Below are 57,671 nucleotides of genomic sequence, written 5' to 3' on the forward strand. Positions count from 1 at the left end.
CAGTTGATTTAAAATAAAAATAATTTTGATAATTAATATATTATTAATTATAAGTAGTTAAATTTTCTTTTTTTAAAACAAGGAAAGAATATGAAAAAATTATTATTAACTTTTAGCATAGTGGCTAGTTTGTTTGCAAATAACGACCTTAGATTTAATCAAAAATATTCTATAAAAACCATAGAATTTGAAGGTAAAATCTATAAAATTAGAGCTTATGAAAACATACCTTATGTTAAAAATATCATAGATAAGGATTATCAAAGTTTTAATTTTTATATACTTGATGAAAATGATGATAAAAAGCTTCAAAAGGCACCGATATTTTTACCAAATTTTATAGGTGGATACAGAAGTGCAAAAATTACTTATATTGATGATAAAAGTCCATTTACACAAGCAAGTTTAAAAGCTCTTAGCAATGGCTATGCTGTAATTTTAGCAGGTTTTAGGGGTGCTAATAATATTAAAGATGGTGAGTATTTTGGCAAAGCACCTGCTTCTATTGTGGATTTAAAGGCACTTGTTAGGTATTTGCATTTTAATGATGATTTGATGCTAGGTGATGCAAATAAAATCATATCAAATGGCACAAGCGCTGGTGGTGCTATGAGTTTGCTTTTAGGGCTTTCTCAAAATACCAATGACTATGATGAGTATTTAGAAAAACTAGGAGCTGCAAAAGCAGATGATAGCATATATGCAATTAGTTCTTATTGCCCAATCACAAACCTTGAAAATGCTGATATGGCTTACGAATGGCAATTTAATGATAATTATGATTACAAAACTTTAAAATTTAGCGATATGGTTGATTTTAGAAAAAAACGAGAATTTGTAACAGGAAAATTAAATGAAGAACAAATTAGAGAATCTAAAAAATTAGCTAAAGATTTTGTAGCTTATCTAAATTCATTAAACCTTGTTTATAAAGGTAAAAAATTAAACTTAAACGATGATTTAAACGGGAGTTTTAAAGACTATTTAACCGAGATTTTAGGGGCTGATTTAAATATCACAAGAAGTAAAATCACCCTAGCATTTGATAAAGCTGATTTAAGTAGTGCGGAAAATGAGCTTTTTGGAGACAATACAACAAAAGCAAATCATTTTAGTCAAAATTATGAGAGCAAAACTGATAAAAAACTTGTTGATTTAATGAATATTATGAACTACTTAAATAATGATAAAGCAGCTAAATTTATTAGAATTAGAGTTGGTAAATTAGATAGCGATACTTCTTTTGCTATTAGTGCAATTGTTGCTTTAAAACTTATGGAAAATGGCTTTAATGTGGATTATAAGTTAGTTGATGGGGTAGGGCATAAAGGTGATTATGATTTAGATGAACTTTTTGCTTGGATTGATGAAGTAGTGCAAGAAAATAATTAAAATATAGGACAATATATTTATCCTATATTTTATTGATTATTTCAATTTCGCTTTGTTTAAAGTCTAGTTTTTGACTTTTATTATCGTTTAAATCCATTTCTATATACACTGTATCACTTAAACTTGATAATATCAAAACATCTTTTAAAACATAATTTCCATCAATTAATTTGCAAATATTTCTCTCACCTTTTAGCTCATCACAAAGTCTAATATCAAGCTTTTTATAATTTACAAAATAACTCATATAAAGACTATTTTTACTAATCACCATATCAGTTCTAAAGCCACCTATATTTGCTAATTTCACCACTTTTATATCAAGGCTAAAAAAATACCAAATAGAGCAAATTATCCAAATAATTTTGATAAGCAAACTAAATCTTTTGAAAAGATATGCAAACACACAAAGAACTATAAAAATACCCATCATAATATTTAAACAACTATTTAGAGTAGGTAGGGAAATATTATCGTAATTTGTCGTTTGATAGACTTGAACAAGGCTTAAAAATACTAATTCAACCACTATAATAACGGCAATTGCAATTATCAAAAATACTTTTTCATATAAAAAATTAATTATTTTTGAAGTTAAATCATTAGCTTTTTTTGTTTTTGTTTTACATGCAAGTAAAACTACAAATTCTATCATAATATAAGGAATTATTCCTATAAAAATAGAATATATAAAACATACATAACCAAAAGTAAGAAGTAAATTAAAATCAAACCTAGGCAAATAACCAACTTCAAATAAATAATATTTAGTATAAGCAATAACAGAAACTAAGGTAATCAAAACTAGCGAAAATCTCATAGTTTTTGTAAATAAATTAGCAATTTTTAAAAGCTTAGAATAGTTTATTAAAAACCTTTTCATCTGCAAAGAATAATTTTCTAAACTATTTCTAGTCTTTCTTATAAAACAAATTTTTATTTTTCTAATAAAAGACATTTTAACTACTTTTTTATAATTTAGCAAAAAAGTCGTTTATTTTTTAGGAATTTGAATTAGGAATTTAAATATTTTTATATAATCAAAAAAACTTATAAGGACAAACTATGAACTCAAGCTTATTTTTAATGGGTAGGATAAAAGAACTTGCAAATGAAATGATTTTAAACGAGCTTAACAAAAGAGCCGAGTTTGATTTGTCATTTTCGCATGCAGATATTTTAAATATGCTTTTTGATGAAAATGAGTATTGTATGGTTCAAATCGCTCAAAAAATCCATAGAAGCAAAGCTACTGTAAGCTCATTAATTGATAAATTAGAGCTAAATGGTTATGTTATGAAAAGACAAAGTGAAGAAGATAGTAGAATGTATTTAATTAAAGCTACCAAAAAAGCTTTGGATTTAAGAGTAGTTTTTGAAGAAGTTTCTAATATAGTTTTTTCTAAATTATTAAAAGATTTTTCAAAAGCCGAAGCTTTATTAATAGAAGAATTATTAGAAAAAATGCTAAAAAATATAAAAGATTAACTTTTTAATATAAAATAGTTCGTTATCAAACTAAAAGGAGATAAAATGAACAAAAATTTTAGCATTGAGAGTTTAGGTGAGTTTTCAAGTATTAGTAGAGTTGATTTAAAAGATAAGCTTGATTTTACTTCTTGTGAGATAAGTATTAATACACTTTTGGCAAATACAAATGTGCCTTTTATACATTATCATAAAAACAATGAAGAAATATATATTATCTTAAATGGAAATGGGGAAATAAAGTTAGATAATGAACTAATTTTAATTAAAAAAGGCGATATAATTAGAGTTGCTCCTAGCGTTAGAAGACAGATTTTTGCTAAAAGTGATTTAAATTATATCTGTATTCAAGCTAAGGAAAATTCTTTAACTCAATATACATTTACAGATGGTGTGATTGAATAAAATTAAAAGTTTTTATATATAGCTTTAAAATGTCTATATATTAAAATTTAGTATTTTTAAATACCTAAATATTACAAAGATTTAGCACGGAATAAATATTCCGTGTATTTTTAAGAATTTACGATTTCATTTAGAATGTGATTTTCATATTCTTTTAGATATTTTTGCGTATCATCACCCTTATGAACATCATAACAAGCAAAGGTTTTAAGCGCACTCATTCCGGCTGATTGGTTTGCTTTATGAAGACTTACGCTTAGCCCATCAACCCCAACATCACTAAAAAATTGCCCTTCTTCAAAAAATGCAACTTTAGGAGCGTTAAAAGTCCAAGAAATCATATATTTTTTACCTTGGCTAAGCCCACCTGAGCCGTATTTTTTGCTAGGGTCGCTTCTACTTCTGCCATCATTTTCCCAAAGTTTTCCTTTACCAGCTGTATAAACTTTGGCTAGATATTCCCAAAAAACCCAAGGTGCATTCATATAAAAGCAAGGAATTTGATAGATTATGATATCAGCTTTTAAAAACTTTTCTACCTCTGTTGCTTCATCATAGCCTTGATTTATAGTGGTTTGCTCTACATTAAAGCCGTTTTTGCTTAAAGTCTTAAAAGCAACTTCTTGCAAGCTAGCGTTTAGCTCGCCTTTTGAGAAAAGATAAGGCATAGAACCATTAATCAGTAAAACATTTTTCATAAAACCTCCTTAATTTATGGTAAAGTCATTATAATTAATGGGAGTTTTTTGTCAATACGAACAAAAAGGAGAGTGTATGCAAAATCATTTAGAAAATTGTGGGCTAAAACACGCCCTAAAACAGATTTTTGGCAAATATAAAATTGAGATTATGTATAATCTTTTGCATAGCGAAGTCTTAAGATACAACGAGCTTAAAAGAGCCGTTGGAGATGTTTCTTTTAAAAGCCTTACAAGAGCTTTAAAAGAGCTTGAAAATGATGGTCTAATAATTCGCACAGAATATCCAGTAATCCCACCAAAAGTAGAATATAAACTAAGCGAAAAGGGACAAACTTTAGTTCCAATTATGAAAATGCTTTGCAAATGGGGGATTGAAAACAAATAATTCTTATTTCAAATTCTAATGATTTTATGGTATTAAAATCTAATTTAATAATTAGAAAAACAAACTTAAAGCACAATAAATAAGCATTAAAGCTAGAATAATATTTGTAATTTTTGCATATTTTACGAATAAAACACTAAAAATACTACCAAAGCCAGCCCAAAGAAATGTAAAAATACTTCCTATAAAGGCTAGTAAGAATGCAAAAAGTATTAACATAAAGAAATCATTTTGATAAAAAGGCATTATGAAAGTTTGCATTGACACTATGCAATAAATATAAATTTTTGGATTTATAAATTGCAATAATGCACCTTGAATAAAGCTATTTGTAGGCTTTACATTATCATTTAATGTGCTTTTTATAATCTTAAAGGCTAAATAAGTTAAATAAATAGCTCCGATTATTTGCATATAAAATTGAAGCATAGGAATATATACTGATAATAAATTGCAAAAAATAGTGCAAATTAACATTACAACGCTAAAGCCTACAAAAACTCCGAAATTAAAAGGCAAACTCTTTTTAAATCCGAAATTTTTCGCATTTATCATTGATAAGATATTGTTTGCCCCTGGTGTAATAGACATAATCACAGCATAAGATAAAAAACTAAACCAACTAAACATATTAATCCTTTGATATTAAAACTAATTTATATATTTTTCACTATTTCAAATTCTAAAAAAAATTAGAATTTGAAATAGGAATTTGCTTTAGCTAGTTTTTGCTAATTCTTTGATTTTTTCTATTGTTTCGTAATTTACGCCAAATCTTCTTGAATATTTACTAACACAAGAATCAACTAAAAATTCTAAAACAATCTCACGAGCAACTTCTTTAGAACATAAATTATCTTTAATTAGCCTTGTTATTTCTTCTAAAATTTCTGCTTTTATGTTTAATAAATCAATCTTTATAAACTCACCTTCAAATGCTTTTGGACTTTGGGTAAAATCTTCTTTGTTTTCTTTATTATAAACTCTTCTAGCTTTTGCCACTCTTTTCTCAATTACCGAATATCCTAAGGCATTCTTACCATTACTAGGCTCTTTTATAAGCTCAGGAGTAATTAAGAAAAAGTCATCCAAAAACGCTCCCGTTCCATTATCATCAACCCTAAGGCTTAAATCAAAACCATATAATTTTTCTTCTTTTTCTTGATTTAAAAACTCTTTTTCAAGCTTTTTATAAACATCATCGTTAAAGCATAAAATATCAAATTCTCCAACTTCATCAACAACTTTAATCTTAGCAAATGCCTTATTTTTCTTGCTGATTTTAAATTCTGCATCAATTACAACACCCAAGCTAAAGGCATTATAATCTCCATACTCGCTTTGAGCGAATTCGCTATGCTTTAAATAGTCTATTTTTTCAACTAAATGAGAAAATCTTTTTATATCGCCTTTGATTTTTTTGCCACCTTTTTTGACAAAAACTTCAAAACCTAAGGCGTTTTTATCAAACTCATTTACGCCTATATCTTGAGCATCAACTTCAACTAAACTATTTAAAAATAAAGTATTTTTGCCATTTTCACGCTTATTGTTTAGTAAAAATCCATAAAGAGATTTTTTGGTTTTTGTATCCGAAGAAGCAAGGTTCATAGCTTTATATTTTGACGCTAAAATTTCTATTAAATCAGGGTTAAAGCATAAAATATTAAAGTTTGAATAATAATCAAGCGCTTTAATATTTGCATAACTTTTACCGCTTTTACTTTGTTTAAAATCAACTTCTTCAATAATACCTAAGCAAAATGCTTGATAATCACCATCATCTAAGTTTTCAAAATCAGAGCTTTTATAATGATCTATTGATTTAATTTCTTTTTTAAACTCATCTAGTGGGTGAGTTCCTAAATAAATGCCTAAATATTCTTTATCAAATTCTGCAAGTTCGGCAACGCTAAATTCTTCTTGATTTGTAATATCAATACTACTATGATATTCGGTTTCAAACTGAGAAAACAAGCTTTCTTGTAATCTTTTATCATGCTCTTTTTTTGCTTTAAATTCATTAATAATATAATCAATTGCAGCTAAAGAGCTTTTTCTATTAATTCCTATGCATTCAAAGCAACCCGTTTTAGCTAAAGCTTCTATGCCTTTTTTATTCATATAAGCAGCATCAGCTCTTGCAATAAAGTCTTTTATATCGGTAAATGGCTTATCTCCTCTAGCTTTAGTAAGACCTTCAGCGCTTGGAATTCCAAAGCTTTTAATTGAGCCTAGTCCATAAACAATAGCAGCTTTTCCATCTTTATCAATAACGTTGAATTCTCTTGTGCCATCATTGATATTTGGTGGTAAGAGCTCTATTCCTAATCTATCAAGCTCATCTTTGTATTTTTCAATTTTTTCAACCTTACCTTCTTCGCTAGTTAGTAATGCTGCCATAAATTCCGTTTCATAATATTTTTTAAGATAAGCAGTCTGAAATGCTACTAGAGCATAAGCAGCCGAGTGAGATTTATTAAAGCCGTATTCAGCAAACTTTAAGATAAGCTCCCATAAATCATCAGCCTTTTTCTCATCAAAGCCTTGTTTTATAGCTCCATCTAAATACTCGCCTTTTAGCTTAATCATTTCTTCAAGCTTTTTCTTACCCATTGCACGGCGAACTAAATCAGCTCCACCTAGGCTAAATCCACCGATGGTTTGAACGACTTGCATAACTTGCTCTTGGTATACAATAACCCCATAAGTTGGCTCTAAAATAGGCTTTAATTCAGGGAAAGCATATACAGCAGGTTTTCTTCCATGCTTAATGTCAATAAAATCATCAACCATTCCACTATCAAGTGGTCCTGGGCGATAAAGTGCAAGAACCGCAATCAAATCCTCAAAGCAAGTTGGCTTAAGTCTAGCATTTAAATCTTGCATTCCTGAGCTTTCTATTTGAAAAATCCCAAGAGTGTTACCTGTTTGAATTAAATCATAAACGCCTTTATCATTTACATCAATTTTGTTCCAGTCTATATCTATATTATGGCGTTTTTTAATAAGTTTTATAGCATTATCAATAACGGTTAAAGTTTTAAGTCCTAAGAAGTCAAACTTAATCAAATCAACATCTTCAAGATAATCTTTCATATATTGAGTTACTAACGCATCTGATTTTGGCTGTTTAAATAATGGAGTTTTTTTCCATAATTCTTCGTTTGAAATAACAACGCCAGCAGCATGCATTCCGGCGTTTCTATTAAGTCCTTCAAGGGCTAATGAATATTCCCAAACCCTTGTTCCTATTTTACTTTTGCCCCTTACATCATCAGGATGACAAACTATATTTTTATATTCAGCGCGATTGTCTAAATCTTCAATGAAAGCTTTAATATCAGGGTTTTTTTCGTAAGCATCTTTTAAAGTGATTTTTAATTCTTCAGGCACTAATTTTGCTAAAGTATCAGCATCTTTTATGCGTAAATCACAAACCCTTGCAACATCACGAATAACACCTTTTGCAAGTAATTTACCAAAAGTAATTACTTGGGCTACGTTATAACGACCATATTTTTGCACAACATAATCAATTACTTCTTCACGCCTATTTTGACAAAAATCCACGTCAATATCAGGCATAGAAACACGCTCAGGATTTAAAAAACGCTCAAAAAGTAGGTTATAAGGAAGTGGGTCTAAATCAGTTATTTCTAGACAAAATGATACTAATGAACCTGCAGCAGAACCCCTACCAGGTCCAACAGGAATATCCATATCTTTAGCAGCTTTAATAAAATCATGAACGATTAGCATATAACCACTAAAACGCATATTTTTAATAATATTTATCTCAGTTCTTAAACGCTCTTTATAGGTTTCGTGTTTGCTCTCATCAATATAAACCAAACGCTTAGCAAGTCCGTCCCAGCAAAGCTTTTCAAACAATACATCATCATTATCAAAACTAAAAATATCTTTACTAGGAAGCTCTAAGCCGATTTTTTCGGCGTATTCAAGGGCGAATTTAAAGTTCGGCGGAGTAGGGTTTCCTAAGTTTAATTCTAAATTACATTTATCAACTATTTCTTGAGTATTTTGCACAACTTCAGGCACATCAAGGAATAATTCATACATTTCTTCAGGGCTTTTTACATAAATTTCACTCATTGTATGTCTTAAGCCTGTGTTTTTCTTAGCATCTTCGCTTTCAGGATCAACCCCAACAATATCTCCTGTGCTAATTGCCATGAAAATATTTTGAGCTTGAGCTCTATCTTTATATGTATAATGCGAATCGTTTGTAGCAATTACTTTTATACCTAATTCTCTTCCTAATTTAAGTATATTTGTGTCTATATTATATTGAGAATTAATCCCCATTCTCATAATTTCAAGATAAAAATCATCTCCAAAAACTTCTTTATACCAAAGTGCAGCAGCCTTAGCTCCTTCGTAGCCTTTAGCTCCCATGTCGGCGTTTGTTTTTCCATTACGGCGAACTTCTTTATCATTTAAGTGCCAGTTAATCTCACCAGCAAGACATGCAGAACTACAAATAATGCCTTCGCTATGCTCTTTTAATAATTTTTTATTAATTCTAGGGCGATAATAAAAACCATCTATATGAGCTCTTGAAGTAAGATACATAAGGTTTTCATAGCCTTTTTGATTTTTGGCAAATAAACATATATGCCAGCGATGATTTGTTGAAGTGCTGCTTATATCATCTTCTTCGTGTAAGTAGCCTTCAAATCCTATAATAGGCTTAATGCCGTGCTTTTTCATACTTTTATAAAAGTGAATAGCCCCAAACATTACTCCATGATCGGTGATTGCACAAGCTTTAAAATTTAGCTCTTTTAGTCTTTTTGCTAATTCATCAATTTTGTTTGCACCATCTAAAAGTGAATATTCCGTATGTAAATGTAAATGTGTAAAATCCATATATTATCCTTTAGGGCTATTTTAGTCGTTTTATCTAAAGACTTCTTAAACGCAAATTCCTAATTCAAATTCTTTGAAATTTTTGTGGAATTTGAATTAGGAAAATAATTTTAATTATTAAATGAGTTTTTTAAAATATCTAGCATTTTTGCTTGATATTTTTTGATTTGCTTTTCTTCCCATTCATCATTATTTTTATATACTTCTAAAAGCTTTAAGCTAATTACCAAACCATTATTTAAAAAATCTTCAAATATTAACTTTTTCTTATAAAAAGGCTTATCGCTAAAGCTTGAGTTTTCGCTATCGTTGATTAGTGCTAGATTGCCTAAATCGTCTATTTTACCTTTGCTTTGCGGATATATATGCTCAACTGAATTAATATCTCTAAAACGATAATTTGCAATGTTATTTTTATAGTTGTTTTTAAAACCATCATTATGCATTAGATAGTATTCATAGCGTTGTAACCAATAAACAATATTTGGATGATTATAATTTAAATCATTAAGATTGTCATTTTTTGCTAGATTATCATCTAGTTTTTTTAACTCTTTAAATAAATCTTCATCGCTATCACAAGTTAGCAAAGTTTCCAAATATTCACTAGGATTTCTAGCTACTCTTAGATAATTTAAAAATAATTCAAGCTTAACATCCTTTAAATCTCCTAAAAGCATAAAATCTTCATCAACTCTTCTAACACTTCTTCTATCAAAAATAATTCTATATTCTTTTAAAGCATTTATTATTTTTATGGCGTTTTCTTTTGTTTGCTCTATTTTTTCCCAAGTGCTTTCTATGAGATTTGTTTTATCAATTTTAATTGTATCGCCAAATAAAATCCTAAAAACATGCAAAACAAAGGTTGAATAATCAATAATGCTTTTATATTCTTTAAAATTAGATATTAAAATCTTACTTATGCTAAGAGCTTCGTATTTAGTATCAAAATCTGCAATTTTATTTATCTGCATACATTCATTTAAAATATTTGAATATTTAAAATATTTTTCATCATCTCTTACAAGCTTAAGTAAAAATGATTTTAAAATATCGCTTTCATTAAGAGCTTGTGAATTGCTATTTATATTTATAAAATAATTGCCACAATTAATACCATCTAAAATCACAAGATTTATTCTGATATTTTTAAAAAGTTTTTCGTTTAATTTTGACTTATCATTATCTTTAAAATACTCTTTAAAAGTCTTAAAGGCATTGTCTATGTTCTCTCCTAAATTATGAAAATCATAATCCCAAATAGCATCTACTATATCTTCTCTTAAAGGCATTTTGAATCTACATTCATTTTCTAAATACGCAAAATTAAAAGCATTTGCAAATTCTCCTTCAGCTTTCATCATTTTGTTATTTTCATAGCACATATAAGCACATAAGAAAAATATCGTGCTAAGTCTTTGTTGTCCATCAATTATCACTAATTCATCATCTTTAAGGCTTGCTGTAATCGTGCCTATGAAATACTCTTCATTTGCGTTTAAAATATCATCTAAAAGTGTTCTTATTTGCCATGTATCCCACTCGTATAGCCTTTGATAAATAGGTATTACAATGCTTTTATTAATTTTATTTAGACTTATTATTTCACTTTGCATTACTTGCTCCTAAAATATTGTATTTTTTAAACTCATCTTCTAAAAATTCAAGCCTTTGAAATGAACTAATTTGATATTCTTCTAATCTTATTAAATTATCTAATCTTCTTATAAAATCATTTTCACAATTTGAGTTTATGACCATTTTAGTAATTCTTCTAAGGTCTGCAACAAGCGAAATATAATCAGTCCTTCCACCTATAATAACCTTATAATACATTATCCTTACAATCATTCTTACCACCCTATCAAAATCTCCATCAAGAAATTTATCAAGATATACAATAAGTGCAAATTGTGTGTATATATAAGAATAATCATAATATTTGCTTTTTGGATAATTACTTTTAACAAGTTTATTCAAAAAGCTGCTTTTAGCTATCACATCTTTATTTTCATAATGTTTTTTAACCCAAGAAAAAAAGCTAATTCCATTAGCAAAACTTGCATTTATATTGTTTAGATTTAAACCTGTGCTAAAAGGTGTAATTTTGCAATATTCATCAATAATATCAATAGCCCAAGAATAATAATAAAAATCAAATTTATGCTCATCATCAAATTTTCTAATCATTGCTAAATTTTCTAAGAAAAATTGAAAATAGTTTTTAACCACTTCGTTACTTTCATATATTTTATTGCTTTTACCATCTTCAATAAATTCATTATATTTTTTCACATAGTAATTAATCAAATCACTTTGAGAATTTATAACCCAAAAAGCCTTGATTAGGTCGTAATTTTCTAGCTTTTTGCCCTTAGTATTGATATTATCAAAAAATAAAAACTCATTTTTAGCATCAATCGTGCTAATACAAATAAAATTAATCTTTTCTAACTTTTCGTAAAAATTTGTTTTATTTTTTAAATATTCTTTTAAAAAATCGTAATTTTTCTTTATATTTATATGCGATATTTGATGATAATATTTAGCGTTTTTTAAAAAATTCTCATTATCTTTATCCAAAGCCATCAAAATAAGTTTTATAGTAGTTAGCCTTTGTTGTCCGTCTATTATTTCATAAATTGGTTTATTATCTTCTGTTACTTTGTTAGTTTTGTATAAAACGATAGAGCCGAGTAGTGTTTTATTTTCACTACTTTCAATATCCTTTAAAAGCGTTTTTATATGATTTTCATTCCACACATAAGGGCGTTGATATTCTGGTATAATTAAGTTTTTGCCTAAAATTCTTTCAAAATTAATAATTTTTGAATTTATACTCATTTTCTCTCCTTAGCTTAAAAAGTATTTTATAAATATTTTAAATAAAACTTAGGCAAAGTTTTTAAACTAGGGCATTCATCAAACATATCACTTAATTGAAAAAATTTTCTATCTTACTAGTATCAAATTCAAGCTTTTGATTAAAACTTTTACAATAATAAAACATATTTTCCATATTTTCTACATTTTTTGTATCAAATTCTATCTTTTGATTAAAATTGAAACAATTTCTAAACATATCACTCATATCTTTTACATTAGAAGTATCAAATTCAAGCTTTTGATTAAAAATTTCACACGAAGAAAACATAACACTCATGTCTTCTACATTGCTTGTGTTAAGCTTAAGTAATTGATTAAAATTTGAGCAACCTGCAAACATAGCTCTCATATCTTTTACATTAGAAGTATCAAATTCAAGTTTTTGATTAAAATCACATATAAAAAACATAAATTTCATATCCTTTACATTACTTGTATTAAATGAAAGTTTATTGTTAAAATTACTATCTGCAAACATAAAACTCATATCAACTACATTAGAAGTATCAAAACTAAGCTCTTCATTAAAATAATAACAATGAGCAAACATCCCACTCATATTAAGCACTTTGCTAGTGTCCCACTCGTTAATCCCACTAAAATCACTTCGCTTACAATTATAAAAAAGCCAACTCATATCGGTAATTAAACTTGTATCAATATCACCTAGATAAATGCTCTCATCATTTACTAGCTCTTTTAATTCTTCTTTTGTAGTTGGTTTTAGATTGTTTTTATTCGAAATTTTGCTTTTAATTAAAGGCTTTGTAGGGCTTAAGACAAATATTTTAAACTCATCTTCTATGTTTTGGTCAAAAAACACTACACCTTCTTCTAGTCTATTGTATATATTATTCATCGTTTCAACATATTCATAAAAGTTGCAGTCTTGCGGTAAATTTGTATATATAATACAACCATTTTCTACATTTATTGCATCGTAATTATCATATGCTTTCAATACTCCGCATTTAATATTTTCTAACATTTGAGAAAGATTAAAAAAGGTATAATCGTGAATACCAAAGCCTTTGACATCTTTTAATAATATATTGTAAATAATCTTTAAAACAACGCCTTCTTCTATAAATAAACCTTCTTCGCTATATGCTAAATTTATTTTATCGCCATATATCTTTTCTATTAATTTTAACATTTTTTCTCTTTTTTAAGTTCAAATTCCTATTTCAAATTCTTTTGTGAATCAAAAGATTTTTGTAAGACTTCTAACATTGCCTTTTGGTGATCTTGAATTTGTCGTGATAACCATTGGTTTTTATCGCCATCTTTGTATTTTTTATTTTCAAATACATCAAATAGTTTTAAACTTATAATTTTATTTTTGTTAAAATCTATTCTTTTCTTTTCATATCCTTGATTACTTAGGCTAGAGTTCTCGCTAGAGCTAATAAGGGCTAAATTGCCAAACGAATGCAAATCATTTTCAGTTATTTTATTATTATTTTGATCTTCTTCATGTTGAGCTAAGATATGCTCTACTGAATTAATATTTCTAAAATAATAGCCATTTTTATAACTTTCAAACTTCTCTTTAAAATCTGCTCCTAATTCTTGATTTGTATGATAATCACCGATTAACAAATAATATTCCAAGCGATGAAACCAATAAGTAAGATTTACTTTATGATTTCCACGATTGCTATAGTTTAAAAAACTAAATTTATTTTCATTTATATCGTTTAAGCTATCTTTTATTGAAATTGTATCGCCAAAATTTATTGCATTAATTTCATCAATCAGATTTGTTGTTTTGTTTAAATCGTTCGCCATCTCAAATTGTTTTAATGCCAAAAAGTCATCAATGCTTTTTAGGTAGTTTCTAAGATTATCTGCATTCTTACTATCTTTTAACTTAGCCAAACAATTGTCTCTACTTATTTCTTCTTTACTCATAATTTCGTTTTTACAAAATTCTAAATAATGTGTTAAAAAATAATGATAATTAGCATTATCTCCACGCCTTGCTACTCTTAGATAGTTTTGAATGGTTGCTAAATCATTAGCCTCACTTACTTCATTCCAATTATTGTTTTTATTCCATAACTTATATATATTTTCATCATCATCATCAGCTTTTCTTTTTATCACAAAGGTATCAAAAATGGTTCTATATTCTTTTAAAGCATCTATGATTGTTTGTGCTTGTTCTGCATTCAATCTATCATTTAATTTATCCCAAGTATTTTCAAGGAATTTATCTTTTTTTATTGATATTTGTGCTTTTTCTTTGAAAATTTTTTTATTAGGTTCTTCTTTTAATTCTTGCCTTGATAAAATCTTAAAAACATGTAAAACAAAGGTAGGGAAATCAATTATACTCTTAAATTCTGCTCGGTTATTATCATTATTTGAATAATTTTGTATTTTTTTTGCATTATCAATTATATTGTTAATAGTTGGAACTTCCCCACTTGTATTCTCATAATTTTTAGAAAAATCAGAAAAATAATTCATCTGCGAACATTCATCAAATATCCTAGCGTATTCTGTAACTTTACTCTTATCCTTATCACTTATTAGTTTTAATAACCTTGCCTTTAAAATGTCTGTGCCATCAAGCTGAACGCCTGTATTATTCATTCTTACAAAGTATTTATTTAGCTCGACTTGTTTGCTTAAAATCACTAGATTGAACTTAACTTTTTCTTTTATAAAATTAATAAAATTTTCTTGAAGTGCTTGTTTAAATTCTTTGTTTTCCTTATTGTTTTTACCAAAATACACTTCAAAAGTTTTAAAAGCATTCTTAAAACCTACATTAGTGTTGTTTTTTTCGTTAAAACATTCATCTAAAGATTTTTTATTATCACAATAATTATTTATCGCCTTAATGTCTTCTTCTCTAATAGGCATTTCTATACCAAAATAATCTTTTGCCTTAAAATTTTTTCTCAATAAATACCTTAAAACAAGCCAAATAGTAGTCAGCCTTTGCTGTCCATCTATAAGGATATATTTGCCATCATTTTCTGATACTACGATATTACCTATAAAATGAGATTTTTGGTTTTTATTATGCTCAATACAATTTTTAAAATCATCTAAAAGAGCTTTTATTTGTTCATCTTTCCAAGCATAAAGCCTTTGATAAGGTGGTATTATAAAAGTTTTGTTTTTAACGGCATTATCGGTAAAGCTTGTAATTAACGATTTAGTATTATTTAGCATTATTTTTTCCTTTCATCATTATATTTATGTTTATATACGATTTTGTTTTCAAAATTTTTGTAAAAATTATCAAGATAGGCTGTTAGTTCATTGTGAGTTTTTGCTTTTATAGTTTTATTTGCTTTTAATTCTTCTTCTTGGCATTTTTGCCCTTTCTTTTCTAATAGTTTTTCCACCTCACTAGCATAACTTGCAAAATAAATATGCTTTACTAAATCCTTAGCATTCTTAGGGCAATTTACCCTATCTTCTAGTAATCTATGCGAGTATACTACCCTTAATAATGATGCTAATATTTCTTCAGAATTTTTAAATTTACTTTCACACAAGACTAAACATATCATAAGTCCATCAAATGTATTTAAATTGCCAACATTTGAATGTGGTTTCCATAGATACTTAAAAAAATTGTTATTTTTTTCTAAAATAAATTTATATATTTTTTCGTATTTTCTAAGATACTTAAAGAAATCATCCCCATATTTATAATTAGATAAAATCCCCATATTTGTAGCTCTTTTACCATTTAAATCTTCATGGCAAAGCTCATTAAAAGCAACTTTGTCAAACTTATTATCTCGACTACTTCCTTTTATCCATAGTCTTGTAGGAATTAAAAATTTTAATAGAAGTGTCTTTATATTAGGCTGGGTTTTACATTTTTCTTCAAATAAACTTTCATAATATTTTGCCCATTTATTTAGCATTTTTTCGTTTTTAATAGATTGAAGATGAAAAGCCTTTATTAAATCATAGCTTTCTAGCTTTTTGCCTTTTGAGTTGGTATTATCAAAAAAGATAAAAGCATCATCGGCTTTTGTTGTAGCTACTATGATAAATTGTGTATTTTCTAGATTTTCTAAAAAATCTTTAGCCTTATCTTTATCACTCAAATAGTTTTTAATATACTCGTAATTAATCTTGATATTATCTTGAGAAATTTTATGAAAAAAACTTACATCGTTTAAATAATTATCATATTCCTTTAAATCTTCTTTTAGCTCATCATGGTTATTTAACGCCGTTAAAATAAGTTTAATTGTAGTTAGTCTTTGCTGTCCGTCTATTACTTCATAAATTGTTTTATCATCTCGCTTGATTTCGTGTAAAATAATAGAGCCTAACAAGGCTCCATCTTTAGTATTTTCAATATCTTTTAAAAGCATTCTTGTTTGCTTTATCTTCCACACATATGGGCGTTGATAATCAGGTATGCTAAGTTTTAATTCGCTTGCTAAAGTGTTAAAATTTATAACTTTTGAACTTACTTGATTTGTATCATTAAGCTTAAAATCAATACATTCCATAACATTCTCCTTTTAGTAATTAATCATAATAATTAATTATTATAGCAAAAGCATTGTCGTGATTGTGTCCATATAAAAAAATTTAAATTAAGATTTTTAATATATTTAAGGCTTTATGAAGTTAGCAAATTCCTATTTCAAATTCTTTGAAATTTTTGTGGAATTTGAATTAGGAATTTGATTAAGTATTATTCTTCTTTTTCGTTGATTTTTACTAATAATTTATAAGCTTTATAAACATTTAAAATAGCAGCTGCAATTCCAAACCCAAGCCCTACAAAAAATAAGGGCTTATAAAGTTTTGCAAGCAAGATTCCAAGTCCAACACCTATTAAAATAGCAACTACAACGCTAATTCCTAAACTTAAATAATTTGCTGCATTAACTAAGGTTCTAACTTTTTTAGCTCTGCTATTTTCTTGCTTATGCACGAATTGCCTTTGCAAATGCGTTTTTGAAAAGCTCTAATTCAGTATCTTCAAATGAAGTGCAAATAAAGGCTGTTTCATAGGTTGATGGTGCTAGATTTACGCCGTTTTCAAGCATAACTTTATGAAATCTTGAAAACTTAGCTGTATCGCTAGTCTTTGCTTCATCATAATTTGTAGGATATTTTTCATTAAAGAAAAATCCTAACATTGAGCCTATATTTTTTGCTACAAAAGGAACTCCTGCTTTTTTGCTCTCATCAAGCATTATGCTAATTGCTGCCTTTGCCCATTCATCGCATTTTTTATAAATATCTTTATTTAATTTGCTTAAACTTGCAATTCCAGCTGCCATCGCAAGTGGGTTTCCACTTAGTGTTCCTGCTTGATACACTCCACCTATTGGGCTTAATAATTGCATAATTTCTTTTCTAGCTGCATATGCACCAACAGGAAGACCACCACCGATTACTTTGCCAAAGCAAACCATATCAGGTTTAATATCATAAACTTCTAAAGCTCCACCTAAAGCAGCTCTAAAACCACTCATAACTTCATCAAAAATTAAAACGATTTTAAGCTCATCGCAAAGTTTTCTAAGCTCTATTAAAAACTCCTTGCTAGCAGGAACAAAACCCATATTTCCAGCAATAGGCTCGATTATAATAACGCCTATTTCATTGCCGTTTTGCTTAGCTGCTGCGATTTGCTCTTTTACGCTATTTATATCATTATACTTTGCTGTATAGGTGTCTTTTACAGCGTTTTTGCTAACCCCACTTGAGCTTGGAGTATTAAAAGTAGCTAAGCCACTTCCAGCATTTACTAAAAGCATATCAGCATGTCCATGATAACAACCATCAAATTTCATTATCCCATCACGCCCACTGAATGCTCTTGCAAGGCGGATTGCACTCATGGTTGCTTCTGTTCCGCTATTTACAAATCTAATCATTTCAATCGCTCTATATTGTGATATAACTTTTTTTGCTAATTCGCTTTCAGCTAAAGTAGGAGCTCCATAGCTTGTGCCATTTGCTGCTGCATCACATATTGCTTTGGTTATATCATCATCTGCGTGACCTAAAATACAAGGTCCATAGCTTTGCACGAAATCAAGGTATTTTTTGCCTTCAATATCATAAACATAAGCACCTTTAGCATTTTTTATAAATATCGGATCATTATCAACGCTTTTGAATGCTCTTACGGGAGAATTTACCCCACCTGCTATTAGTTCTTTTGCTTCTTTAAAAGCTTCTTTATTTGTCATTTTTTTCTCCTTTTTTCTTTATATATAAGTATAGATTTTTTATTTCTTCATTTGTTAAATAATAGTTTGGCATTATGTTTTTTGAACTTGTTTTGCTAACTAAGGCCTTATAAAAATTCTCATAACTAATATCTTTTATACTAGGAATTATTACTTTTATTGTTTTTCCGTTTTCTTTATATGTTGCAAATACTTGTTCGCTTCCATCAAGCCCATGGCATTTATCACAGCCAATTCCTCTTGGATTTTGATATAAACTTAATTGATATTCATCTTTACTTAAAAAATCGCTATTTGCATAAACAAATACGCTAAGTATTAATAAGATTAATTTTAGTTTCATTTTATAATCCGTTGTTTTTAGGGGTTATAATACACTCTTTATTTTTATAAAGGTTACAAATTGATATTAGATGGAAAAAAATTAAGCCAAGAATTATACATAAAATTATCATCAAAAATTAAAGAATTAAATACAAAACCATGCTTAGCAGTAATCTTAGTAGGAGATGATTATGCAAGTAGTATTTATGTAAGAAATAAATTAAAAGCTTGCAATGAATTAGGAATTATTAGTAAAGATTATAAATTAAGTTCAGACATTAGTGAAATAGAGCTTTTAGATTTAATCAAGTCTTTAAATGAAGATGAAAATATTGATGCGATTTTAGTTCAATTACCATTACCAAATCATATTGATAAAAATAACATTATAAACGCAATAAAACCTACGAAAGATGTAGATGGCTTTACTCCTTATAATTTAGGTTTAGTATTAGCTAATCAAGAGCCTTATTTTTATGCTTGCACTCCTTTAGGGATTAAAATTTTATTAAATCATTATAAGGTTGATTTAAAAGGCAAAAATATATGCATAATAAATGATAGCATTATAGTTGGACGCCCACTTGCTGCTATGATGATTAACGAAGGTGCAAGTGTTAGCATATGCCATAAATACACAAAAGATTTAAAAGAATATACCTTAAATGCTGATATTTTAATAAGTGCTACTGGAGTTTTACACCTTTTAAATGATGATTATTTAAAAGATGGAGCGATTTTGGTTGATGTAGGAATTACTAAAAAAATTGATGGAAAAATGATAGCAGGAGATTATATTAAGACAAGCGATAAAGCAAGTATGATTACCCCTGTTCCTGGTGGTGTTGGGCCTATGACAATATATGCTTTAATGCTAAACACCTATGAAGCAAGATTAAAAAAGGAAAAAAATGAAAGAAAATAAAACAAAATGGCAAAAATTAGTTGATTTTTGGAACTCATGGACTGGGACTATTGTATTTGTCTTAGTTTTTATATTTTTTGTAGCTCAAGCTTTTACGATTCCAAGTGGTTCTATGAAAAATACATTATTAATAGGCGATCATTTATTTGTAAAAAAATTCGCTTATGGAATACCAACTCCTAGAATACCATTTTTAGAAGTGCCTGTTTTACCTGATTTTAAAGGCGATGGACATTTATTAAGCTACGCAAAGCCAAAGCGTGGAGATATAGTAGTATTTTTATATCCACATAATACGAAATTACATTATGTTAAGCGTTGTGTTGGCTTAGGTGATGATGAGATAATTTATTCAAACAAAACTCTTTATGTAAGAATGCATGAAGGAGATGAATATATGAAAGCAAATTATCCTGAAAATAAGCAAGTAATTTTACAAGGTAAATTATATATAAAAGAGCCATTTACAAAAAAAGGAATTCATTATGATGAAAGAATTGATTTTGATAGAGTAATTGAAGCTTATATCGCAAAAAATCAATTCGCAATGGAGCCTATTTATGTCAGCGAATTAAAAGGACTTCATAAAGCATATTATTATAAAGTTCCTAGCAATGAATATTTTATGATGGGCGATAATCGTGACCATTCAAATGATAGTAGATTTTGGGGAAGTGTAGATTATAAATATATTGAAGGAAAGCCTTGGTTTGTGTATTTAAGCTGGGATGAAGATTATAATATTCGCTGGGAAAGAATGTTTAAAAGCGTTGATACATTAGAAAATGATGAGCGTTATATTCATCATGAAGTAAGCGATATTAATTCACTTGATTAAGATAATTTAAATTCCGAATTTAAATTCTTTTTGTTTTTATAAAAAAGCTTTAAAGCTGATTAAAATTACTTAGAATTTGAATTCGGAATTAACTTTTTGCTAATACAAAATCCGAATTCAAATTCTTTAAGATTAATTAAACAATGAAGGCGTATAGTTGCTTAGTTTTAATAGCGAATAAGCTTTATTAGTTGCTAGTCTTCCTTTTGCGCTTTTTTCAATATAATTATTTGAAATCAAATAAGGCTCAATTACATCTTCAATAGTTCTTTCATCTTCGCTTAAAGCTGCTGCAATTGTATTTAATCCAACAGCTTTTTTAGCCTTACATAAAAACTCAAGATAATTTAAATCGCATTCATCAAGCCCTAATTCATTTACACCTAAGCTCTCAAGCGCTTGTTTTGCTCTTTGTAAGCTTATTTTTGTTTCATTATTTACAATGGCAAAATCTCTAACTCTTTTAAGAAGTCTAAGAGCAATCCTTGGAGTGCTTCTACATCTTTTAGCTATTTCTTTACTAGCTTCATCATCACAACTTATATCAAGCTTTAAAGCTGCTTTTTTTATGATTAAAGCAAGTTCATCAGGAGTATAAAACTCTAATCTACAATTAATTCCAAATCTATCTCTAAGCGGAGTTGATATTCCACCACTTTTTGTTGTTGCAGCGATTAAGCAAAACTTAGCTAAATCAATTTTAACCGTTTGAGCAGCAGGACCACTTCCTATAATGATATCTAAGCGAAAGTCTTCCATCGCAGGATATAAAACTTCTTCAATAGCAGGACTTAGGCGATGAATTTCATCTATAAATAAAATATCTCCATCTTCAAGATTTGTAAGAATTGCAGCTAAATCTCCGCTTTTTTCTATCATAGGAGCTGCTGTTGTTTTTATATTTACACCCATTTCGTTTGCAATTATATTTGCTAGAGTAGTTTTTCCAAGCCCTGCAGGTCCAAAAAATAAAGTATGATCTAAGGGAGCATTTCTTAATTTTGCTGATTTTATAAATACTTTTAAGTTTTCTTTTGTTTTTGCTTGTCCTACATATTCATCAAAATTAGTAGGCCTTAAGCTAATTTCGTATTTGCTATCATCTTTAAATTGTTCAATTTCTACTATTCTTTCCATATTTTGCCTTAAATAATGTTTGTAAATAATTTGTATAATCTTAGCAAAATATAAAAACGAGTGATTACATGAATAAAAATTTAGGACTTTTAGGACAATTAGAATTAGAATTTGATTTTGATATTGTTGATGATTTTATGACGCATTTTAATATATTTTGCGATTCTTTAGAGCCTGTTATAATAGCTTTAGAAGATGAGGTTAAATATTCTGAAAAAATTAACGAATTATTTAGAATGTTTCACAATATGAAAAGTGCTAGTGGATTTTTAAAAATTAATCAATTCGTAAATATTTGCAAAATTGTTGAAGATGTTTTAGATGAAGCTAGAGCTATGAGTGGGCCTGCAAGCGATGAATTAATTGACTGGCTTTTATTAATAACCGATCAATTTATTATCTATAAAATTGATTTTAATGAAAATAATTCTTATTTATCAGCACTAAATCCTAAAATAATCAAAATACCAGAAAGGCTAAATAAGTGAATACAAAAGTCTTTATTACTTGCTTAGTTTTATTAGTGTTTTGCTGTTTATTATATTTATTTCGTCCGTTTTTATTAACAATAGCAATAGCTGTTTTAATGGCAGTTGCAACAGCAAATCTTCATCATAAAATATTTGTTAAAACTAAAAAAAAATATCTAGCACCTATAATTTTGACTGCTTTAATGTCTTTATTGTTTTTTGCTCCTTTAGGATATACTAGTTTTTCTCTTGCAAGTTCTATAAAAGAATTTGATTTAACACAAGTTCAAACAACTATTACAAAATTAAAGGCAATTGATTTTAATTTACCCGACGAATTTAGTTTTGTAGAGCCTAAAATAAAAGAATTTTTAAATGAAATTGATTTAAATAATTTAGGTAAAAACATTCTAAATTATGCTTCAAATTTTACCAAATCAGGGGCTAAATTCTTTACAGAATTAGTTCTTATTGTGATTTTTTATTTTTTCGCAAATTATTATGGAGTAGAGCTGGTAGGATTTTTTAAAAGATTACTTCCACTTAGAAAAAAAGAATTTGAAAACATTTTAAGTGAAGTCTCAAACGTTATGAGTGTTGTGTTTTATTCTGTGATTATTACTGCAGTTTTTGAAGGTTGTTTGTTTGCGATGTTTTTAGTGTATTTTGGATATGATGGGCTTTTAATGGGGATTTTATATGCGATTTCTTCGCTAATTCCATTAATAGGTGGGGCTTTACTTTGGGTTCCTGTAAGCCTTTATGAGTATTCTCACGGAAATACTACTAATGCAATAGTGATTGCACTTTATTCTATTGTGATGATTTCTATTATTGCAGATACATTTATAAAGCCTTTGATAATTAAATGGATAAATGAAAAACTATTAAAAACCCCAGCAAATATCAATGAACTTTTGATATTTTTTGCGATGATTGCAGGTATTTCTACTTTTGGATTTTGGGGAGTTATACTTGGACCTGCTATTTTGGCACTATTTTTATCAGTAGTTAAATTATATGTTTTGATTATGGAAGCTAAGAATTAATTTTATCTTTAATTATTCCTACAGTTTGTTGATCTAATTTCTTTTTTAACATTAAATCAACAAGCTCTTGTTCTCTTTTATTTGCTTTTTTACAATGATCTTTTTCAAATTTATCAGTTAGCCAAATGATAAATTTTGCCCATTTTTTATCTTTTTTTCTCCAAGCGTGTGACGAAATAGACTCTATTGCATAGCCATTAAATAGTGTAGCATTTACAAAATGGTCTAAAGCTCTTACACCTTGTCTTACTCTTGCAACATTACCAAAAGTACCAACAATTACTATAAATAAATATGAAATAACAGCCATAGGAACTATTGCACAAAGCAAAATAGTCCCTGCTAATCTTTCTTTTAGGCTTAGTTTTTTTCTCATTTTCTCCTACTTAGCTTAATATTTACACCATTTGCTGATCTTATTGTAAGTCTTCCTACAACATCAGGGACAAAGCCATCTTCAAGTGTTAATTCATAGTTTTTTAGTATATGAGCTAATATAATAACCGCTTCTTGCATTGCAAAACCTTGCCCTATACAAACTCTTTTACCTAATCCAAAAGGAATATAAGCATCCTTTTTAATAGGTCTATCAAATCTCGTTGGATCAAACTCATGTGGATTTTCCCAATAGTCATCATGCCTATGAATAAGCCAAGGAGCAATCACTACTCCAGCTCCTTTTTTAACCATTTTATCTCTAATCTGGCAATCATTTCTAGTTTCTCTTGCAAAAAATCCAACCGGTGGATACAATCTTAATGCTTCCTTAAATACATTTGTTAAATACTTCATCTTTTTAATAGCATTTATATCAAGTTCATCAGTATTAAAATATTCTAAGACTTCTTGATAAGCTAACTCTTGTTCTTTTTTTGCCATACTTAAAATATATAAAGTCCAAGTTAGTGAGCTAGCAGTCGTTTCATGTCCTGCTAAAAATAACATTGCTACTTGGTCTAAAATTTCCTTAAAGCTAAATCTTTCATTAGTATCAGGATCTATAGTAGTAAGTAGAGTTGATAATATATCTTCAAATTCACCATCTTTATAGTTATCGTATCTTGGTTTTATAATATCACTTAAGACTTTTCTAATAGTTTCTCCTGCTTGAATTCTTTTTCTTTCCCCTAAAATCATGCTAATAAAATGAGGTATACAAAACATATTTCTAATAGCTGTCTTAGCTGTCTGGTCTTGAAATGCAGTAAAAGCATCTAATACAATTTTACCTTTTTTTTCATCTAGTTTAGAAGACATAATTGTTCTAAAAATAACATCAGCAGTAGTAAAAGTCATATGCTCATCTACTTCAACAATTGCATTATCATCGTATTTATTTAATCTTATAATCAAATCCTTAGCAGCATCACACATTATATTAAAGACTTTATTTACTCTAGTTAATTCAAATGAAGGGTTTAATAATTCTCTTTGTTTTTGCCATACTTCATCATTTGTAGTAAAAACACTAACTCCAAGTAAAGGTTCTAAAAATTCATGCAATAGGGTACTTTTTGGAAATTCTTCCACTTCATCAACCATCATCCTTCTTACTTCTTTAGTATCATTTATGATATGTAGATCAAACCCTGGCATTTTTACCCTACCAGCTTTCATTTTATAGCTTCTTTCATATAAACCATCAAGCCAAGAACGTCTTTTTAATAAAAATGTGGTGAATATTGAAGCTTTATTTTTATGTGGTTTTGGATGAAATGGACATGTTTTCATTATAGTTCCTTTAATTTATTTTCTAAAAAATCTTCTTTAGCACTAAAAGCAAAGAAATTATATCTTCCTATAAAATCTGTTGCAAATAAATACATAAAATGTACTGTATACCATTTTCTCATAATTTTCTTATAATATAGTTTATCATATAGTTTGTAAAATGCACTTGATAAGTATAAAACATTTGGATTTGACTTTACACCACTTTTTTCAAAAAAATCTACAAGATAAAAGCAAGCCCCATCTATTTTAGAGGTAAAATCAACCCAAAATATTTTTTTATCTGATAAAAAATCTAATTTTTTTATAAAGTCACTTTTTTTATCAACTAAAGAACACAGTAAAATACACTCCCCAAGTGTTAAAATTTTTAAATTATCATAAGATATATTTTGCTCAACACACTGTTTAATAACTTCGTTTAATACTAAAATATTAATAATTGTTCCAACACTATGAGAGATTAATATTAATTCATAATTTAAAGATTCTTGATTATTTTTAAGAGTGTTTATGATTTCATTTGCAAATTTGTTTACAATATTATCAATATCTTTAATTTTGTTTTTAGCTAATTTCGAAGAAAAAACACAAATATTTAATAGCCAAAATGCCGCAAATTTTTTTCCAAAGTATAAAAATAATTTATTAGCAAAAAATATTAAAATTATTACAAAAAATATAAAAAGATAAATATTATCAAAATAAGAAAATGATTTATAAATTATAAAAAACACCATAGATAAAAATAAAACAATATAAATAGGTGGATAAAATCCTGCTATTAAAGATATTTTATAAACTTTATAAAATCTAATAAATTTAAAATTAAGTATAAAATTAAATAACAAATAAAAAAAATCTTTTAGTATTTGCAAAGAACTTTTAGACCAATTTTCTTTAATAATTTCTTGCCATTCTAAAAAAGCATATTTTGCTTTTAAATTTGTATTTTCAATTAAAAAATAATTATATTCTTTATCATTATAAATAGTACTAATTTGCACATTTTCGTTTGTTATTTTATTATATTTTTTAATATTTTCTTTGTAAGTTTTATAATAATACCTATAACTTCTAGGATCGTATCCTGCTATATAAAAGATATCTTTGTTATGCATTATTTCTTCCTTTATTATTTAAATTCCGAATTCAAATTCTAATTGATTTTATCAAGCATACTAAGAACTTCTTCAAAGGCAAAAGCTTCATCATTTCCTTGTCTTAAAAAATCATTCATATAATCTTTTTTAGAAATTGCAAAATCAAGCTCTTTATCGCTACCTTTAACATAAGCTCCAATTCTAATTAAGGTTTCATTTTCTTTTAGCACGGAATTAAGTCTTTTAAACTTTGCTGCATTTTTTTTATGTTCAGGCGTAACAACATCTCCCATAACCCTGCTTGCTGAGTTTTGAATATTTATAGGTGGATATATTCCAAAATCAGTTAGATTTCTATCAAGAACAATATGCCCATCAAGAATTGATCTACTTTGATCAGCGATAGGATCGCTCATATCATCTCCATCTACAAGCACGGTAAAAAATGCTGTTATAGTTCCTTTTCCTTCTTCTTTACCAGCACGCTCCATTAATTGTGGTAGTAGGTTAAAAACACTTGGTGGATAGCCTTTAGCAGTTGGTGGCTCACCTAATGCAAGTCCGATTTCTCTTTGTGCCATAGCAAAACGAGTAACACTATCCATAATAAAAAGAACATCCATTCCTTGCTCTTTAAAAAACTCAGCAACACTCATAGCACAAAATGCTCCGTATTTACGCATCAAAGCACTATCATCGCTAGTTGCTACTATCATTACGGTATCATCCATTTTTCCGCCTAAGTTTTTGTGAATAAACTCAGGTATCTCACGCCCACGCTCGCCTATTAATGCTACTACTTTTACTGCTGCAGGAGCGTTTTTAACTATCATTCCCATAAGGGTTGATTTTCCAACTCCAGAGCCTGCAAATATGCCTAATTTTTGCCCAACTCCACAAGTTAAAAGCCCATCAATACTTTTAATCCCAACAGGAAAAGGCTCGCTTATAAGCCCACGCTTTAAGGCTTCAATAGGAGCTCTTAAAATAGGCATCATTTTTGTAGGATTTATTTTGTCTTTTCCATCTTTTGGTCTCATAAAAGGATCAACCACACGCCCAAGCAATTCCATTGAACAAGGGATTTTCATTCCTGCTTCTTCCATGAAAGCTTTATCGCCTACTTTAAAGCCTTCTACGAAATCAAAAGGGCTTAAAAAGCTTATAAATTCTTCAATCTTAACAACCATTGCATAAGCAGTTTTTTCTTCATTTTCAAGTCTTATTAAATCACCTACGCTAGTTGTTAAACCTTTAATCTCAATGCTAATTGAACTAATTTTATATATATAGCCAAAGTTTTGAGATTTTGGAATTTGTGCTATTTTTTTCTTTAATCTTTCTAAATTCATTTTATTAGAGAGTAAAACTCTTTCCTAGTTCTTTCGTCGCTTAAAAATATTCCTTTAAGTGAGCTTGTTATGGTTTTTGAATTTACTTTTTGAATGCCACGCATTTGCATACATAAATGCTCTGCTTCAATAGTTACAGCTACACCTTTTGGTTTTAATATTTCATATAATGAATTGCTGATTTGTTCGCATAATTGTTCTTGAATTTGCAGGCGTCTTGCAAATACTTCTACAAGTCTAGGAAGTTTTGAAAGTCCTACAACCTTGCCATTTGGAATATATGCGATATGAACTTTTCCAAAAAAAGGCAATAAATGGTGTTCGCATAAACTATAAAAATCAATGTCTTTTACTAAAACCATTTCATTATTGTCTGTATTAAAAATCGCTTCATTTAGAATATCTTTTGGGTTTTGATGATAACCACTGCATAAGTATTCATAAGATTTTTGAACTCTTTCAGGGGTTTTTATTAGTCCTTCTCGGTCTGGATTTTCTCCGATTTTTATTAATAAATCTTTAATTAAATCTTTCATTCTTTACCTTTATATTTTGCCAATGATTAATTTTTTTAGCTAGAATTGTGCGAAATATTTTACAAAAGGTAGTTTAATGAAACTTAGTACAACAAAAATCAACGAAATTAATTACTCAGTAAGCGGTGTTATTGAGCAATCTTTATTAGATGAAAAGATTAAAGAAATAGCTGTAAAAGCTAGCAAGACTATGCAAGTTGCTGGATTTAGAAAAGGTAAAGTACCTGTAAATGTAGTATTATCAAGATATAAAGATTCTTTAGTAAAAGATGCAGAGCAAGAAGCAATCACAAATGCTTATAAAGAAGCTGTAAAACAAACAGGTAAAGAAGAAAAAGAATTAATCGGTGAGCCAAGCTTTAAGAAGTTTGAAAGAAAAGAAAATGGAATAGAATTTGAATTTGTAATTTCATTTAGACCAACAATTGACTTAACAGGTTATGAAGCTTTAGTTCCTGAGCTAAAAATAGAAGAAATTAAAGAAAAAGACATTAAAGCTAGAAAAGAAGCTATGTTAAAACAATACGCTCCACTTGAAAAGACAAAAAAACAAATCCTTAAAAAAGGTGATTATGCTAAATTTGACTTTGAAGGCTTTGTTGATGGTGTTGCATTTGAGGGTGGAAAAGCAGAAAATTATATGCTAGAAATCGGTAGCAATCAATTTATCCCAGGTTTTGAAGATGGTATGATTGAATTAAAAGTTGGCGAAGAAAAAGATATAGAAGTAACTTTCCCAGAGAATTATCAAGCAGCACATTTAGCAGGTAAAAAAGCTGTATTTAAAGTAAAACTACATGAAATTCATGGAAGAAAATTACCTGAAATTGATGAAGAATTACTTAAAAAATTATTACCAGGTGTAGAAAACCCAACCGAAGCAATCTTAGATGAAAAGATTAAAGAACAATTAGAAACAGAAGCTAAATTTAAACAAATTGATGAGAAATTAAAGCAAGAATTTGTTGAAAAAATGCTAGAAAAATATGATTTTGCAGTTCCACAAAATATATTAGAGCAAGAAACTAATTTACAATTCAATCAAGCAGCAAGAAGCTTTAGTAAAGAAGAATTTGATAAATTAAAAGATGAAAAATATCTAGAAGAAAAAAGAAAAGAATATGAAGCAGAAGCTTTAAAGAGCGTTAAATTAACTTTCATTGTTGATGAGTTAGCAAAATTAAGAAAAGTAGTTGTAAATGATCAAGAAGTAGCACAAGCTATTTATTTTGAAGCTTTAAGATATGGAATGGATCCAAAACAACTAATTGAAACTTATACAAAAAATGGAACTTTACCAGCTGTTAGAATGAGCTTAGTAGAAGAAAAATTATTTGCTGATTTATTTTTAGGAAAAGATAAATGAGCTACATTCCATATGTAGTTGAAAAAACTAGCAAAGGCGAGAGAAGTTATGATATCTACTCTCGCTTACTTAAAGATAGAATTATTCTTTTAAGTGGAGAGATAAATGATGAAGTAGCAGCTAGTGTTGTTGCTCAATTATTATTTCTTGAAGCTCAAGATGCTAATAAGGATATTTATTTATATATAAATAGCCCAGGTGGTGTAGTTACTAGTGGATTTAGTATATTTGATACTATGAATTATATTAAACCTGATGTTAGCACAATTTGTATAGGTCAGGCTGCTTCAATGGGTGCATTTTTACTTAGCTCAGGTGCTAAAGGCAAAAGATTTGCTTTACCAAATGCAAGAATTATGATACATCAACCACTAGGCGGAGCAAGAGGACAAGCAACTGATATTGAAATACAAGCTAAAGAAATTTTAAGATTAAAAGCAACTCTTAATAAAATATTAGCTGAAAACACAGGCAATAAACTTGCTAAAATAGAAAAAGACACTGAAAGAGATTATTTTATGAGCTCAGATGAAGCTTTAAAATATGGATTAATTGATAAGGTATTAGAAAAAAGTTTTAAATAGGATAGGGCTTTGAATAAAGATGTAATTTATGATGAATCTCCTAAGATTCAAAAACTTAGCGGTGGAGAGTTTGAGAAATTTACTCAACAAGTAATTAAACAATTAATTGAAGATAATGTTCCACCAACTCCTACTAATTATGCTATATATTTTGAAAAAATGCTTGATACTAAACCTATGGCGTTTAAAAAAAGAGTTAATGAAATGATATCTTATGAAAAAGAAGATCAAAGCAATAAAATAGCAGTGATTGAACAAGATATTAAAGAAACTTTTGCAAATATTAAGCAATTAGTTGGCTCAATTGCAGCGATTTATAAAAACATCACTACAATGAAAGCGTTGATTAAGAAAAAAATAGGGGATTTAAGTATTGCAACTGGCTCTTTATCAATTCAAAATATCTTAAAATCACTTGATAGTGATATGGCAAAGCTCACAACTGCTCTTGATATACAATTAAATAGCATTAAAAAAGGTTATGATGAGATTGTAAAAATCCATAATAGGGTAAATGAGCAAAGTGAGTTTGATGATAAATTCGGAGTATTTAATAAAAGATATTTATACAGCAATATAACTCAAGATATAGAAGATATTAAAAAATATGGCTATTCAATATCACTAATGTTTGTAAAAATTAAAGATAGTTTATTAAATACAATTGAACTACAAAAAGACAAAAATCTTTTAATGAGAAATGTTGCTAAGTTATTATTAAAAACTTCAAGAAGAAGCGACGTAGTAGCACATTTTGGTGATGGAATATTTGTAATGGCTATGAAGCATACAAATATAGTAAATGCTAAGAAAGCTTGTGAGAGAATTTCTGATTTATTTTATAATACAACGTTTTTTATTAATGATAATGAGATTGATATCAATATAGAAATGAGTGTTGTAGCGCTTAGTGGCGATAATTATGAAGAACAAATCTTAGAAGCTATTAGTGTATTGCCTAATACAGGTAAAGACAAAGAAATTTATGCTGTTGTTGGAGATAGCGAAGAAGATGCTTGAAATAATCACATATCCAAATAAACTTCTTTTTACAAGAAGCCAAGAAGTAGAGAAATTTGATGAAAATCTACATAAACTTTTAGATGATATGTATGAAACTATGATTTCATCAAATGGCATAGGCCTGGCTGCAATTCAAGTAGCAAAACCTTTAAGAATATTCTTAATAAATCTATTAAATGATAAAGAAGAGCAAAACAAAGAAGATTTAATTGAATTTATTAATCCCGTAATTACTCCTATTGGAGAAGGAACTCAAGTTTATGAAGAAGGTTGTCTTAGTGTTCCTGGATTTTTTGAAGAAGTAACTAGATACGATAGGATTAAGGTTGATTACTGCGATAGATTTGGCAATGCAAAAAGTCTTGAGGCTGATGGGCTTTTAGCAGTTGCTATTCAGCATGAAAACGATCATTTAAATGGACATTTATTTATAGAAAAACTATCTTTTAACGGAAGAAAAAAACTAGAAAAACATTTAAAAAACTCTAAAAAGTCTAAAAAATAATCTTAGCTCAAGCTAAGGTTATTTATCTTATATAATAAACAATAAGTCTAGGTTTTAATAATTATTTAAATGATTAATTTTTAATGTTTTAAAGTAATTCTTAATTTAAATTCTTTGAATTTTCAATATCTAATCAAAAATAAAATACAAAATTATAAGCGAACTACTATTAAATGTATTTGTGTTTAAAATTAGCAAAATTTTGTAATCACACGAGCAAAGCCAAAATAATTACAAATTTCAAAGAATTTGAATTAGGAATTTAAATAATATTAGACCTTATAAAATTAAAAGTATTCATTTGTTTTTTATGTAAATCAAGATTACAACTTTTACTTGCATTATTTTAAAATATTAGCTTTTAATTTATCAAGCATAATCTTATAAATTTTAAAAGTAAATTTCTAATCTAAATTCTTTTGTTTGTTTAAATAATTAAACATAAACTTCAAATACTTTTATATTTTTTTCTTTTAGTTTGAATTTTAGCGCTTACTACTTAGGTTAAGTGTTTGGAGTGTTTTGCTTGAGATTGGTTGAGATTGGTTGAGATTGGTTGAGATTGGTTGAGATTGGTTGAGATTGGTTGAGATTGGTTGAGATTGGTTGAGATTGGTTGAGATTGGTTGAGATTGGTTGAGATTGGTTGAGATTGGTTGAGATTGGTTGAGATTGGTTGAGATTGGTTGAGTGCTGAGCTTATAATGATTATCAATAGTTTTTGTTTAAATTTTTAAAGAATTTGAAATAGGAATTTGATTTCATAAATTCTATTTAAGTTAAAAATATTTTATAGCTTTGCATACTAAATTAATTTATCTTTAAAGCACATAAAAAAATAGCCAAAATTACATTTAATATCGTAAAAATTCTTAAGAATTTGAAATAGGAATTTAATTAAGCTAAATGAATTATCCTAAATATTTAGCATAATAATTTGTAGCTTATACCTCTAGTAATTTTTAAAATGTGTAAAAATTACTTTTTTATTTTGAAATTCTTATTTCAAATTCTTTAAACTTCTTAAATACATATTATTATTTGAGTAATCTAGTAACAACTAAAAATAATATTTTATTTTTTTACAAAATTTCACATTATTTAACATTACAATCAAAATAAAACTAAAGGAGATAAAATGACCCCAAAAGAATTAAGAGCTTTGATTTCAAAAAACGAGTTCAATAAACCTACTTCAGGCGTATGTCCTAATTATGTTCAAGCAAATCTTGCGATTTTGCCAAAGAGTGATGCTTATGATTTTTTGCTATTTTGTCAAAGAAATCCAAAACCTTGTCCTTTGATAGAAGTGCTTGATGCAGGAGAGTATTTAACCAAAATATGTGCTGATAACGCAGACATTAGAACAAGCATTCCTAAATATAGAATATATAAAAAAGGCGAATTAGTAGATGAAGTAAGCGATATTATAAATTATTTTAAAGATGATTATGTAAGCTTTCTAATGGGCTGTTCGTTTTCATTTGAAGCAGCTTTGATAAATCACAAAATCCCTTTAAGACACATTGAAGAAGATCATAATGTGCCTATGTATATTACAAATACTGATTGCCTTAGTGCGGGTAAATTTCATGGAAAAATGGTTGTATCAATGAGACCTATTAAATACAAGGATTTAATTAGAGCTACAACTACAACAGCACTTTTTCCAAGCGTTCATGGAGCTCCAATTCACATAGGAAATCCAAGTGAAATAGGCATAAAAGATATTTCAAAGCCTGATTTTGGCGACGCATCTACTATTTATCCTGATGAAGTTTGTGTATTTTGGGCTTGCGGGGTAACTCCACAAAGCATTGCACTTACTAGCAAACCTGAGATTATGATAACACATTCGCCTGGCTATATGTTCGTAACTGATAAGCAAGATAATGAATATTCAGTATTTTAGGAGTGTAAAATGTATAATGAGTTTATAATAACGAGTGAAACTTCACTTCTTTTATACCTAGCACCTCCTATTAGTATGCAAAATCAACGTCTTTGCTACGCGCTTAACGAAGAGCTTAAAAACAAAGCTCATATTAAAGAAGTAGTAGTTGGTATGAATAGTGTTTATGTGCTAACAAGTGATTTAAATTATAAAGAATTATTAGATTTACAAAGCGAATTAAACGAACTAATAAAACACATAAAACCACTTGAGTTAAATGGAAAATTAGTAGAAATTGCAGTTGATTATGGTGGGGATTTAGGACTTGATTTAAAAGTAATTGCTAAGGCTAAGGGTATGAGTATGAGCGAATTTGCGAAATTACACGCCGAGCCTATTTATGATGTTTATTTTATAGGTTTTCAACCTGGTTTTGCTTATTTAGGTGGGCTTGATATTAGGCTGCATACTCCAAGACTTAACACTCCAAGACTAAAAATCCCTGCAGGTTCAGTTGGTATAGGCGGAGCTCAAACTGGAATATATCCTTATCAAAGTCCAGGTGGTTGGAACATAATAGGCAATACTAAAACAAAATTATTTGATATTAATAGTGATGAGCCAAGCCTTTTAAAAGCAGGAGATAAGCTTAAGTTTGTAATTAATAGCATTAAGGAGAGATTATGAAAATTACAAAAGTTTCATCAATTTCTAGCATTCAAGATTTAGGAAGGCTAAATTATAAAGCTTATGGGGTTAATGAAAACGGAGCTTTGGATAAATGGAGCTTTATGTTAGGAAATGCTTTATTAGGCAATGATTTAAACGCACCTGCAATTGAAGTTATTTTAGGCGGTATTGAAATATATTGCGATAAAGCAATGACTTTTTGTATCACAGGAGCAAATTATGAAGCTTTTATAGATGAAAAGCCAATTCATAATAATTACAGAATTAGAATTGAAGCAGGAAAAACCTTAAGATTAGTAAGAGCAATGTCAGGAATGTGTGCTTATATTTGTGCTTATGGTGGCTTTAAGGCTGATTTGGTTTTAAACTCAGCTTCTACAAATCTTAGTGCAAATTTTGGCGGATTAAATGGAAGAGCATTAAAAGTAGGTGATGAGCTTAGCATAGGCTCAAGAATGAATTTATCTCAAATAGCAGTAGCGGGTATTAAAAATAGAAAAAGCATTAGGATATTAAAGGGTAGTGAGTGGGATTATTTTAGTGATGAGGCTAAACACAATTTATTAAATAATGAGTTTTTAATCACAAGCTCAAGTAATAGAATGGGGTATAGATTAAAAAGTGATTTTAAATTAGATTTAAAAGAAGAGCTTTCTTTAGCATCTCACGGAGTTAGTGCAGGGACTATTCAAGTGCCAAGTGGTGGAGATCCTATTGTTTTATTAAAAGACGCACAAACTACAGGCGGTTATGCAAAAATTGCTCAAGTAATTGAGGCTGATTTAGGGCTTTTTGCTCAAAGTAGAATTAATAGCAAAATCTCTTTTGAATTAGTAGATTTAAAAGAAGCCTTAGAAGCTAAAAAAGAAAGAATATCACATATAAATCAAGTAAAGGAGTATGCAAGTGAAAATTGATTTTAATTCAGATTTAGCTGAAGGCATTGGTAATGATGAAGAGATTATGAGAGTAATTAGCTCGGTAAATGTTTGCTGTGGTCTTCATGCAGGCAATTATAAAGAGATTTTAAAGACACTTAAACTTGCAAAAGAATTAGGCTTAAGAATAGGAGCACACCCTGGCTTTGATGATAGGGCTAATTTTGGAAGAAGTAATGAAAATTTAAGTGAAGTTGAGCTAAAAGCCTTGCTTGCTTATCAATTTGGTGCGATAAAGCAAATGTGTGAATTGGTAGGGGTTAAATTAAGCTATGTTAAGCCACATGGAGCTTTATACAATATGGCTTGCGTAGATTTTAAACTAGCTAAAAATATCGCAATAGAAGTTGCAAAATTAGGCGAAGATATTGCTTTAATGGGGCTTAGTAATTCGTGTTTAATTAGTGCTGCAAATGAAGTTGGCATTAAATCAATTAGCGAAGTTTTTGCAGATAGAAGATATACAGACGAGGGCTTGTTAGTATCAAGAAGTAAAGAAAATGCTGTTATTAAAGATGAAAATGAAGCTATAAATCAAGTTTTAAGAATGATTAAAAACTCATTTGTAATTAGTGAAAATGGCAAAAAAGTTCCTATAAAGGCTGAAAGTTTATGCTTGCACGGAGATAACGAAAAAGCAATTTTATTTGCTAAAAAAATCAAAAAAACTTTAGAAGAAAACAACATAAGCATAAGGAGTAATTAATGAAAGATAATCGTGCCGTTTTAGGGGCTGCGTTTTTAATGGCAACTTCAGCAGTTGGCCCTGGGTTTTTAACTCAAACTGCAAGTTTTACAGCTGATTTAGGAGCTAGTTTTGCCTTTATTATTTTAATGTCAGTTATTATGGATATAGGGGTTCAATTTAACGTATGGAGAGTAATTGCAGTAAGTAAATTAAAGGCTCAAGATATTGCTAATAAAGTCTTTCCTGGAGTTGGGTATTTATTATCATTTTTGATTATTTTGGGCGGACTTGCTTTTAATATAGGAAATATTGCAGGAGCTGGGCTTGGATTTGAGACGATATTTGGAATTAATCCTATTTTAGGAGCTTGTATTAGTGCAATTATTGCTATTGGGATTTTTATTCATAAAGACGCAGGTGCTCATATGGATAGATTTGCAAAAATCTTAGGAGCATTGTTAATCTTAATTATTATTTATATTGTTTTTAAGGCAAATCCACCTTTTAAAGAAGTTGTAGTAGAAACCTTTGTGCCATCTAAGTTTAATGCACTAAGCCTAGTAACTTTAATAGGCGGAACCGTTGGTGGATATATCACATTTTCAGGTGCTCATCGTTTGCTTGATGCAGGGATAAGTGGCAAAGAAAATTTAAAAGAAGTTAGCAAAAGCTCAATTTCAGGAATACTAATAGCAAGTATTATTAGAGTATTTTTATTTTTAGCTGTTTTAGGCGTTATTTCTTTAGGCGTTAAGTTAAATCCTAATAATCCTGCTTTAACTCCGTTTGAATATATTTTAGGTTCATTTGGAAGCATTGTTTTTGGTATAGTTATTTGGGCTGCTTCTATTACTTCGGTTGTTGGCTGTGCTTATACTTCGGTAAGTTTTATTTCAAGCTTTAGCCCATGGCTTAAAAAGAATGAAAATAACATAATAATAGCATTTATAATATTTTCAACCTTAGTATTTTCTACCATAGGTCGTCCTACTCAAGTTTTAATTCTAGTTGGGACTTTAAACGGATTTATTTTACCTATTGCTTTATGTGTGATTTTGATTGCTGCATATAAGAAAAACATAGTAGGAGATTATAATCATTCTAAATTATTAGCTTTATTTGGTTGGATTATAACTATTGCTATGGCTTATTTATGCTACGAAACCACAATGAAATATATAAACTCTTAATCAAAAAGAATTTGAAATTCCTATTTCAAATTCTTTAATTTTTCAATGTAATTTCCAAGCAAATTCAAAAGGAATTTGAATTCGGAAATTGAGTTTTAAAAAATCCAAATTCCTATTTCAAATTCTTTAAAATTTATTTTAATTTAAGTTTATATTAGTATTATTGACAGATTTTTTTGAACTTCAAATTACACAATTTCCCCTTTATATTTTAGTCACATTTTAGCGGTTAGGCCTTACTCTCGTGGGAGGAAAAAAATGCGTGATTATTTAACAACAAGAACTCTTAGCAATGATGATTTTTATAAGTTAATCAAAAAAGCACTTTATTATAAAAATAACGATGGTTTTTTTAAAACTTATGAAAATAAAATCATAGCTAATTTATTTTTTGAAGATTCTACAAGAACAAGGACTAGTTTTGAAGTTGCCGAGCTTAAGCTTGGCTTTAGAGTGCTTAATTTTTCTGCAGCAAGTTCAAGTATCAATAAAGGCGAGAGTTTATATGATACTTGCAAGACTTTTGAAAGTCTTGGAACTAGCGTTTTAGTAATTAGGCATAAACAAAATAATTATTTTGATGAATTAAAAAATCTTAATGCAAAAATCATCAATGCAGGTGATGGCAGTGGAGCACATCCATCTCAATGTTTGCTTGATCTTATGACAATCTACGAACAATTTAATACTTTTGAAGGTTTAAAAATTGCTATCGTTGGAGATATTAAAAACTCTCGTGTAGCAAGGTCAAACAAAGATGCGCTTGAGCGACTTGGAGCTAAAGTGTTTTTAGTAGCACCGCCTATTTATCAAGATTTAGAATATAAAGATTATTACAAACTTGATGAAATAATTAACGAAATTGATGTTTGCATGCTACTTCGCATTCAGCACGAAAGACACGATAAAAACGAACTTGATTTAGCTAAATACAGAAATTCATTCGCCCTTACAATGGATAAATACAAAATGCTAAAAGAGAATGCAATCATTCTTCATCCAGCACCAATTAATAGAGATGTAGAGATTGATAGTTGTTTGGTTGAGTGTCCTAAATCAAGGATTTTTACACAAATGAGTAATGGTGTATTTGCCAGAATGGCAATATTAGATTATGTTTATGAAAGGATTTAAAATGCTTCTTAAAAATTGCAATGCGTTTATTGATAATGAATTTATTAATACAGATATTTTAATTGAAAATGAAAAGATTGTAAAAATCGCTCCTAATATTAATTATTGTGGCGAAGTAATTGATGTTAAAGGTAGGCTTGTTAGTGCAGGTTTTGTTGATATTCATCAGCATCTAAGAGAGCCAGGATATTCACACAAAGAGACAATTAAAACAGGCTCATTAGCAAATGCAAAAGGTGGAATTACCACAGCTTGCGCTATGCCAAACCTAAAGCCTGTGCCTGATAGCTTAGAGAATTTAAATCAGGAATTAGAACTTATTAAAAAAGATTCTTGCATGAAAGTCTTACCATACGGAGCAATTACACTTGAAGAAAAGGGGCAAAGCTTAGTTAATTTTAGTGAATTAGCACCTTTTGTATTTGCATTTAGTGATGATGGAAGAGGCGTTGCAAATGCAAAAATTATGAAAGATGCAATGATAGAATGTGCTAAGCTTAATAAATATGTAATTGCACATTGCGAGGATTTAGACTTAGTAGAAGGTGGTTTTATGCACGATGGCTTACAAGCAAAAAAGCTAGGTATAAAAGGAATTTCAAGCTCAAGCGAAAGCGTTCAAGTTGCAAGAGATATGCTACTTTGTAAAGAGACTAATTCAAATTATCATGTATGCCACATAAGTGCAAAAGAAAGCGTAAAAATGGTTGAACTTGGTAAGAGCTTAGGTGTAAATATAAGCTGCGAAGTAACCCCACATCATTTAATATCTTGCGATGAAGATATAAAAGAAGATAATGGAATGTGGAAAATGAACCCACCTTTAAGAAGTAAAGATGATAAAGATTATCTAATAAAAGCTTTAAATGAAGGCATAATTGAAGTAATCGCAACCGATCATGCTCCACATTCAAAAGATGAAAAGCAAGGTGGATTTTCTAAAGCGTATTTTGGAATTATAGGAAGCGAGTTTGCATTTTCGCTGCTTTATACAAAGCTAGTTAAGACGAATTTAGTAAGCCTAAAAACTATCTTAAACGCATTTAGCCTAAATCCTAAAAAAATCTTTAATTTAGAAAACGCAGGAGAGCTAAAAGTTGGCTCTAGGGCTGATATTGTTGTGATAGATTTAGAAAAAACTTGGGAATTAAAAGAAAGCGAAATTATAAGTCTTGGCAAAAACACACCTTATTTAGGTGAAGTTTTAAGCTCAAAAGTAATGCTAACAATTTGTGATGGAAAAATAATTTATAAAGGAGAATAAATGAAAGAGATTAAATCAATTTTAGTAATAGGAAGTGGTCCGATTATTATAGGTCAAGCTGCTGAGTTTGATTATGCAGGAACTCAAGCTTGTTTGTCGCTTAAAGAAGAAGGAAAAAGAGTAATTTTAATAAACTCAAATCCAGCCACCATAATGACTGATAAAAATATTGCAGATGAGATTTATATAGAGCCAATTACTTTAGAATTTGTAACAAAGGTTATTAAAAAAACTCGTCCTGATGCAATCTTAGCAACCTTAGGCGGACAAGTTGCACTTAATATGGCGATAGAATTAGATAAAGCCGGAGTGTTAAAAGAATTTGATATCAAGGTTTTAGGCTCAAGTTTAGAGACAATTAATAAGGCTGAAGATAGAGAATTATTTAGAAATTTAATGAATGAATTAAATGAGCCAGTTCCACCTAGTGTAATAGTAAATGATACTTTAAGTGCAATTTCATTTGCAAAAGAATGTGGCTATCCTGTCGTAGTTCGCCCTGCGTTTACAATGGGTGGAACAGGTGGTGGAATATGCGAAAATGAAGCTGAACTTAGAAAAATTACTCAAGAAGGCTTAACATATTCACCTACAAATCAGTGTTTAATAGAAAAATCAATAGCAGGATTCATAGAGCTTGAATATGAAGTTATAAGAGATAGAAAAGATCAAGCGATTTTAATTTGTGATATGGAAAATATAGACCCAGTTGGCATTCATACAGGCGATTCGCTTGTGGTTGCACCAACTCAAACACTTAGTCCTGAAATTAAACAAAAAATGATAAATGTAGCTTTAAAACTAATAAAAGCTTTAAAGATTGAGGGTGGTTGTAATGTTCAAATTGCACTAAATCCTAATACAAATGATTATTATATAATTGAAGTAAATCCTAGAGTATCACGCTCAAGTGCATTAGCTAGCAAGGCAACTTCTTTTCCTATTGCAAAAATTGCTGCAAAAATTGCACTTGGTAAAACTTTAGATGAGATTAAAAACGAAGCAAGTGGCTTAAGCTATCTTGAATATAAGCCAAACTTAGATTATGTTGTAACGAAAGCTCCTAGATTTGCCTTTGATAAGTTTAAAGATGCTAATAGATATTTAGGCACGCAAATGAAAGCAACAGGCGAAGTAATGGGGCTTGGAACTAGCTTAGCAGAAAGTATTTTAAAGGCTATTAAATCGCTTGAATATGGTATTTGTCATTTAGGGCTAAAAGATGGCGAAACTTATTCAGATGAAAAAATCAAAAAGCGTTTAAGTAAAGCAGGAGATGAGAGAATATTTTTTATAGGTGAGGCTTTAAGGCGAGGAATTAGCGTTGATGAGATTATGAGCCTTACAAAAATACAAAGATTATTCATTGAAACTTTTAAGCAAATTATTGATACAGAGCATGAATTAAAAGAAAAAAGATTTGATATAGAGGCTTTAAAAAAAGCTAAAAAATTAGGCCTAGCTGATAAAATCATCGCTCATCGTTGGCAATGTAGCCAAAAAGAAGTTTATGAATTAAGGGCTAAAAACAACATAAGACCTATTTATAAATGCGTTCAGCCGATTGATTATAAAAATAAAATCCCGAGTTTTTATTCAACTTATAATGATTTTAAAGATACAAATGAAATCAGCAAAAATCAAAAAATAATAGTTTTAGGCAGTGGTCCTATTAGAATAGGGCAAGGAATTGAGTTTGATTATTCTAGCGTTCATGCTATTTGGGCTATTAAAGAAATGGGCTATGAAGCAATCATAATTAATAATAATCCTGAAACTTTATCAACTGATTATAGTGTGGCTAATAAGCTTTATTTTGAGCCTTTAAGCAATGAAGAAGTTTTAGAAATTATTAATATTGAAAAACCTTTAGGAGTAATTGTTAGTTTTGGCGGACAAACTGCTATTAATTTAGCTGAGTTTTTAGAAGCGAATGGGGTTAAGATTTTAGGAACTAGTTTAGATAGTATAAATACGGCTGAAGATAGAAAATTATTTGAAAAATTAATGAGTGATTTAGGTTTAAATCAACCAAAAGGAATTACAGCAATTAGTGTTGATGAAGCTCTTAAAAATGCTAATTTGATAGGTTATCCTGTGCTAGTTCGCCCGTCGTTTGTATTAGGCGGAAGAGCTATGCAAATAGTATTTAACGATGAAGAACTTAAAAAATATATGCAAAATGCCACCGAAATTAGCCAAGATAAACCTATATTAATAGATAAATATTTATGTGGAAAAGAGCTAGAGATTGATTTAATATGCGATGGAGAAAATGTCTATATACCAAGTATTTTAGAACATATTGAAAGAGCAGGAGTGCATAGTGGAGATAGCACAGCAATAACTCCAAGTATTAGTATAAACGATGAGGTAAAGGCTAAGATTATTGATTATGCTAAAAAGCTTGCAATTGCTTTAAAAATCAAAGGTCTTTTAAATATACAATTCGTATATTATGAAAACGAGCTTTATGTATTAGAAGTAAATCCTAGAGCATCAAGAACATTGCCATTTTTAAGCAAGGTTTTAAATAAAAATCTAGCAAATATAGCTCTTAAAGTTGCTTTAGGAAAGGGCTTAAAAGAATTAGGCATTAGTAAAGAATACGAAGAAGTAAAGGGTATGTATTATGTAAAAGTTCCTGTTTTTTCATTTTCTAAACTTGCTTTAGTTGATACTATTTTAGGCCCTGAGATGAAAAGCACAGGAGAAGTTTTAGGAGCAAGTGTAAGTCCTAATAAAGCTATATTTAAAGGCTTATTAGCTAGTGGAATTAGCATTAAAGAATATAGCAAGGTTTTATTTAGCATTGATGATAAAAATAAGCCTGAAGCTTTAGAATTAGCTCGTGGTTTTAGCGCTTTAGGATATGAAATATTAGCTACTTTAAATACAGCAAATTATTTTGCTACAAATGGCGTAAAAGTAAGCAAGGTTGATAGGCTTAGCGAAAGTGATGAGATAATTACAAAGCTTGTAAATAAGCAAATTTCGCTAGTAATTAACACTCCAAGCGATGCAAAATCTAGCCTTAGCGATGGCTTTAAAATAAGAAGAGCTGCAAGTGAGAGTAAGGTCGCAAGTTTTACAAATCTTGATATTGCAAAAGCTTATTTAAAGGCTTTAGAGGAAATAAGCTTAAATATTTATTCTTTATAAATTTTAATTTCCTGTTTTAAGAATTTAAAACAGGAATTAGAGTTTTATTTAATTATTTAAACAATATTTATAGTTTTATTTATGATTAAGTTTTGTTTAATTTTAAAAATATAATGCAAATTTTTTATACAAAAAAACAAGGAAAAAAATGAATAAGAAAATTAAATTATCTTTATGTGTTTTAATGGCTACTCAGAGTTTAATGGCTGTTACTCATGCAAATAATACATCAGCAGATTATGTAGATAGTAATGTTTATTATCCACTAGATGATTACAATATTACCCATAATATAACTGCGAAAGATTTGGATATTAAAAATTCAACTATTAATGGTACTAAAATGACAGCTGATAGTATAAAGCTTGATAAAACAACTTCTACTGAAGGCTCAAGTTTTGTAGGAAATAATATTACTATTAGCAATGGTTCTAATATAAAAGGAAGTTTTACTCATAATAATTCTATATTAAATAAGATAGATAAATTAAGTATCTCAAATAGTAATGTAACAGCTAGCGGGACTACTAATGTAAATGCTTTAGATTTACAAGCAGAAGCTGTATTTAGTGGAGATTTAAATATTGATTATTTTTCTAATTCGGATGGGAAATTACAAGGTAGTAAAGATAAGCTTTTGAACTTAACTATAACAGATGCTGTACCTTTAAATACTTTATCTAATATGGATTATGTAAGTTTTAATTATGAGTGCGATTTTGGAGGTTGTAACATAGATGCAAGTGGAAAAACTATAAGTAATTCAATTTTTAATTTAATTAAAAATGGTTCTAGAATGAATAATATAAATGCTAATAATTCTACTTTTAATAGTAAAGATTTTGGTGTTATAGAATTTATTAGCGGAAATATAACTAATAGTGTAATTAATATAGGGTTTCAAAACATAATAAGTGCTAATACAAATAATGCTACTATTAATCTAAACCATGCAACAATGATACCAAATTCACAACTAATTATACAAGCAGGCGAGCATACTAATATGAAGGTAAATGATAATAGCCAAGGAGAATTTATCATACAAAGTATGCATATGGATCCGGACTCTATGGATTTTAAACCAAATGCAAGTCCTACAAAGGTTCAAGCAACAATTACAAGCAATTTAAATAAACTCACTAGCACTATTGTATTTCAATTTGGCCCTAGTTCAACTATTATAAAAAACAAAGGAGAAATTGAGCTAGATATCAAAACAGCTGATGGAGTAAGTATAAAAGATGTAGAATTAGATAAATTTACTCTAAAAGAAAACTCAGATATAAAAGCTTCAAATGTAGTTTTAAGTGATGGTGCGATAAATGGTAAAATAACTGCCACTAAGGCAAACTTAGATAATATGAGAGTTTCAACTGGGCTAATTACAGCTAATGATATAACTTTAAGTAATTCAAAAAGTGTGAATATTCACACAATAAATGCAACGCTAAAAGATACCGAAGTAGGCACAGCTTACATTGAAAATATCTCAAAAGATAGCCAGAATGTAACATTTATTGGAAAGCTAACAACCACAAATGAATTAAATGCTGATATATTTAATTTCAAAAACGATGTAGAAGTAGCGGGGGGGGGTATTTTTAACTCTAGTAAAGATACAGGGTATAAAAATGTAAAAGCAAATATTATAAATATAAGCGATACAACTTTAATTAATAGAGTTTCAAATAAACTAGAAGCAAATACAATAAATCTTAGCAATACTACAAGTGATTATAACGCAAGTGCAAACATTATAAATATAGATAAAAATAGCAATATAAATGGCAATCTTGATTTTAGCGATACTTTAAATATAGATAATTCAACAATAGGTGGCAAAATCACAAATCAAGCAGGAGCAAAGCTACTTAAAATCACGAATGATTCAATAATTAATGCAGAGATTGATACTGATACGAAGTTTTTAGGTATAGGTAATAAGGGCAATATCTTTAATGCAAGTGTTAGTGTGGGAGAATTTGGCGATGATAATATAAATAATATCTTTACAAAGGATTTTACAAGTAAAGGCAATGCTTGGGCTGATGATAATACATTTTTAGATACTTTAAATGTAGAAGATACTTTATATGCAAGTAAATCAAATACCTTTGCTGATATTAACGCAAAAAATCTTAATTTCACAGGCACAGGCTTAATAGAATTAAATAATCACGATTTAAGAGCAGACGGGAGCGCAATAATCGATGGAATGGAAGTAAATGCTTATAATTTTTTAATGAATAATGCAGAGATTAAGAATACTAATACAATGGCTTATTTATTAGGTAATAAAGAAACTCCTATAAAAAATCCTGCAAATATCTATAAACCAACTATTACAAGTGGAACTTATATTTTAAATGATATGTCAAACAAAGGCGGTATTAGAGCAAATGCTGTAAATACTGCTAATTCTCATTTAGTAGGGCAGTTTGCTACGAATGATTTAGTATCTAATGATACTAATTATTATCTTTTAGGTGGTGGAATTGATACTACACTTTATGAGAGCTTTAGTGGGGCTGTAATTGCTAGAAATAGTGCTAGTGGAGCTAATAATAATATTAGGATTAATAATACTAATATTTTAGGTCTTACTAAAGGCTTAGTTCCTGTTGCCATCGTAAAAGAAAGTGATATTACAAGAGCAAATGCACTTAGCAAGGATTATTTTAAGCTTTCATATATTAGGGGAACTAATACATATTCATTTAATGAAAATATGGAGCATTACAAAAAGTTTGTAACACAAGATGGCAAAGTATATCACGCATGGTTAGTAGGTAGCACGATACACGGCGATGATATGGGAGAGCTTAATGAAGGCAATGTAGAAGGCGTTGCAAATGGCACAGATGAGAGCTTTAACGCAGCAATTATTGCAAATGGTAATGCAAATGCAGGAACATCTCCAAAAGATACTAATGTTAATGAAGTTTATGAAGAGATTAAAAACACAACTGCAAGTGATGTTATCTTAAAATACGATGAAGAAGTAGGGCTTATTTTTGAAGGTTTAGATGAAGAAAAGGGCAATGCAATAGATGAAATCGCAAGCTTAGATGAATATATCAAAAATCTTGTTTTAAACTCTAGCAAACAAAGATTAGTAGGGATTAAAGACTTATCTCATGGTTTAGGGTTTTGGTATGATGCGTATGCTGGTAAGGCTAGCACAAATTTAAGTGATTTAAAATACAAAGGCTTAAGCTTTGGAATTGATAAGAAATTTGAAAATTCTAATAATGATTTATATTTTGGTCTATATGCAAATACTATGCAAGTAGATGTAAGTAAGACTATAAAAGCTAGTATTGATTCAAAAAGTGCGGGATTTTATACGAGCGCAATTTATCACAATGGCTTATATTTAGACTTTTTAGCTGCAATTACAGGTGCAAAAAGCGATGTAGAAGAAAGCGCATTTACTACTATGAGTAATAAGAGTAATATATTTTTAGCAAGTGCAGCGATAGGCTTTAAGTATGGTGAAAAGCTTTATGTAGAGCCATCTTTTGGGCTTAATTATGCTTATATGCCTTCAATGAAATTTAAAGAAGACATAACAGAAGTTACGAGATTTAAAAAATCATTATTTAGTATTTTGCCAAGCTTTAAAGTAGGTTATCAAAACGATAAAATAGACTTTTATACAAGCTTAACAATAGAAAAAGATTTAAGCACAAGTCCTTATGTAGAAATAGAAGATGATTATGTGATAGTGCAAAGACACGGCGAAAAGGATTTTAGGCTAAAAACATCAGCTGGAATTGATTATAAAGCAAGTGATTTTACAAATATAAAGTTTGATTTTACTAAGGATTTTTATGGAAACTTTAATAATGATTATAGATTTAATCTAGGAGTAAGACATAGCTTTTAAAATATTTGTCTTAAATATTTAAAGAATTTGAAATAGGAATTACAAAATTCCTATTTTACAATCTACACAATACTTATTCATGCTATTAATTTTAGTATTAAAAATGATGATTATTTACGATTTTTAATTAGATTTAGGTTTTAATTTCTTTTTAAGGAGAAGCTATGAAAAAGCTTTTATGGGTTGCTATTGCTATCCTTGGAGCGTTTTGTATGGGCGTTATTGCACTAAATAACGGCGAGAGCATAAATGCTGCTTGGATTGTTATAGCTGCTGTTTGTATTTATACAATCGGCTATAGATTTTATGCTTTGTTTGTTGAAACTAAACTTTGCGGTGTTGATGCTAGTAGGATTACTCCTGCTGTTGCATTAAATGATGGAAAAGACTATGTTCCTACAAACAAATATGTATTATTCGGTCATCACTTTGCAGCAATTGCAGGAGCTGGACCACTTGTTGGACCAATTCTAGCAGCTCAAATGGGATACTTGCCTAGTGTTTTATGGATTTTAATAGGCGGTGTTTTAGTAGGTAGCGTGCATGATTTTGTGGTGCTTTTTGTATCTAGTAGAAGAGGTGGAAAGAGCCTTGGTGAAATGATAAAAGATGAAATGGGTAATTTCGTAGGCGCTATTTCTATGCTAGGAATTTTTTTGATTATGTTAATTATCATTGCAATTTTGGCAATGGTTGTTGTAAAAGCTTTAGCTCACTCTCCTTGGGGAACATTTACGATAGCTTCAACAATTCCTATTGCGATATTTATGGGAATTTATATGAGATTTATTCGCCCAGGTGCTGTTGGAGAAGCTAGTATAATAGGCTTTGTTTTACTTATGCTTGCACTTTATTTTGGTAAAGTTGTAGCAAATGACCCAGAATTAGCGAGACATTTTGATTTTAGCGTTCTTGAACTTAGCTTTATAATGATGGGTTATGGAATGATTGCTGCAATTTTACCTGTTTGGTTTTTGCTAGCACCTAGAGATTATTTATCAACTTTCTTAAAAATCGGTGTTATTGTGATAATGGCTGCTTGCGTTGTTTTAGTTTTACCTGAGATTAAAATGGCTAAGGTTACAAAATTCGTTGATGGCACAGGTCCGGTTTTTGCTGGTGGATTATTTCCATTTTTATTTATAAATATTGCTTGTGGGGCGATTTCAGGCTTTCACGCATTAATTTCTAGTGGAACAAGTCCAAAAATGCTAGAAAACGAATCTCAGGCAAAAATGGTAGGCTATGGTTCAATGCTAATGGAAAGTGCTGTTGCAATAATGGCTCTTATTGCTGCTTGTATCTTGCAGCCTGGAGTATATTTTGCAATAAACTCAGCACCTGCAATTATAGGCACTACGCTTGAAAGTGCAGCTGCTACCATTAGTGCTTGGGGCTTTAGCGTAACACCTGCTGATATACAAAATCTTGCAAATGACATAGGAGAAGCTAGTGTTTTAAGTAGAACGGGTGGAGCACCTACATTTGCAATTGGCTTATCATTAATCATTCACGAATTAATCGGTGGAAAAGAAATGATGGCGTTTTGGTATCACTTCGCGATTTTATTTGAAGCTTTATTTATCTTAACAGCAGTTGATGCAGGAACTAGAACTTGTAGATTTATGGTTCAAGATATGTTAGGAAATATTTATAAGCCACTTGCAAATACAAGCAATTTAGGAGCAAATATATTTGCAACTATTATTTGCGTTGCTGGTTGGGGCTGGTTCTTATATGGCGGAGCGATTGACCCACTTGGTGGGATTTACTCACTTTGGTCGCTATTTGGTGTATCAAATCAGCTTTTAGCAGTGGTTGCTATGTTTTTATGTGCTTCAGTGTTTATTAAAATGGGAAAAAGAAAGTATATTTTAGCGATAATCTTGCCTGCACTTTTTGTAATCTCTACAACATTTACAGCAGGAATTGCAAAAATTATGCCACAAAGTGAAAGCAAAATCGCTAATTCTATTTCTCACGTTGCAACAGTTCAAATAAATTTTGCTAAAGCAGATGATTTAATGGCAAAAATTAATGCAGGAGATACAAGCGAAGCAACAGCAAAAGAACTAGCAAAAGCTAAGCAAATTGCAAATTCAAACGTTGTAAATGCAATTTTAACTATATTTTTCTTGTTAGTTACAATTATCGTTGGGCTTAAGTTTGTAATGATTTTAAGAGAAAGCTATACAGGTAGATTTTCTATACCATTAAAAGAAGTGGTATATGAAAAAGCAGCTTCGTGAGTTCTTTTACGCTTTAGCTGGTGCGCCTGATTATGAAAAATATTTAGAGCATTTTAAAAAAATGCACCCTGATAAAACTCCTTTAAGTAAAAAGGAGTTTTTCATAGAGCAAACCAGCAAGCGTAAAACAAAATGCTGATAAAGATAAGTAGCTAGTTTAGCTAATACAAATTATCTTTATTAGCAATTTTTACTTACATTTAGAGTTATCAAGTTTAAGTTTTTGGAATTTAAAATAGGAATTTCAATTTTTTTAGTGATTATTTTTTTAAATTATTTTAGGGGAAAGGAGAAGGATTTAAATTGCGAAGTTGTTTTCTTGCTCCTTTTTATAAAAAGTATTATAAAAATTCCAAAAAACCTTTTTTAAGAAAAATGAAATTCCTATTTCAAATTCTTTTTGAATTTGTTTAGAAATTACATTGAAAATTTAAAGAATTTGAAATAGGAATTTGAGTGTAGTTTTGTTTGAATTAAGTTGTTTTTTTTTAAACAATTTTTTAGATTTTAGATAATTTCAAATTCCTGTTTTAAATTCTTAAATTTTAAATTATTTGATAATTCACTTAAACTAATATTGTGTAAAGCTAGAAAAAATCTAAGATTTTTAGGCACTTTTGCTATTCTAAACATTTCTTTTTGATTTTTGCTTAGTTTAAAAATCGCTTTTAAAAATACCAAAAAATAACCTTTATAAACACAAACACAAACGCAATTTCTCCCAAAATAAAGCTCAGCTTCGTTGTTTTTAGCCAAAAGATTTTTTAATTCTATTTTTTGCTTTGTTGAGCTTATAAAACCTAGTTTTTTGATTGCTTTATCTATTGCGTTTTCGTTTAAACAAAAATAAATACCTTTATATGAAAATGCATCTTTACATATTTTGCTTTTATCGTTTTCTAAATAATTTAGAGTGTTTTTAACGCCATTTGAATAGCTATTTATGAATTCATTTGCGTATTTTAATCTTATTTCATTTCTTTTATATTTAGTATCAAAATTGCTTTCATCTTGAAAATATTCATATTTGTTTTGCTCTAAATATTGCATGATTTCATCTTTGCTGACATTTATTAATGGGCGAATAATTTTATAATTTTTTCTATTATCAATACCATTAAAGCCAAGCAAATTACAAAGTCCTGCACCTTTTGCAAATTGCATTAAAAACCATTCAAATCTATCATTTAGATTATGAGCTATTATTAAATTATCATAATTACACATAAGCTCATCAAAGAACTCATATCTATAATTTCTAGCATTATTTTCAAAATTATTTTGTGCTAGATTTGCGTGTTTTATATAAATGTTTTTTCCGTATTTTTTAGCTAAATTTCTAGCTTTTTCTTCTTCTTCATCTGAATTTATTCTTGTGTGATAATTTACTAAGCACAAATCAAACTCGCAATTATCTAACAAAGCATAAAAAAGTGCCGTGCTATCAGTGCCATGAGAAAAGGCTAAAAGGTTTTTTTTGCCTTTTAGCTCGTCTAAAAAATCAATTTTCATAGCGTCTTAGAGCTGTTGCGATTAATGTTTTTTCATTTACTTGCGTAATTTTACAAACTATTAAATCGCCCACTTTTAAATCTTGCACTTCGCTTTCGTTTATTAGTATTTCTCCATCAATATCTCTATCAAATAAAAGTGGCTTAGCACCTATGAAAAACTCTCCTTCGCTAGATTCACCCAAACAACTTGCTATGATTTCTTGATTTAGCATTTTTGCAAAACTTTGATTTATCTTTTCATCTACTATTTTTTCAATTTTTTTAAGTCTTGCTTTTATTGTATTTGCGTGAATTTGTGGCATTTCGTAAGCTGCTGTGTCTTCTTCTTTTGAATATGCAAATACGCTAATTCTATCAAAATCAAATTCTTTTATAAACTCACATAAATCATTAAAATCTTCTTCACTCTCACCTGGGTGTCCTACGATAAAGCCAGTTCTTAAAAAGCTATTAGGAGCTTTTCTCATTTGTTCTAAAAAGCTAATTGCCTTAGCCTTATCATATCCACGCTTCATAATCTTTAGCAAATTATTGCTTGAATGCTGAAGTGGCATATCAAAATAATTTACAAATACTTTTGAATCAATGATTTTAGCAATTAAACTTGGCTTTAGTGAGCTTGGATATAGATATAAAATTCTTGCAGCTTTAACGCCTTTTATTTTTTCAATTTCATCTATTAATTTCTCTAAACCATCGCTAATATTTAAATCCTTTAAATAAGAGCTTGTATCTTGAGCAATGAAAGAAAAATCATAATAGCCTTTCTCAACAAGTCCTTTTACTTCTTTTGCTACGTCAAGAACACTGCGTGATTTTAACTTACCTTTAAAGCTAGGAATTGCACAAAAGCTACATTTTTGATTACAGCCTTCAGCGATTTTAATATATGCGTGAGTATTTGAGCCTGTTATAACTCTTTTAGCGTTTGCGTCTTGTAAATATACAAAATCTCTAAATCTACTTTCACGATTTGCAATTAGCTCATCAATTTTTTCATATTCGCTAACCCCTGCAAATAAATCAACTTCAGGTAATTCTTTTACTAATTCATCTTTATAGCGTTGCATCAAGCAGCCTGTAACAACCAAAATTGAATCTTTTTTTCTAATTTCGTGAAGTTCTAAAATCGCATTTATACTCTCAATTTTTGCACTTTTTATAAAGCCACAGGTATTTACTATCAAAACATCAGCTTCGCTAGCTTCGTTTGTAATTTCGTATTCTTTTAAACGCCCTAGCATGATTTCACTATCTACTAGATTTTTATTACAGCCTAAACTTTGTAAAAATAATTTCATTAAAAATTCCTTTAAAAAAAGCTATTATCTTAATAAATTTTAGCTAAGATTTGCCTTTAAAATTACAATTACGGAGTAAATTTTGGATACTTATGAATTCGGCGAATTACTAAAAGAACTAAGAATAAAATTAGAAAATATAGAAAAAATCATAAAACCAAACGAAGCAAAAAAAAGACTACAAGAAATAGAAAAAGAACAAGAAAATCCAGAACTATGGTCTCAAGCCAAAAAAGCTGCAGAACTTGGAAAAGAAAAAACAAAACTAAATCAATTAGTTTCAAAATACGAGATTGCTTATAGTGAATTAATAGGCACAATTGAATTATTTGAATTAGCTTGTAAAGAAAATGATATAGACACATTAGAAGCTTTATATGCTGATAGCCAAACTCTTGAAGATACTATAAAAAGTCTTGAGATTTCAATGCTTTTAAGTGGAGAAAATGATTCTAAAAACGCAATTATTAATATTCACCCAGGAGCAGGCGGAACAGAGAGTAACGATTGGGCTAGTATAGTTTATAGAATGTATTTAAGATTTTGTGAAAGAGAAGGCTTTAAGGTTGAAACACTTGATTACCAAGAAGGTGATGAAGCAGGGATAAAAGATGTTAGCTTTGTTGCTCGTGGGCTTAATGCTTACGGATATTTTAAGGCTGAACACGGAGTTCATAGACTTGTAAGAATTAGCCCATTTGATAGCAATGCAAGACGCCATACTAGTTTTTGTAGCGTAATCGTTGCACCTGAAATTGATGATGATATAGAAATTGAAATTGAAGAAAAAGATATAAGAATTGATTATTATAGAGCAAGTGGTGCGGGCGGACAACATGTAAATAAGACAGAGAGTGCTGTAAGAATTACTCATATTCCAACAGGAATTGTAGTTCAATGTCAAAACGATAGAAGTCAGCATAAAAACAAAGCCACAGCTTATAAAATGCTTCGCTCAAGACTTTATGAGCTTGAAATGGAGAAATTAAATGATGGCAAAGATACAGGAGGAGTTGGTGAAAATAGTTTCGGACATCAAATTCGCTCTTATGTTTTAGCTCCTTATCAGCAAGTAAAAGACGCTAGAAGCAATGAAGCATTTAGTCAAGTTGATGCGATACTTGATGGCGATATTAAAAAAATGATAGAAGGCGTTTTAATTGCACAAAAGGGCGATAATGAATAAAGAAATAGCTTTGCTTGCTTTAAAAGATAAGATTAGCGAAGAAGATTTATTTATATTAAGCACTAAAGATAATGCAGATTTTTCCAAGATATGCTTACTTGATTTAAAAAGCCCTTTAACAGGGCTTGTTTTAGGATTATTTTTAGGAGTACTTGGGGTTGATAGATTTTATAAAGGCGATATATTTTTAGGAATTATCAAAATTTTTGTAAATTTGATAACATTTGGTATTTGGTGGCTTTTAGATTTATTTTTAGTTTATCATGGGATTAAAAAGGATAATTTTCAAAAGATTTTGATGGTAATTTGAAGGAAAATTTATGCAAGAGAGCGAATTAGTATATTTGTTAGGCAAGATAAAATCTAATGATTTAGTGAGTTTAAAAGATAAGAATTTAGATAAAAAGATTTTATTAGCACTTAACCTAAAATCTCCAAAAATAGGGGTGATATTAGGAATATTTTTTGGTGTTTTTGGGGTTGATAGATTTTATAAAGGCGATATATTTTTAGGAATTATTAAGCTTATTTTGTCTTTTATCTCTCATGCTGCTTTATTTACTGCTTTTTTAAGTGCTTTGAGTGTTATTGTATATGCTGCACCAGATGCACCGCCTGCGCCACCTAATTTAGAGCAAGAAATAGATACAATCATTTTGTATTGTTTTGGTATATGGTTTTTGTTTATGATTTATATCGTTTGTGATTTATTTTTAGTCTATCGTGGGATTAAAAAGGATAATTTTCAAAAGATTTTGATGGTAATTTGATGTGGAATTTGAAATAGGATTTATTAATGAAAGAATATCAAGCTTTGTATTTAAAAACATATTTAAATACTAAACAAATACTAAGCTTAGAAGATAAAAATTTGAATAATAATGCTCTTTTTATGCTTAATTTAAAATCTCCTAAAATGGCATTAATTTTAGGGATATTTCTTGGAAGTTTTGGAGTTGATAGATTTTATAAAGGTAATATACTTTTAGGAATTATTAGATTGTTAGGTGGTGTAATTTCATATTTTTTATTTATTGCATTTCAAGGACTTGCTATGCTTTTTGGGCGTGGCGTTGAGAGTAATGAAAATGCTGATTTGATAGTCTTATCTTGCCTTGCATTATGGGTACTTATTAATTTTTTTATTTATTTTGATGTATTTTTAGTTTATCGTGGTATAAAAAATGATAATTTTCAAAAGATTTTAAGTGTAATAAAGGATGAAAATTGAATATATTTTTAATATTAATAATAATTTTAGGCATTATTGGATTTATTACTGGTAAAGGTATTATTAGAACTATCTTTTCATTTTTTGCTATTGCAATTGGCACTATTATAACTGCTATTTTAGGGCTTATTGGAGCGATATTGCTACCATTTTTCTTCAAAGGAAATATTTTAAACAATCAATTTAGTCAAATGAAAGGCGGATATGCTGAATATTTAGTAGCTTTAATTGCAAAGATTGCAAAGCTAGACGGCGTAATATCTCCTAAAGAAGCTGAGTTTATAAAGCTAATACTAGATAAAAATTCATATAATTTAGTTGAGCGTGAAAGATTAAAACAAGTTTTTAAAGATGCTAAAGAAAATCCAGAAAATTACAAACTTGTAGCACAAGAACTTAAAAATAATTTCACTCTTAATAAACATGAAAAGCTAAATATTATGCAAAGCTTACTTTTTTGTGCGAGTATTGATGGCTTTAGCGAAAGAAAGATTTCAGCCTTAAAAGAGATTGCAGAAATTTTTGAAGTTTCAAATGAATTTGCACAATTTATTAATTTTGGTAACAATACGCGAAAAAATAAGCAAAGTATAAAAGACCCTTATAAGGTCTTAGAATTAAGTCCAAATGCAAGCTTAGTAGAAGTAAAAGCAGCATATAGAAGACTTGCGAAAAAATATCATCCTGATATACTAAATACAAAAAATCTTAGTGAAGATGAATTAAGAGCAGGTATAGAAAAGTTTCATGAAATAAATGAAGCTTATGAAATTTTAAAAGAAAAATTGAGTTAAGGAAGATAAGTGGTTGTATTAATAACAGGAGTTGCAGGATATATTGGTTCAGCTACTGCAACTAGGTTTTTAGAAGCTGGTCATAAGGTTATTGGAATTGATAATTTAAGTGGAAAAAATAAAAAAGCTATTAAAAATATTAAAAAATATTATGAAATAGATTTTTATGAAGTTGATATTTCAAATGGCAATGCTTTAGAAGATGTTGTAAGTAGATTTAAAATAGATATGGTTTTTCATTTTGCAGCAAGCACTAATGAAAACTTTAGCAAAAAAGACAATCTAACATTTTATGAAAACAATATCATAAATCTTTTTAAAGTTTTAAAGGTTATGAAAAAGCATAAGATTAATAATTTAATCTATCCATCAAGTATATTTGCAAAAATAGGCTTAGAGAATACAAATGATGCTTATGTTAAAACAAAGATTTTAGCAGAAAATATGATTCGTGATTATGCGAATACTAATCCTGATTTTTCTTATGCAATTTTAAGATATTGCAATATCGCTGGATATTATTCTAAGATATTTTTAGGAGAATTCGAGCATTATTCAATAATTAAAAATGTTGCAAGGCTTGCTTGCGGAAAAGCTGAATTAGGTCGTGATTTTATTTATGATGAGAATTATCATTTCGTTCATATTGATGATGTTGTAAATATTAATCTAAAAATTGCTAATGAATTGCACGAAAAAAGACAAAATATATGCACCACAATTGCAAGTAAAGAAAGTATAAGCGTAAAAGAATTAGTAGCTTTAATAGAAAAGCTAAGCAAAAAAGACATAAATATAACAATAGCTTTAAAAAATGAGCATAAGCATGAAGAAAAATTTTGCAATTATTTAGAGTATGAATTAGAGTATTCTATTGAAGATATTTGTAAAAATCAATTAGAGCATGAAGCTAGGTTTTAATGTTTAGATATTTATTACTAAAGTATGAAAAAGAAAATTTAATAAAATTTTTAAAAGAATTTGATTTAAGATATGAAGAAGATATAGAATACGCTTTAGTTTATGAAGAAAACGACGAGATAAAAGCTTGCGCTTGTATAAGTGGCAATATAGTAAAATGTATTGCCATTGATAAATCTTTGCAAGGCAATAATTTTAGTGCAACACTGCTTAGCCAAATTGCTGATAAATTAAGAGAGCTTAATATAAATGAATATTTTATATTTACAAAGCCATGTAATGCTAAGATATTTTCAAATTTAGGGCTTTATTTATTATGCAAAACTCCTGATATTGCTCTTTTTGAAAATACTAAGCTAAATTACGAAAAGTATAAATTTGATTTAGAAAAGCATTACAAAAAAGCTAATAAAATAGGTGCAATTGTAATGAATTTAAATCCTATGAGTAAGGGGCATTTGTATTTAATAAAAGAAGCTTTAAAGCAATGCGATATTTTACATATATTTATTTTAAGTGAAGATTTAAGTATGTTTAGCACTGATGCAAGAATACAGATTGCTAAAAACGAGCTAAAAGAATATAAAAATATAATAATTCACGAAAGCAAAAATTACATAATCTCAAAAGCTACATTTCCTACATATTTTTTAAAAGATAGTGCTGATATAAATGAAGTTTATTCAAGACTTGATATAACTTTATTTGCTACAAAAATAGCGCCTATTTTAGGGATAAACATTAGATTTTTTGGAAGTGAGCCAAACGATAAAATTACAAATGATTATAATGAAAAAGCAAAAGAAATTTTAAAAGAATTTGAAATAGGATTTTGCGAAGTGCCAAGACTTGAAATTAATAATGAAGTAGTAAGTGCTAGTAGAATTAGGAAAATTATTTTAAATGATAAGGATTATTTAAATAATGAAGAGTTACAATTGCTCTGCACAAATTCAACTTATGAATATTTAAAAAATAATTTAATAACTAAAAATTAAGTTATCTTTGCAATAATAAAACAAAACTTAAAAAATTTAATTAATTAGGAGATTTGATGATTACAACCGTTGCTAGTGCAGGTTCGCTTGAATCAGGCGATGTTTTAATTAGTATAAGTCCAGCAAATGTTGGAAGAAAGATTGAGCTAAATTCAAGTGTTTATAAACAATTTGGCGAAGATATTTTAAAAAGTGTTAATGAAATCTTAGATGAATACGAAGTAAAAAACGCAACAATTAAGATTGAAGATAAAGGAGCGCTTGATTTAGTAATCCGTGCAAGGCTTAAAACTGCAATTTTTAGAGCTAGTTTAAAAGATTATAATTGGGAGAATGAATTATGCTAAATAAAGATAGATTAAGAAGAAGTATGATGTTCTTACCAGGCAATGCACCTGCTAAGCTAATTGATGCACATATTTATGGAAGTGATTCAATTATGATTGACTTAGAAGATGCTGTAAGTATTTCAGCAAAAGACGCTGCTAGAATGCTAACTTATGAAACTCTAAAAAAGATTAATTATGGCACAACAGAAGTAGTAGTTAGAATAAATGCTCTTAATTCTCCTTATGGAAGAGATGATGTGATTGCTATGGTTAGTGCAGGGGTTGATGTTATTAGACTTCCAAAAACCGATAACGCAAACGAAGTAAAAGAAGTAGATGAATTAATAAGCGAAATTGAATATAAATTAAATCGTCCTAAAAAAACACTAATCCTAGCAGCAATTGAGAGTGCTAGTGGGGTAATTAATGCTTGCGAGATTGCAAAGGCTAGTGATAGATTAATGGGGATTGCTTTAGGTGCTGAAGATTATGTAACAAATCTAAAAACAACTAGAAGCAAGCACGCAATGGAGCTTTATTATGCAAGAGAGCAAATCGTTCATGCTGCAAGAAGTAATGATTTATATTGCTTTGATACCGTTTTTTCAGATATTAAAGATAAGGCTGCTTTTGCTGAAGAAGTGCAATTTATTAAAGATTTAGGATTTGATGGAAAATCAGTAGTTCATCCAAGTCAAATCAAAATAGTTCATGATATTTATGCTCCAAAAGAAAAAGAAATAATAAACGCAATAAAAGTTGTAAATGCAGCTAAAGAAGCTGAAAAGAATAATATCGGAGTAATTTCAGTAGATGGAAAAATGGTTGATAGACCAATAATTATAAGAGCTTTAAGAGTAATTGAACTAGCAAAAGCTAGCGGGCTTTATAAGGAGGAGTTTTAATGTTTAAATTAAACGCAGTAAATAGAAAAATCCCAAATAAAATAGAAAATTATAAAGATGTAGTTGTATATAGTGGGGAGTTAAAACAACCTAAAGAG

General features: G+C 28.9%; 51 protein-coding genes and 2 pseudogenes (1 of these 53 running past the window's edge). 33 read left to right on the forward strand and 20 right to left on the reverse strand.

Features of this window, described 5'->3' with window-relative positions; genetic code table 11:
* The first annotated feature begins 90 nt into the window (after positions 1-90).
* On the forward strand, positions 91-1,392 hold the full coding sequence (locus AVANS14531_RS04415) for a subtype B tannase (RefSeq protein ID WP_336611459.1): 1,302 nt from the start codon (positions 91-93) through the stop codon (positions 1,390-1,392).
* Between the two features lie 22 nt (positions 1,393-1,414).
* On the opposite strand, the gene AVANS14531_RS04420 is transcribed toward AVANS14531_RS04415, so the two are convergent.
* Complete coding sequence (locus tag AVANS14531_RS04420; RefSeq protein WP_336611460.1) at positions 1,415-2,350, reverse strand: hypothetical protein; 936 nt, start codon at positions 2,348-2,350, stop codon at positions 1,415-1,417.
* Positions 2,351-2,457: 107 nt separating this feature from the next.
* Here AVANS14531_RS04420 and AVANS14531_RS04425 point away from each other — a divergent pair, with 107 nt between their 5' ends.
* Both AVANS14531_RS04425 and AVANS14531_RS04430 read left to right on the forward strand, forming a co-directional pair.
* Positions 2,458-2,880: a MarR family winged helix-turn-helix transcriptional regulator gene (locus AVANS14531_RS04425; RefSeq protein WP_336611461.1), complete on the forward strand. Its 423-nt coding sequence runs from the start codon at positions 2,458-2,460 to the stop codon at positions 2,878-2,880.
* 45 nt (positions 2,881-2,925) lie between these two features.
* Complete coding sequence (locus AVANS14531_RS04430; RefSeq protein ID WP_336611462.1) at positions 2,926-3,285, forward strand: cupin domain-containing protein; 360 nt, start codon at positions 2,926-2,928, stop codon at positions 3,283-3,285.
* A 110-nt stretch (positions 3,286-3,395) separates the two neighbouring features.
* On the opposite strand, the gene AVANS14531_RS04435 is transcribed toward AVANS14531_RS04430, so the two are convergent.
* Positions 3,396-3,983 carry an NAD(P)H-dependent oxidoreductase gene (locus AVANS14531_RS04435; protein ID WP_336611463.1) on the reverse strand — a complete coding sequence of 196 codons (588 nt, stop codon included), beginning with the start codon at positions 3,981-3,983 and terminating at the stop codon, positions 3,396-3,398.
* Between the two features lie 76 nt (positions 3,984-4,059).
* Between AVANS14531_RS04435 and AVANS14531_RS04440 the strand changes: the two genes are divergently transcribed.
* Complete coding sequence (locus AVANS14531_RS04440; RefSeq protein ID WP_336611464.1) at positions 4,060-4,371, forward strand: winged helix-turn-helix transcriptional regulator; 312 nt, start codon at positions 4,060-4,062, stop codon at positions 4,369-4,371.
* 51 nt (positions 4,372-4,422) lie between these two features.
* Here AVANS14531_RS04440 and AVANS14531_RS04445 read toward each other — a convergent pair whose 3' ends face one another.
* The 10 genes and pseudogenes from AVANS14531_RS04445 to AVANS14531_RS04490 all read right to left on the reverse strand — a co-directional run bounded on the left by AVANS14531_RS04445 (position 4,423) and on the right by AVANS14531_RS04490 (position 18,693).
* A complete protein-coding gene (locus AVANS14531_RS04445) occupies positions 4,423-5,001 on the reverse strand; it encodes a LysE family transporter (RefSeq protein WP_239817134.1) in 579 nt (192 codons plus the stop codon).
* An 876-nt stretch (positions 5,002-5,877) separates the two neighbouring features.
* Positions 5,878-9,264: pseudogene (gene dnaE, locus AVANS14531_RS04450) on the reverse strand (DNA polymerase III subunit alpha); the annotation flags it as partial.
* Positions 9,265-9,374: 110 nt separating this feature from the next.
* Complete coding sequence (locus tag AVANS14531_RS04455; RefSeq protein ID WP_336611465.1) at positions 9,375-10,883, reverse strand: DUF262 domain-containing protein; 1,509 nt, start codon at positions 10,881-10,883, stop codon at positions 9,375-9,377.
* Positions 10,873-12,111: a DUF262 domain-containing protein gene (locus AVANS14531_RS04460; protein WP_336611466.1), complete on the reverse strand. Its 1,239-nt coding sequence runs from the start codon at positions 12,109-12,111 to the stop codon at positions 10,873-10,875. The genes AVANS14531_RS04455 and AVANS14531_RS04460 overlap by 11 nt, the downstream gene beginning before the upstream one ends.
* A 91-nt stretch (positions 12,112-12,202) precedes the next feature.
* Complete coding sequence (locus tag AVANS14531_RS04465; protein ID WP_336611467.1) at positions 12,203-13,309, reverse strand: BspA family leucine-rich repeat surface protein; 1,107 nt, start codon at positions 13,307-13,309, stop codon at positions 12,203-12,205.
* 26 nt (positions 13,310-13,335) lie between these two features.
* Complete coding sequence (locus AVANS14531_RS04470; RefSeq protein WP_336611468.1) at positions 13,336-15,342, reverse strand: DUF262 domain-containing protein; 2,007 nt, start codon at positions 15,340-15,342, stop codon at positions 13,336-13,338.
* Positions 15,342-16,649: a DUF262 domain-containing protein gene (locus AVANS14531_RS04475; protein WP_336611469.1), complete on the reverse strand. Its 1,308-nt coding sequence runs from the start codon at positions 16,647-16,649 to the stop codon at positions 15,342-15,344. The genes AVANS14531_RS04470 and AVANS14531_RS04475 overlap by 1 nt, the downstream gene beginning before the upstream one ends.
* 188 nt (positions 16,650-16,837) lie before the next feature.
* Positions 16,838-17,080, reverse strand: a complete 243-nt coding sequence (locus tag AVANS14531_RS04480) for an AtpZ/AtpI family protein (protein WP_336611470.1) — start codon at positions 17,078-17,080, stop codon at positions 16,838-16,840.
* Entirely contained in the window at positions 17,073-18,350 is a 1,278-nt protein-coding gene (hemL, locus tag AVANS14531_RS04485; protein ID WP_336611471.1) for a glutamate-1-semialdehyde 2,1-aminomutase, read from the reverse strand. The genes AVANS14531_RS04480 and hemL overlap by 8 nt, the downstream gene beginning before the upstream one ends.
* Entirely contained in the window at positions 18,340-18,693 is a 354-nt protein-coding gene (locus tag AVANS14531_RS04490; protein WP_239817129.1) for a hypothetical protein, read from the reverse strand. Before AVANS14531_RS04490 ends, hemL begins: the two co-directional genes overlap by 11 nt.
* A 60-nt stretch (positions 18,694-18,753) precedes the next feature.
* Between AVANS14531_RS04490 and AVANS14531_RS04495 the strand changes: the two genes are divergently transcribed.
* Positions 18,754-19,599, forward strand: a complete 846-nt coding sequence (locus AVANS14531_RS04495) for a bifunctional 5,10-methylenetetrahydrofolate dehydrogenase/5,10-methenyltetrahydrofolate cyclohydrolase (protein ID WP_336611472.1) — start codon at positions 18,754-18,756, stop codon at positions 19,597-19,599.
* Complete coding sequence (lepB, locus tag AVANS14531_RS04500) at positions 19,586-20,437, forward strand: signal peptidase I (protein ID WP_336611473.1); 852 nt, start codon at positions 19,586-19,588, stop codon at positions 20,435-20,437. The genes AVANS14531_RS04495 and lepB overlap by 14 nt, the downstream gene beginning before the upstream one ends.
* Positions 20,438-20,569: 132 nt before the next feature.
* Here the strand turns inward: lepB and ruvB are convergent, their stop codons facing one another.
* Positions 20,570-21,574 (reverse strand): Holliday junction branch migration DNA helicase RuvB, encoded by a 1,005-nt coding sequence (ruvB, locus tag AVANS14531_RS04505; protein WP_239817126.1) that lies wholly within the window; start codon positions 21,572-21,574, stop codon positions 20,570-20,572.
* Between the two features lie 68 nt (positions 21,575-21,642).
* On the opposite strand from ruvB, the gene AVANS14531_RS04510 reads away from it, so the two are divergent.
* Together AVANS14531_RS04510 and AVANS14531_RS04515 are read left to right on the forward strand one after the other, a co-directional pair.
* Positions 21,643-22,062, forward strand: coding sequence for an Hpt domain-containing protein (locus tag AVANS14531_RS04510; protein WP_336611474.1), 420 nt, complete (start codon positions 21,643-21,645; stop codon positions 22,060-22,062).
* Positions 22,059-23,093 (forward strand): AI-2E family transporter, encoded by a 1,035-nt coding sequence (locus AVANS14531_RS04515; protein ID WP_336611475.1) that lies wholly within the window; start codon positions 22,059-22,061, stop codon positions 23,091-23,093. Before AVANS14531_RS04510 ends, AVANS14531_RS04515 begins: the two co-directional genes overlap by 4 nt.
* Here the strand turns inward: AVANS14531_RS04515 and AVANS14531_RS04520 are convergent.
* Genes AVANS14531_RS04520 through folE form a run of 5 tightly spaced genes read right to left on the reverse strand, consistent with a single transcriptional unit; the run spans position 23,083 to position 27,815 of the window.
* Positions 23,083-23,469: a hypothetical protein gene (locus tag AVANS14531_RS04520; protein WP_336611476.1), complete on the reverse strand. Its 387-nt coding sequence runs from the start codon at positions 23,467-23,469 to the stop codon at positions 23,083-23,085. The genes AVANS14531_RS04515 and AVANS14531_RS04520 overlap by 11 nt on opposite strands.
* The gene (locus AVANS14531_RS04525) at positions 23,466-24,824 is read right to left on the reverse strand and encodes a cytochrome P450 (RefSeq protein ID WP_336611477.1); all 1,359 of its coding nucleotides are present in this window, start codon (positions 24,822-24,824) and stop codon (positions 23,466-23,468) included. Before AVANS14531_RS04525 ends, AVANS14531_RS04520 begins: the two co-directional genes overlap by 4 nt.
* Complete coding sequence (locus AVANS14531_RS04530; RefSeq protein ID WP_336611478.1) at positions 24,824-25,945, reverse strand: DUF829 domain-containing protein; 1,122 nt, start codon at positions 25,943-25,945, stop codon at positions 24,824-24,826. Before AVANS14531_RS04530 ends, AVANS14531_RS04525 begins: the two co-directional genes overlap by 1 nt.
* Positions 25,946-25,983: 38 nt before the next feature.
* Positions 25,984-27,279 (reverse strand): flagellar protein export ATPase FliI, encoded by a 1,296-nt coding sequence (gene fliI, locus AVANS14531_RS04535; RefSeq protein ID WP_239817123.1) that lies wholly within the window; start codon positions 27,277-27,279, stop codon positions 25,984-25,986.
* Positions 27,276-27,815: a GTP cyclohydrolase I FolE gene (gene folE, locus AVANS14531_RS04540; protein ID WP_239817122.1), complete on the reverse strand. Its 540-nt coding sequence runs from the start codon at positions 27,813-27,815 to the stop codon at positions 27,276-27,278. The genes fliI and folE overlap by 4 nt, the downstream gene beginning before the upstream one ends.
* A gap of 76 nt (positions 27,816-27,891) precedes the next feature.
* Here folE and tig point away from each other — a divergent pair, with 76 nt between their 5' ends.
* From tig to AVANS14531_RS04615, 15 genes and pseudogenes are all read left to right on the forward strand, one after another.
* Positions 27,892-29,181, forward strand: a complete 1,290-nt coding sequence (gene tig / locus AVANS14531_RS04545; RefSeq protein WP_336611479.1) for a trigger factor — start codon at positions 27,892-27,894, stop codon at positions 29,179-29,181.
* Positions 29,178-29,765: an ATP-dependent Clp endopeptidase proteolytic subunit ClpP gene (clpP, locus tag AVANS14531_RS04550; protein ID WP_336611480.1), complete on the forward strand. Its 588-nt coding sequence runs from the start codon at positions 29,178-29,180 to the stop codon at positions 29,763-29,765. The genes tig and clpP overlap by 4 nt, the downstream gene beginning before the upstream one ends.
* A 9-nt stretch (positions 29,766-29,774) precedes the next feature.
* The gene (locus tag AVANS14531_RS04555) at positions 29,775-30,785 is read left to right on the forward strand and encodes a GGDEF domain-containing protein (RefSeq protein WP_239817119.1); all 1,011 of its coding nucleotides are present in this window, start codon (positions 29,775-29,777) and stop codon (positions 30,783-30,785) included.
* Complete coding sequence (gene def / locus AVANS14531_RS04560; protein WP_336611481.1) at positions 30,778-31,293, forward strand: peptide deformylase; 516 nt, start codon at positions 30,778-30,780, stop codon at positions 31,291-31,293. Before AVANS14531_RS04555 ends, def begins: the two co-directional genes overlap by 8 nt.
* 1,132 nt (positions 31,294-32,425) lie before the next feature.
* Positions 32,426-33,205, forward strand: a pseudogene (locus AVANS14531_RS04565) (putative hydro-lyase); the annotation flags it as partial.
* Positions 33,206-33,214: 9 nt separating this feature from the next.
* Positions 33,215-33,874 carry a 5-oxoprolinase subunit PxpB gene (gene pxpB / locus AVANS14531_RS04570; RefSeq protein WP_336611482.1) on the forward strand — a complete coding sequence of 220 codons (660 nt, stop codon included), beginning with the start codon at positions 33,215-33,217 and terminating at the stop codon, positions 33,872-33,874.
* A complete protein-coding gene (locus AVANS14531_RS04575) occupies positions 33,871-34,794 on the forward strand; it encodes a biotin-dependent carboxyltransferase family protein (protein ID WP_336611483.1) in 924 nt (307 codons plus the stop codon). The genes pxpB and AVANS14531_RS04575 overlap by 4 nt, the downstream gene beginning before the upstream one ends.
* Positions 34,784-35,521: a 5-oxoprolinase subunit PxpA gene (locus AVANS14531_RS04580; protein WP_336611484.1), complete on the forward strand. Its 738-nt coding sequence runs from the start codon at positions 34,784-34,786 to the stop codon at positions 35,519-35,521. Before AVANS14531_RS04575 ends, AVANS14531_RS04580 begins: the two co-directional genes overlap by 11 nt.
* Positions 35,521-36,693 (forward strand): NRAMP family divalent metal transporter, encoded by a 1,173-nt coding sequence (locus AVANS14531_RS04585; RefSeq protein ID WP_336611485.1) that lies wholly within the window; start codon positions 35,521-35,523, stop codon positions 36,691-36,693. Before AVANS14531_RS04580 ends, AVANS14531_RS04585 begins: the two co-directional genes overlap by 1 nt.
* A 258-nt stretch (positions 36,694-36,951) precedes the next feature.
* A complete protein-coding gene (locus AVANS14531_RS04590) occupies positions 36,952-37,827 on the forward strand; it encodes an aspartate carbamoyltransferase catalytic subunit (RefSeq protein WP_336611486.1) in 876 nt (291 codons plus the stop codon).
* 1 nt (position 37,828) lies between these two features.
* The gene (locus AVANS14531_RS04595; RefSeq protein ID WP_336611487.1) at positions 37,829-39,091 is read left to right on the forward strand and encodes a dihydroorotase; all 1,263 of its coding nucleotides are present in this window, start codon (positions 37,829-37,831) and stop codon (positions 39,089-39,091) included.
* Entirely contained in the window at positions 39,092-42,253 is a 3,162-nt protein-coding gene (gene carB / locus AVANS14531_RS04600) for a carbamoyl-phosphate synthase large subunit (protein WP_336611488.1), read from the forward strand. It abuts the gene before it with no gap.
* Positions 42,254-42,401: 148 nt separating this feature from the next.
* Entirely contained in the window at positions 42,402-46,145 is a 3,744-nt protein-coding gene (locus AVANS14531_RS04605; protein WP_336611489.1) for an autotransporter outer membrane beta-barrel domain-containing protein, read from the forward strand.
* 164 nt (positions 46,146-46,309) lie between these two features.
* Positions 46,310-48,394 carry a carbon starvation CstA family protein gene (locus AVANS14531_RS04610; RefSeq protein WP_336611490.1) on the forward strand — a complete coding sequence of 695 codons (2,085 nt, stop codon included), beginning with the start codon at positions 46,310-46,312 and terminating at the stop codon, positions 48,392-48,394.
* Positions 48,375-48,533, forward strand: coding sequence for a YbdD/YjiX family protein (locus tag AVANS14531_RS04615; protein WP_336611491.1), 159 nt, complete (start codon positions 48,375-48,377; stop codon positions 48,531-48,533). Before AVANS14531_RS04610 ends, AVANS14531_RS04615 begins: the two co-directional genes overlap by 20 nt.
* A gap of 368 nt (positions 48,534-48,901) precedes the next feature.
* Here the strand turns inward: AVANS14531_RS04615 and tilS are convergent, their stop codons facing one another.
* A complete protein-coding gene (tilS, locus tag AVANS14531_RS04620) occupies positions 48,902-49,906 on the reverse strand; it encodes a tRNA lysidine(34) synthetase TilS (RefSeq protein ID WP_336611492.1) in 1,005 nt (334 codons plus the stop codon).
* Positions 49,896-51,209 (reverse strand): 30S ribosomal protein S12 methylthiotransferase RimO, encoded by a 1,314-nt coding sequence (rimO, locus tag AVANS14531_RS04625; protein ID WP_336611493.1) that lies wholly within the window; start codon positions 51,207-51,209, stop codon positions 49,896-49,898. Before rimO ends, tilS begins: the two co-directional genes overlap by 11 nt.
* An 82-nt stretch (positions 51,210-51,291) precedes the next feature.
* Here rimO and prfB point away from each other — a divergent pair, with 82 nt between their 5' ends.
* The 10 genes in view from prfB to citF are tightly spaced (at most 56 nt apart) and all read left to right on the forward strand, a layout consistent with a single transcriptional unit that may run on beyond the window.
* Positions 51,292-52,395, forward strand: a complete 1,104-nt coding sequence (gene prfB / locus AVANS14531_RS04630; RefSeq protein WP_239817105.1) for a peptide chain release factor 2 — start codon at positions 51,292-51,294, stop codon at positions 52,393-52,395.
* A complete protein-coding gene (locus AVANS14531_RS04635) occupies positions 52,388-52,705 on the forward strand; it encodes an NINE protein (RefSeq protein WP_336611494.1) in 318 nt (105 codons plus the stop codon). The genes prfB and AVANS14531_RS04635 overlap by 8 nt, the downstream gene beginning before the upstream one ends.
* 10 nt (positions 52,706-52,715) lie before the next feature.
* Positions 52,716-53,165, forward strand: coding sequence for an NINE protein (locus AVANS14531_RS04640; protein ID WP_239817103.1), 450 nt, complete (start codon positions 52,716-52,718; stop codon positions 53,163-53,165).
* A 26-nt stretch (positions 53,166-53,191) separates the two neighbouring features.
* Positions 53,192-53,626: a TM2 domain-containing protein gene (locus AVANS14531_RS04645; protein ID WP_336611495.1), complete on the forward strand. Its 435-nt coding sequence runs from the start codon at positions 53,192-53,194 to the stop codon at positions 53,624-53,626.
* The gene (locus tag AVANS14531_RS04650; RefSeq protein WP_336611496.1) at positions 53,623-54,420 is read left to right on the forward strand and encodes a DnaJ domain-containing protein; all 798 of its coding nucleotides are present in this window, start codon (positions 53,623-53,625) and stop codon (positions 54,418-54,420) included. Before AVANS14531_RS04645 ends, AVANS14531_RS04650 begins: the two co-directional genes overlap by 4 nt.
* A gap of 9 nt (positions 54,421-54,429) precedes the next feature.
* On the forward strand, positions 54,430-55,341 hold the full coding sequence (locus AVANS14531_RS04655) for an SDR family NAD(P)-dependent oxidoreductase (protein WP_336611497.1): 912 nt from the start codon (positions 54,430-54,432) through the stop codon (positions 55,339-55,341).
* Entirely contained in the window at positions 55,341-56,339 is a 999-nt protein-coding gene (citC, locus tag AVANS14531_RS04660; protein WP_239817099.1) for a [citrate (pro-3S)-lyase] ligase, read from the forward strand. Before AVANS14531_RS04655 ends, citC begins: the two co-directional genes overlap by 1 nt.
* 56 nt (positions 56,340-56,395) lie before the next feature.
* Positions 56,396-56,686 carry a citrate lyase acyl carrier protein gene (gene citD, locus AVANS14531_RS04665; protein ID WP_239817098.1) on the forward strand — a complete coding sequence of 97 codons (291 nt, stop codon included), beginning with the start codon at positions 56,396-56,398 and terminating at the stop codon, positions 56,684-56,686.
* Complete coding sequence (locus AVANS14531_RS04670; protein WP_336611498.1) at positions 56,680-57,573, forward strand: aldolase/citrate lyase family protein; 894 nt, start codon at positions 56,680-56,682, stop codon at positions 57,571-57,573. The genes citD and AVANS14531_RS04670 overlap by 7 nt, the downstream gene beginning before the upstream one ends.
* Positions 57,573-57,671, forward strand: partial view of a citrate lyase subunit alpha gene (citF, locus tag AVANS14531_RS04675; RefSeq protein ID WP_239817096.1) — the 5' end (the start) only. 1,440 nt of this gene lie beyond the right edge of the window; only the first 99 of its 1,539 coding nucleotides appear in the window; it begins with the start codon at positions 57,573-57,575; the stop codon falls past the right edge of the window. Before AVANS14531_RS04670 ends, citF begins: the two co-directional genes overlap by 1 nt.

This window comes from Campylobacter sp. Cr9 (assembly GCF_020138295.1).
Lineage (GTDB): Bacteria > Campylobacterota > Campylobacteria > Campylobacterales > Campylobacteraceae > Campylobacter_E.

Coding starts and splice junctions, on each gene's coding strand:
- AVANS14531_RS04415 (WP_336611459.1), top strand. CDS start 91: ATGAAAAAATTATTATTAACTTTTAGCATAGTGGCTAGTTTGTTTGCA.
- AVANS14531_RS04420 (WP_336611460.1), bottom strand. CDS start 2,350: ATGTCTTTTATTAGAAAAATAAAAATTTGTTTTATAAGAAAGACTAGA.
- AVANS14531_RS04425 (WP_336611461.1), top strand. CDS start 2,458: ATGAACTCAAGCTTATTTTTAATGGGTAGGATAAAAGAACTTGCAAAT.
- AVANS14531_RS04430 (WP_336611462.1), top strand. CDS start 2,926: ATGAACAAAAATTTTAGCATTGAGAGTTTAGGTGAGTTTTCAAGTATT.
- AVANS14531_RS04435 (WP_336611463.1), bottom strand. CDS start 3,983: ATGAAAAATGTTTTACTGATTAATGGTTCTATGCCTTATCTTTTCTCA.
- AVANS14531_RS04440 (WP_336611464.1), top strand. CDS start 4,060: ATGCAAAATCATTTAGAAAATTGTGGGCTAAAACACGCCCTAAAACAG.
- AVANS14531_RS04445 (WP_239817134.1), bottom strand. CDS start 5,001: ATGTTTAGTTGGTTTAGTTTTTTATCTTATGCTGTGATTATGTCTATT.
- AVANS14531_RS04455 (WP_336611465.1), bottom strand. CDS start 10,883: ATGCAAAGTGAAATAATAAGTCTAAATAAAATTAATAAAAGCATTGTA.
- AVANS14531_RS04460 (WP_336611466.1), bottom strand. CDS start 12,111: ATGAGTATAAATTCAAAAATTATTAATTTTGAAAGAATTTTAGGCAAA.
- AVANS14531_RS04465 (WP_336611467.1), bottom strand. CDS start 13,309: ATGTTAAAATTAATAGAAAAGATATATGGCGATAAAATAAATTTAGCA.
- AVANS14531_RS04470 (WP_336611468.1), bottom strand. CDS start 15,342: ATGCTAAATAATACTAAATCGTTAATTACAAGCTTTACCGATAATGCC.
- AVANS14531_RS04475 (WP_336611469.1), bottom strand. CDS start 16,649: ATGGAATGTATTGATTTTAAGCTTAATGATACAAATCAAGTAAGTTCA.
- hemL (WP_336611471.1), bottom strand. CDS start 18,350: ATGACAAATAAAGAAGCTTTTAAAGAAGCAAAAGAACTAATAGCAGGT.
- AVANS14531_RS04490 (WP_239817129.1), bottom strand. CDS start 18,693: ATGAAACTAAAATTAATCTTATTAATACTTAGCGTATTTGTTTATGCA.
- lepB (WP_336611473.1), top strand. CDS start 19,586: ATGAAAGAAAATAAAACAAAATGGCAAAAATTAGTTGATTTTTGGAAC.
- ruvB (WP_239817126.1), bottom strand. CDS start 21,574: ATGGAAAGAATAGTAGAAATTGAACAATTTAAAGATGATAGCAAATAC.
- AVANS14531_RS04510 (WP_336611474.1), top strand. CDS start 21,643: ATGAATAAAAATTTAGGACTTTTAGGACAATTAGAATTAGAATTTGAT.
- AVANS14531_RS04520 (WP_336611476.1), bottom strand. CDS start 23,469: ATGAGAAAAAAACTAAGCCTAAAAGAAAGATTAGCAGGGACTATTTTG.
- AVANS14531_RS04525 (WP_336611477.1), bottom strand. CDS start 24,824: ATGAAAACATGTCCATTTCATCCAAAACCACATAAAAATAAAGCTTCA.
- AVANS14531_RS04530 (WP_336611478.1), bottom strand. CDS start 25,945: ATGCATAACAAAGATATCTTTTATATAGCAGGATACGATCCTAGAAGT.
- fliI (WP_239817123.1), bottom strand. CDS start 27,279: ATGAATTTAGAAAGATTAAAGAAAAAAATAGCACAAATTCCAAAATCT.
- folE (WP_239817122.1), bottom strand. CDS start 27,815: ATGAAAGATTTAATTAAAGATTTATTAATAAAAATCGGAGAAAATCCA.
- tig (WP_336611479.1), top strand. CDS start 27,892: ATGAAACTTAGTACAACAAAAATCAACGAAATTAATTACTCAGTAAGC.
- clpP (WP_336611480.1), top strand. CDS start 29,178: ATGAGCTACATTCCATATGTAGTTGAAAAAACTAGCAAAGGCGAGAGA.
- def (WP_336611481.1), top strand. CDS start 30,778: ATGCTTGAAATAATCACATATCCAAATAAACTTCTTTTTACAAGAAGC.
- pxpB (WP_336611482.1), top strand. CDS start 33,215: ATGTATAATGAGTTTATAATAACGAGTGAAACTTCACTTCTTTTATAC.
- AVANS14531_RS04575 (WP_336611483.1), top strand. CDS start 33,871: ATGAAAATTACAAAAGTTTCATCAATTTCTAGCATTCAAGATTTAGGA.
- AVANS14531_RS04585 (WP_336611485.1), top strand. CDS start 35,521: ATGAAAGATAATCGTGCCGTTTTAGGGGCTGCGTTTTTAATGGCAACT.
- AVANS14531_RS04590 (WP_336611486.1), top strand. CDS start 36,952: ATGCGTGATTATTTAACAACAAGAACTCTTAGCAATGATGATTTTTAT.
- AVANS14531_RS04595 (WP_336611487.1), top strand. CDS start 37,829: ATGCTTCTTAAAAATTGCAATGCGTTTATTGATAATGAATTTATTAAT.
- carB (WP_336611488.1), top strand. CDS start 39,092: ATGAAAGAGATTAAATCAATTTTAGTAATAGGAAGTGGTCCGATTATT.
- AVANS14531_RS04605 (WP_336611489.1), top strand. CDS start 42,402: ATGAATAAGAAAATTAAATTATCTTTATGTGTTTTAATGGCTACTCAG.
- AVANS14531_RS04610 (WP_336611490.1), top strand. CDS start 46,310: ATGAAAAAGCTTTTATGGGTTGCTATTGCTATCCTTGGAGCGTTTTGT.
- AVANS14531_RS04615 (WP_336611491.1), top strand. CDS start 48,375: ATGAAAAAGCAGCTTCGTGAGTTCTTTTACGCTTTAGCTGGTGCGCCT.
- tilS (WP_336611492.1), bottom strand. CDS start 49,906: ATGAAAATTGATTTTTTAGACGAGCTAAAAGGCAAAAAAAACCTTTTA.
- rimO (WP_336611493.1), bottom strand. CDS start 51,209: ATGAAATTATTTTTACAAAGTTTAGGCTGTAATAAAAATCTAGTAGAT.
- AVANS14531_RS04635 (WP_336611494.1), top strand. CDS start 52,388: ATGAATAAAGAAATAGCTTTGCTTGCTTTAAAAGATAAGATTAGCGAA.
- AVANS14531_RS04640 (WP_239817103.1), top strand. CDS start 52,716: ATGCAAGAGAGCGAATTAGTATATTTGTTAGGCAAGATAAAATCTAAT.
- AVANS14531_RS04645 (WP_336611495.1), top strand. CDS start 53,192: ATGAAAGAATATCAAGCTTTGTATTTAAAAACATATTTAAATACTAAA.
- citC (WP_239817099.1), top strand. CDS start 55,341: ATGTTTAGATATTTATTACTAAAGTATGAAAAAGAAAATTTAATAAAA.
- citD (WP_239817098.1), top strand. CDS start 56,396: ATGATTACAACCGTTGCTAGTGCAGGTTCGCTTGAATCAGGCGATGTT.
- AVANS14531_RS04670 (WP_336611498.1), top strand. CDS start 56,680: ATGCTAAATAAAGATAGATTAAGAAGAAGTATGATGTTCTTACCAGGC.